A 49,085-nucleotide genomic window follows, 5' to 3' on the forward strand; every position below is an offset into this window, starting at 1 on the left:
CTCTCAGGCAGAGAGACTGTCGCAGGCCGAGATCACGCGCGCGGCCGACGACGCTGCAAAAACCATCATATTGCGGGGGGGGAAGCGGATCACCTCGGAAGCGCTCATCGACGCTCTGAAGGAACGCCGGCAGGCGTCGCTGTTTGAGTAGCGACAGCACAGATCATAATGGCAGACGATTTTCCGCGCGACCGCGCCCATATCCACCTTCGCAACAACGGCATTCGGGAAGCCTATCGGCGGCCCAACCAACTTATACATGCACCGCCGCTGCCGGCGCGTGATCGGGCGTCGCATGCTGCGGCCTTGACGCAATCCATCGAACAAGCGGTCGAAAGTGCACGCCAGCAGATTGCGGCGCGTGACCCCCAGCTGTCGGTCGGCACGCCTGGCTTTTACCTCGCGATCGATCTGCCCATGTCCGGACGGGCGGCCCTCGACCAGTTGGCCGATCGTCGCCAGCACATGGAGCTGGTCGCCGTCCATGAGCCAACTCAACCCGGTGCTCCCATCACAGCGTCGGTGTTCCTGCCGCAAAGCGCGCAAGCCTATTATTTGCGGAAAGTCGAGGCGTATCGAGACGTTGATACTGACCGCGGCAGACCGCGCAACGAGCCGCTCGTCTCCCGCATGGAGACAGTCAGGCTGGCGACTGCACGATCGTTGTTTACCGACCACGACGACCTCTTCCCCCAGGCCGCTGACGAGCAGGTGTGGTGGGAAGTCTGGCTGCGCGACGGTCGCCGCGAGAACTTCGAGCACATTGCCGAAGCCCTGAACATCACTTTGCGCACGCATGCGGTTAGGTTTCCGGAGCGGGTGGTCATGCTGGCCCTCGCCAGCACGGCAATGCTCGACCGCATGATTGCGCACAGCGATGTCGTCGCCGAGCTGCGGCGCGCGAAGGATACGCCGTCCTTCTTCCTGGGCCTTGGCGGCGCGGAGCAAAGGGACTGGAGCGACGAGCTTCTCGGGCGCGTCAGACCGCCTCAATCCGATATTGCGGTCTGCATTCTCGACAGCGGCGTGCGTCGCACCCACCCGTTGATCGAACCCGCACTTGCCGTTTAAGACTGGCACACCGTCAAACCGGCATGGGGCAGCGACGACACACCTGCGTGGAGCGGCCACGGGACGCGAATGGCAGGTGTCGGCCTGTACGGTGATCTGGTCCCGCTCCTGGTCGGAGGCGATCCAGTTCCATTGCCCTTTCGGCTGGAGAGTGTTCGTATCCTTCCGCCAGAAGACGAGGCAAACGATCCAGAACTCTATGGCGCGATCACCGCGGAAGCGATCGCCCGCGCCGAGGTGCAGGCGCCGGAGCGCCGCCGCGCGATCGCAATGGCTGTGACAAGCGCCAGTCCGGCGCGTGGAAGGCCCACATCGTGGTCTGCCGCTATCGACCAACTCTGTTTCGAAGAGGAACAGCGACGCTTGATCGTTCTCTCTGCCGGCAACATCGGCGATGACCTCATGCCGGCCGAGCATTTGACGCGCAACGATCTGGAAGCAGTCGATGATCCTTCTCAGGCCTGGAATGCGCTGACGGTCGGCGCTTTCACAGAAAAGGTCGATATCATTGACACCGACTTTTCGGGCTACGCTCCGATCGCGCCGGTCGGCGAGCTCTCGCCGCGCAGTCGCACTTCGGTCGTTTGGGACAGGCAGTGGCCGGTGAAGCCCGAGGTCGTCTTCGAAGGCGGCAATCTCGCCCATGACGGTGTGTTGCCCGGCGAGCCGATCGACGATCTGCAGATATTGACCACTTTCTGTCGACCCGAACTGCGCCACTTCACCACCCTCGGAGATACGAGCGCGGCAACGGCCCATGCCGCACGGATGGCGGGACTAATTCTATCAGCGCGCCCCGAGCTGTGGCCTGAATCGGTTCGCGCCCTGATCGTCCACTCGGCCGAATGGACTCCGGCGATGCGCGCACGCATCGATGCGTGCAACGGAGCGAAGGGCGAGATCCAGGCGCTCGTGCGGCGCTATGGTTACGGCGTGCCAGATCTTGGGCGCGCGCTTCTGTCAACGGTGAACGACCTCACGCTTATCGTTGAAGATGAGCTTCAGCCTTTCCAGCGCGAGGGCGGCGCGGCTGCCAAAACGCGTGACATGAAGCTGCATCGCCTGCCTTGGCCGAAGGAGCAGCTCGCGGCGCTCGGCGCTGCCCAGGTCGAGCTCCGCGTCACGCTGTCCTATTTCATCGAACCCAACCCCGGTGAACGCGGATGGACCCGCCGGCATCGTTACGCGTCCCATGGTCTTCGGTTCAGAGTAAAGTCAGCGACCGAGACAGTCGACGAATTCCGAGCCCGCATCAATCAGGCCGCTCGGGACGAGGAGGAAGGGGCGCCTGCTGGAGGCGGAGAAGAGTGGCTGCTCGGCACCTTCCGCGATCGCGGCTCGTTGCACGCCGATTTCTGGTCGGGCAGCGCCGCCGATCTCGCCGAGCGTGACGCGATCGGCGTGTTCCCGGTCGGGGGCTGGTGGAAGGAGAAGCCTTACCTGGAACGCGTCGACGCTCTGGCTCGGTACGCCCTGATTGTGACGATTCGGGCGCCTGGGGTCGATGTTGACATCTTCACACCCGTCGAAGCAGCCCTGACTGTCGAGACGTCGGTCGAGACCTGATGCAGCACTGTCCAAACCGGCCAACAACGGAGGTTTGACCAGCCTCTGGTGCCATGGCGGCTGGTGCTGGATCATCACGTCGGCACGGGATCATGCGCGGAGGACGATAGGCCGGCAAAGGAGCGGGCCAAGCGTGTCATAATGGCGCCCATGGTCACGCCCACAAGCCGCGCCCCCTGCGTCTACGGAGAGGTGCGCGTCTGCTTAGGCGGCCGAGACATCGCTTACCTGATCAACGCGCTCCGTATTTGCGCCTGTAAGCGGCAATGAAATCGTCGTCGCTACAGATGCAGCGGCCGCTGGAGTCCTTGGCCTTCGGATCGTGCAAGTGAGAGCCAAGGGGGCGCAGAAGATTCACCCGAGTGCTCGTCGTCGGGCTCATGGGAAACCCCGCACTATGCTTGACCAAATCCGCGGCAAGCATAATCCCGGCAAGCACCGACTGAAAGGCCATCGGAACCACAGTTCGAACGCGGCGACTTCCTTCGCTAAGCTGGAACACCAGACCGCCGCAGATAGCCTGCTGATAAAAGGAGCGCAGGGGCTGGCCGACAAACGGGGCTAGCGGTTCAAACGGCACAGCCATCGCTGTAGCCACGCGAACTACAAAGTCGTTGGGAACTCCGGCATTTGTCTGCAGGAGCGTTTTCACCTGCTCGTGTGCTTCCGGTATTCCGAGTTCCTCGGCAATCAGCTGGTGCTCGTCCTTGGATTTTCCGGATGGCAGGTACATGCAACAAAGGCAAGCCTGGCCGTCATCGAAACCATGCCGGGAGATACCGAGATCGTGCTCCTGCATCCAAGCGTTTGCGATCCATCGCGGCAGTGCACCTTGGACAGCCAGACGGTCGGCGGCGGTGTCAAGCGCCACACCCACTTGGTCTAAGACCCAATTGCCCCGGCGCGCAACATATTCTGCCCACGTCAGAGGGTGCGCCTCGACCTCAAGGCCAGTCGATCTAAGGGCGGTGGCTGCAAGAACCGCCTTGGACATACCAATCTCCGCCTGGCCGGCCAATGCGTAGCGCTGCAGGTTTGAGAGTTCGATCGCTTCGTGATCGATTACATGCAGACGACCCTTGAGATCGGGTTGTCTCGCTAGCGCCCAAAGCGAGCCATGGCCTATCGCACCGAGCCCAACGAGGTGGGTTTCGCCAAGGTCGACTGGGAAGTCGATCGGGCCAGCCTCCCCGGCTTTGGTCTTGTCGTAGCTGCATAGCGAGAGGTCGATGGTTTCGTCCAACTCGGCGCCGGTCAACTGGGCGGCGAAGATAGTTCGAAAGACGTTGGCGGCGCCGAAGCAACTGGCGGCGCCAGCTCCAAAAGGCAGCAGACTTGGGCCAGAGCCCACCGGGTCCGTACGCGACAGCTTTGCCGCCCAACCGTCCGATCCCACGAAAAAGATCGGGCACCGGAGTGATGGGCGCGTTACCCCTGCAACGACGCAGACGGTGGCAGACTTGCCGGAACGCCGGATGCCGACTTTTGGATTGATCGACTTTGCCAAGCGCTCCAGCGCTTGGGCTTGAGAGCTCGCCGCGCTGTCCAGCGGGAGTATCGCCAGAACCGGGTAGAGCCTAGCGAGCAATCTCACCGCAAGATCTAGTGTCGCCTGGCCTTCGGCGCAGGAAGCGGCCTGATGGTCGAAGGCGACTGCCACGACCTGCTTTTCAAGAGCTGCTTTGAAGTCTCCCAGATGAAAATCGGCCAGGACCTGAGATGCCGCCGTGGCGGCACGATCGATGAAGTTAGCGAATGCCATTGTTCAACTCGATATCATGATCATTCGCGACAGTGCCGCGGGAGGGAGCGCATTCCATTTGGCCTTTTCGTCAAGCCGATAGGCGGCGACCCGAGCAAAATCGAAAGGCTCGCGGGCGAAATTCGGCACTACCAGCGACAGACACCCAACCGTGGTAGCAACCGCATAAGCGTCGTCCGTCGTCGAATGGTAGGCGCGGCCCGGATGGCTGTGAATCTGGGCCAAGAGTTTCAGGCCGCTTTTGTAGAGCCAGACATTGAGCCGGTGCAGTTCTTCGGCCGCAACGATCACGCAAACGCCATCGTTTGTCCGAATGTGACGCTGCGCCGGGATAACCGTCTCTGTTACGGCAAAGTGCCGGTCTTGCTGAACGCCGACCCAGAGCGCCATCCCCTCATTGCCTTCGCGACCAACTGAGCGCAGATGCCCATGCGTGGTCGAGATGCAGCCGCGCGGGAGAGTCACGATCGTTACATCTCTCAAACCAGTCATTCTTGTATCGCCTGAGGGGATACCACCATTCCTACGATTGCCGGTGGGAGTTGAATCTGCAACTGCTCTATAGGAATGATTCCGTACTTGATGATCTTGTCCAGGATGAAGGCCAAACAGCCTTCGCCAGAACCCCGATGAAGTAGCCATGGATCACCTGAATGGGCTGGATTGTCGTGGTATTCCCGGACGCCCGCCATGCACAGGAATGGTTCGTCCTCGGGACTGTTGGCCTGGATGAAGTCCGTCAGCGGCACGGCGTTCTGCTGGATGAGAGCTCCTATCATCTCCGGCGGCGTTCCGGGCAGCGGCGGACGTCTAAGCATTTTCAGGTATAGATCTTTCCGGGCAATCGGATGACGCGTAAACGGATCGACGAAGACCACGGACGGTGGTCTTAAGTCGTAGTCGGTGAAGTCGACCTCGCTCGCTGCGCTGATCACCCGTGGTTTTAACTTGAGGCTTGCGAAAATGAAGAAAGCGCGCGGAAAGGTCGCCTCGATCAAGAAGCAGCCCTGAGCCCGATAGACATCAGCATATGGCCGGAACCGGCCGATCTCCCGATCAAACTTCGCTCGGGAGACCTCCGGATCCACACTTTGGGGTTTAGGCACCTGCGACGCCCGCCTTCAGGCTGAGGAACAGGGTCACAGTATTCGGGAAACCGAAATCGCCAAGCTTCTTGTCGACGTCGAGCAAGTTGCCGGCCTCATCCTTCAATTCCCAATTCTCGGCTGGTTGGGCGACATTCTGCGTGTTCTCAAGGGCTTTGGTACGAATGACGTGAAGCGGCTGGTTGGGATTGGCTTCGACCTGCGTGGGCTGGCCGTTCACCACCATCGTGATCTCGATCTTGCCCGGCCCGCCGCCGTGATTATCGCCCTTACCCGAATCCTTCGACATTGTCCTACTCCTGTGGCTTGCCAACCGTCCCACGCCCTGGCGCCCACCTGCGAGTGAGACCGGCGGTCTTCAATCGTTCACCCGGCGCCACGGCCGCGAGTACGCGAAAGACAGGGGATAAGCTACCGAATCGGTGCTTGCCTTCTTTTATGGGTGACTTGAGCCGCAAGTAAATGGTCTCAAATTGCTCCTCACAACTATAATCGATTATAGCAATGCGAAAATATTGGCGACACGCCTATTCATCTGCTCTCTCACTCGCCTGCTCCGTGCTTGGCAAGGGGAGCTTTGACTGCGTCACGCGTCCCCCAATCCTGCAACGCATTCACCCGAGCCTGCGCGACACCAGCGCCCGCACCGGCCGTGATCCGCAGAACGAAACGCTGATCGTGGCGTTCTATCGCGAACTGGCGCTGCTGTTCTGGCTAGACGATTGCAACGACGTTGGCCTGATCGCGCCGGAGCAGCTCGCCGCCGTGGAGCAGGCGCTGGGGCACGGCGTACCGTGCGTTCTCTCCGGATTCGAGGGCTGCGCTCAGCTGCGCGCTTCGCTGGTGCTGGATCGGCGAACGGCGCCGGCCACGGTGGCCGCTGGCTGGGAGTACATCCATTTCGAACACTGCGCACTGCCCGAGTTGGACCTGACGCAGATCGACCTGCGCGCCTCGCTGCTGGGCAAGGCTATGCGCGCGCCGCTGCTGATCAGCTCTATGGCCGGCGGCATGCCACGGGCCGAGGCCATCAACCGGCATTTGAGCGAGGCAGCGCAAGCCTTGCGGATCGCCATGTGCGGTTCGCAGCGTGTGAGCCTGCAATCCCGTAACTCCCAGGGGCTAACGCGCGCGCTGCGCCGCCTGGCGCCAGACATTCCCTTGCTGGCCAATATCGGCGCCGCGCAACTGCGGGAGGCCGACGGCCTGGACCTGGCGCGTCGCGCGGTGGACGCGCTGGAGGCCGATGGGCTCATCGTCCATCTCAATCCGCTGCAGGAAGCGGTACAGCCGGGAGGGCGACCGCGACTGGCGCGGCGTCCTGGCGCTGATCGCTGGCGCCGCGCGCATCGTGGGCGTGCCGATCGTGGCCAAGGAAGTGGGGGCGGCCTGTCCGCCTCGGTGGCCTGTGCGCTCGTCGAGGCGGGCGTGGCGGTAATCGATGTCGCCGGCGCCGGCGGCACCAGTTGGGCCGCAGTGGAGGGCGAGCGCGCCCGCAATGCCGCCGACCGTGCAGTGGCGATGTCATTCGCCAATTGGGGGATTCCCACCCTGACCAGCGTGCAGGCGGTGCGTCGGGCGCTGCCAACGGTGAAGCTGATCGCGTCGGGCGGGATCCGCGATGGCGTCGACGTGGCCAAGGCCATCCGCCTGGGCGCGGACATCGCCGGGCAGGCGGCCAGCGTGCTGGGCGCGGCGACAGTGTCCACCGAGGCCGTTGTCGCGCATTTCGAGATCGTCATCCGCCAGTTGTTGGGTCACCATCAAACCAATTTGACGCCCCGGGACAATATCGTCCGGCATTGTCCGGTGTGCGACGATGTTGGGGATGCGACATAGGCGGATTGCCGTGTATTAAACCGCTTTTCCTTTGGCACGCATATTGCGCCCTATCGGTAAACCTCGTCATGGGCCGGCGGCAATCGCTCGGAGATTGTCGAAATAGCACAATCTGCCGGGGTGACATCCGGCCCGACTAGAGCAGGACCTTTCAGATGATGCAGAAAAGCAAGCGGCCATACTCGCGGGGAAATAGTCGCGTCAGGGCTGCATGGACGCTCTTTCCTGGTTGTTTCGGCGACGGACGCCAACTCTTCAATCGGCACCCGAACCAGTGCCTGGATGTCCAAGGAGCGCCCCTGTTGCGCGTGCCTGGCTGCACCCGCGTGCTGGCTCTCCTCCAAGGCGACGCTCGGCGCTGCTGCAGACCGGCGACGAGAACCCAACTTCAAAATTAGCATTCCGAAAACCGAAAGAAGTGAACAGGTATGTCCAGGATCGGCGCTTTGACGCGCGCGGCATGGCGATCGGCAACTCAGACGCTGGCCAAGGGTTCGAAAAGTTTACACCCGACGCTAGCGCCGGCCGATTTCAAGCGCGCACTTACGATCAACGATCGATATGGCGGGCTCACTGTCAATGTCCCCAAAATGCCTTTCTGGCTGACCGGGGGTGAAGCCTTCGTCTACCGCCGGACTAGCCACGGCGAGCAGCAGTTCATGCAGGTCGATGCTGCCACGGGTTTCAAGCGGCCCGCTTTCGATCAGGCGCGTCTGGCGGCAGCGCTAAACAAGGTGAGCCATGAGAGCTATCAAGCCGGCAATCTTCCGTTCGACCGTTTCGAACTGAGTGAGGATGGTCGCAGGCTCGACTTCCAGATTGAAGACACCCGGTGGAGCTGCGACCTTGCAAGCTATGACTGTACCAGCACCACATTCGATGCAAGGAAAGGGGACCGTAGGGAGCTCAGCCACCGCTACACGCCGCCAGCGGAGAACAACCCCGACAAGAGCAACGCGTCGCCCGACGGCAAATGGATCGCCTATATCAAGAACTGCAACGTTTTCCTGCGCAGCGAGGACGGATTGCAGGATGTTCCTCTGAGCCGGGACGGAGCCGAAGGCAATTGCTACGTCTTTTCGACGCTGAGCTGGTCGCCGGACTCGCGCCACCTCGCCGCTTACCTTGTTCGCCCCGGCTATAGGCGAGAGGTCCGCTACCTCAATTCATCGACGGACCAGTTGGAGCGGGAATATTCAACAATATTCTATCCCAGGCCGGGCGATGTCCTTCCGCTGCCCCAACCAGTCCTGTTCGACATTGCCGGCCGGCGCCAGATCGTGATTGACGGTGCCCTCTTCTCGAACGTCTTCGAACTTTCCCCTCTCCGGTGGTGGGCGGACAGCCGCGGCTTCACTTTCGAATATAACCAGCGCGGGCATCAGCTCTATCGCTTGGTCGAGGTAGACGCCGCCTCGGGCCGCGGGCGCTCCCTGATCGATGAGACCAGCGAGACATTCGTGGATTATTTGCCGCTGGGGCATGGCCAGGAGGATGCCGGAAAAATCTTCCGTTACGATGTCGATGACGGGAAGGAGATCATCTGGGCATCAGAGCGCGACGGGTATGAGCATTTGTATCTTTTCAACGGCCGGACAGGCGCGCTCGAAAACCAGATCACCCGAGGTGAGTGGGTCGTCCGGAGGGTCAACCATGTCGATCCGGTGAAGCGTCAGATCTGGTTCGAGGCGAGCGGGATGAACTCGCAGGAGGACCCCTATTGGGTCCATGCTTACCGCATCGGCTTTGACGGCAAGGGACTGACTGCACTGACGCCCGAACCGGCCAACCACCATATCGAGTTCTCGCCTGACAGGCGCTATTATGTCGATCTCTGGTCACGCATCGATCTGCCCCCGCGCATGGCACTCTACCGCGCCAGCGACAATGCCAAGCTCCAGCAGATCGAGACGGCCGACATTTCCGAGCTCGTCGCCGCAGGCTGGCAGCCGCCGCTCAGTTTCCATTCCAAGGGGCGCGACGGCAAAACTGACATCTGGGGTGTGCTCCACCTGCCAGCCAACTTCGACCCGACGAAGAAATACCCGGTTGTGGAGAATATCTATGCTGGACCCCACGGCTCCTTCGTCCCAAAATCCTTCTCGCGGTGGACAGAGCCGCTCACGCAGCTGGGCTTCGTCGTTGCTCAGATCGACGGCATGGGCACCAACAACCGCTCCCGCGCCTTCCATGATGTTGCTTGGAAGAATCTGAAGGACGCAGGATTTCCCGATCGCATTCTGTGGCACAAGGCGGCGGCCGCGCAATATCCATGGTACGACATATCCAACGTCGGCATTTTTGGCGCATCCGCCGGCGGCCAGAGTGCAGTCAGCGCGCTGCTCTTTCACCCCGATTTCTACAAGGTCGCCGTCGCCAAAAACGGCTGCTTCGACAACAGGATAGACAAGACCTGGTGGAATGAACTGTGGATGGGGTGGCCGGTCGGCATTGAATATTCGCAATCCTCCGCCGTTGACAATGCTCACAGGCTGCAGGGCAAGCTGATGATCGCGGTCGGCGAAATGGATGATAATGTCGATCCGTTTTGCTCGTTCCAGCTTGCCGATCGACTCATCAAGGCAGGAAAAGATTTTGACATTGTCTACGTTCCTGGTGCCAATCACCATACTCTAGGCACCTACACCGAGCGCAAACTCCTAGACTTCTTCGTTCGCAACATTCTCGGTCAGACCCCGCCCGACTGGAACAGCAAACCGATCGAGCTGGAGTAGCTTGTGGCTCTTGCAATTGTTAGCTCGCCTTATCGGCTGTAATCAGGGCGAGGCGCGAGCAAATCTGCACCGAAGGACGATCGTGGAGTCTAGGACTTGCGCTGCGTATTGAGGATAGGCTCGCCGCGACGTTGGTCTGAGCAAACTGCTTGATAGGCACGCCTGCAGACCGCGTGTGTGCGATTGCAAGATCCCCTATCAGCCTGGTGTGAAGCGTTCAGGGGAAAAGCCGCACCCAACGCCGCTTCCGCTCGCCGTAACGCTACGGCGGTGCGGCCCACCCGATCCGCTCGACGAGCATAGGAACACATAGGTCCCCGAACGGACGATTACCTTGGCAATAGAAGACCCTCGTCGGTCATCGCCGCTGTGGGTGGCAGCCCGTCGGTCTGGAGCTGCCACGATTCTCATCCTCGCGTCACATATGAGCTGAAGCTTTCCGGATCGGGTATCCAATCGGCATCCAGTTGCTCGGCGATATGGTTGAATTCTACCTCAGGACAAGAGTGAGTAGAGCAGCCCCGCTACGAAAATCCTATCCTGGTTCGTTTGACGCATCGACTATTCAGATTGATTGGCGTGATACCCGGCGCGGCCGCAACACGCTAGGCCGTCAACCGCTGAGCAGAAAACCAGCCTTCGCCTTCCGCGGCGGCGGACCTCGTCAGCCTTTCGAAAGCTTGCCTGAGTAGGTTGCTCATGTGATCTGTGGAAGTGAGGCTAGCGTGCACCCGTACAAACTGGACATTCATCGTAGCAGCTTGGCTGCAGGTGCAGCACGCCGTACCGCACGAGCAAGCGGACAAGCCGGCCAAGCCGGTTTTGAGCAGCACTTGGGCGAATTGCAGGCGGCGGATGAGTTGATGAGTGCACCAGGCGAGGATGTCCTCGTCAATGGCTCGCATGGCAAAGGTGAGTTGAGACCAACGAAGAGGCAGAGGATCCAAAGCAATCTGCAGCATGCTGTCACTGAGCGGCAACCAGGTCAGGTTGGTGACTCAGGCGCTCGCGCGATGATGCAACTCCCTGCCCATCAGGTGGGTACATCGGAACGGGAGGCGCAGCTCGCGATGCAGGGGGATGAGCACGAATACACCCCAGCGCCGCATCTCGATGGGTCGATGCCCTCGACAGTGCAGCCGGATCGTCCAATTGTGGCCCCCGACGGTGCCGACAAGCGTCCTGTTTATTCCAACGATGCCACCGCCATCGAAGGGCTGAAGTCTGCACTCCTTGCGGGTAAAGCCAGGCCGGACACGGTCACTCGCAGCGCAAATTCTCTTTTCGGCTTTAGTCGTTGGCTCTTTCAAAACAAAAAGCCAGGGTTTGCTGCTCGGCTTTACCATCCGTCGCTGAGCCAGGATCTCGAGGAGTACGAGAGTAGGGGTGGTTCCTCCACAGTGGCTGGCGCACTGCGTCAACTGATGAAGCCGATAGGCGGAGCCGCCCCGATTGTGGGTCGCGCTGTCCTGAACCCCCATCCTGACGACGCCGCGCTCACTAGACATTTCAGATCCGCGAGCGGCTACGCAACTGCTCTTAACCATTTCAGTCATTACCTACGTCAAAATGACAAGCTCGGGATTGCGGGCCGGATTTACGATGAATCGCTGGATAAAGATGTTGAGAGCTACAAGGCCGCCTCCTCTACTCGTGGAGCTCCGATCGAATCTGCACTGGTTTATATCCGCAAGCACCCGCCGCGCGTTATACTCGGGAGTCATCTGGAAAACGCGGTCAGCATGGAGGCTCGTCCCCGTGGCGACGCTGCTCAGCATACCGCACCACAGCAGGGATTCGATTGGCCAGAGGAGCTCCTGCCGGTAGGTTATAAGGAGGGCACCGATCTACCATTGTCTCTCGCCCCAACCGCGCACCAACACCAAGCACCCGACTTTGGAGAGGCCGTCCCTCACTTGAACTGGCGCCACGGCGACCAGGGCGCCCCGGAGGGGCTGGTAGCTGCACGGGACAGGAGCAGCCCGCTGCCAAGCGAGGCGGTGCCACATAAATCTGGACGGGGACTCGCTACGCAGCCCAGATTGTGGGCGGAGAAATCCGCCTCGCCAGAGCTCTTTCGACGGCGGGCGGAGCAGGCTCTGCCGGCGTCCGCCAGAGGTGTGGAGACATCCTCCGCGGTTGATGAAGCCGCCGCTCGCCAAGCTTTGGCTTGGTTGCAGCAGGAGATGGAGGGGATCGAACCGATGCAGGATCCTCATAAGGTGGCTACACCGGAATCTGAGGCGCAGCTCGTCAGGCAGAGGGATGAACACGAATCCACCCCAGCACCGCATCCCGGAGGTGGTGGTTCGATGTCCTCGACAGTGCAGCCGGATCGTCCAATTGTAGTCCCCAACGGTTCCGACAAGCGTCCTGTCTATTCCAACGATGCGACCGCTATCGAAGGGCTGAGGGCAGCATTCCACGCGGGTAAGGCCAGCGCGAACACGGTCACTTTCAATGTAAATTCTCTTTTCGGCTTTAGTCGGTGGCTCCTTCAAAACAACAAGCCAGGGTTTGCTGCTCGGCTTTACCATTCGTCGCTGGATCAGGATCTCAAGGAGTACGAGAGTACGGGTGGTTCCTCCACCGTGGCTGGCGCACTGCGTTACCTCAAGAAGTCGACAAGCGGAGCCCCGATTATGGGTCGCCCTCTCGTGATCCCCTATCCTGACGATGCCGAGCTCATTAGAGATTACAGAGCCGCTTCGACCAAGGAGTACCTGGCAGCGCCTGCGACCGGACGGAATCCAGATACCGTGGGCGGCTATACAAATTTTCTTAGACATTTTAGCCAGTATCTGCGTCAAAATAACAAGCCTGGGATTGCCGCTCGGATTCACGACAAATCGCTGGATAAAGATGTTGAGAGCTTCAAGGCTGTCTCCTATGGTAATAGACTAAGTATCGGTTCTGCATTGGCTCACCTCCGGGATATCCTGCCGCGCATTGTGCTCGGGCGCGAAACTGTCCTTGCTGCTCATCCGGCAGACGCAGTCACCAGGCGCGTTGGGGCCGCTGCTGAAGCTGGGCCAGCGGCACCGGCAAGAGCTCCCCAACCCGCCTCGCCAGCAACCGCTAAGCTGCCAGGCACCTACCGCGGCCTTCCACTGGTTGATGTGACCACACTGACGACCAGTTCCTCTGGGGCTCAGATCGGGGCGCTCGATCCGACAGCCCCGTCCAACGTTGCAACGGGGCGGGTGCTCGGCGCCGCCGAATGGCTGAGCGACGCCCATGTCCAGAGAGATTACAATTTGCTGGAGCGGCAACTGCAGGGGATCAATCCGGCGCTCGCTGCCCGGACTCGGCTGGTGGATCCTTCCGTATCCCATCTACTGCGACACACGTCGCCGCAAGACGCTCGAGGCATATTGCAGTCCATCTATAATCAAAACAACGCCACAGCCGACTTCCTGTTCTTGCCAGTGAATAATGGCACGGCTACTAGCCCCGGCACCCATTGGTCGCTGCTGCTCGTTGATCGCCGCGACCCCGAAAGGCGGTTCGCCTATCACTACGACTCCCTCCAGCGAGAGGGATATAACGACGTGCCTGCAAAACAGCTCGCAGGACTGCTGAATGCTACCTTGGCGCCAGCCCCCATGGCCAGACAGACGAACCATTATGATTGCGGCGTATTTGTCCTGGAGGGCACGTGGGCGCTGGTTGAACGATTGGTGAAAGGGCAGCGGCCAGACCACGAGCCGCTGCCCCTCGACAACCTCGTTGCCGATCGGCAGGCGCTGCAAGACCGGCTAAGGAGGCGCTTGCCGCACGAGGAAGAGCCGCGGCAGCTGTTGGAGGATGAACCCGCTTCCCCACCGATGATGGCGTTCGAGCCAGGGGAACTGCGGCAACTGTTGGAAGACGAGCCTGCCTCCCCACCAATGATGGCGTTCGAGCCAGGGGAACTGCGGCAACTGTTGAATGATGAGCCTGCCTCCACTTGGGCACAAATCAATTCGACCCCACATGCGCGAGCGGACGGTGTTCATCAGCCAGCCCAGGCGCCCTGGCTCCCTGAACGCAGAAGATAACTTTGCGGAGGAGCGGTCACGCACTGTCGGCGGCGCCGGGCCTCAGGGTGAATGGAGAGGATGGTGTCGCGTGAAGGCGCAACACGCGTGCTGACCGACCTGCATAGTAGGAAGTCGTTCATTGCTCCCAAATCGTATGTGAGGAACATTCCTGTCCCGGCTGCACCGCGCGATGCTAGGTCGCGTTGTTCAGCGGGCCAAGCCGATGACACCTACGAAGCTACTGATCGGGCAGATCGCCGTTGTGTGCGCAATTGTCATTATCGGCGTATGGACGGCAACCCAATGGTGCGCTCAAATGCTGACCTACCAGACGCCTCTCGGCGCACCATGGTTTCTCTTCGCCGGCTGGCCAATCTACAAGCCGTGGAAGCTGTTTGAATGGTGGTTCCACTTCGATGCTTATGCGCCGGAGGTCTTCGACAAAGCCGGTACGCTTGCAGGCGCCAGCGGATTCCTGGGCTGTGCCGCCGCAATCGCAGGCTCGCTTTTGCGCGCGCGACAGCGCGGGTCGGTTACGACCTATGGGTCTTCACGGTGGGCCACGACTCATGAGGTCGAGACGGCAGGGTTGTTACGGCCGGCGGGCGTTTTCCTCGGTAGGCTGAACGATCGCTATCTGCGCCATGACGGCCCGGAGCACGTCATGGCATTTGCGCCGACGCGTTCGGGCAAGGGCGTGGGGCTGGTTGTTCCAACGCTACTTTCCTGGACCGGGTCTGCCATCATTCATGATATAAAAGGCGAAAATTGGCAGTTGACCTCCGGCTGGCGGTCGAAATTCTCGTACTGCCTTCTGTTCAATCCGACCGACCCGAGATCGGCACGCTACAACCCGCTGCTGGAGGTGCGCAAAGGCCCAGATGAGATCCGGGACGTTCAAAACATCGCCGACATCCTCGTCGATCCCGAGGGCGCGCTGGAGCGACGGAATCACTGGGAGAAGACCAGCCATTCACTCCTAGTTGGCGCCATTTTGCACGTGCTCTACGCTGAAGAGGACAAGACGCTAGCCCGCGTCGCCACCTTCCTGTCGGACCCGCAACGCTCGTTTGCCGCAACGCTACGGCGGATGATGACGACAAACCATCTCGGGACGGGGCATAACCCTCAGGTCCATCCCGTAGTGGCCTCGGCGGCTCGCGAACTCCTGAACAAGTCGGAAAACGAGCGCTCAGGCGTCCTCTCGACCGCCATGTCCTTTCTTGGGCTTTATCGTGATCCAACGGTCGCGGCGGCCACTTCGTCCTGCGACTGGCGCATCGCTGACCTAGTGGATGGAGAGCGACCGCTGTCGCTCTATCTGGTCGTGCCGCCTTCGGATATCTCGCGCACCAAGCCTTTGGTGCGACTGATCTTGAACCAGATCGGCAGGCGGTTGACGGAGCGTCTGGAGGGGGACCCGAAGAAGAGCCGTAAGCATCAGCTGCTCATGATGCTGGACGAGTTTCCGGCGCTCGGTCGCCTCGACTTCTTCGAAACGGCGCTCGCCTTCATGGCAGGTTATGGCATTCGCTCCTATCTGATCGCACAATCTTTGAACCAGGTTTCAAAGGCCTATGGCGAGAACAATGCTATTCTCGACAATTGCCACGTGCGAATTGCCTTTTCCTCCAATGACGAACGCACGGCCAAGCGCATCTCGGATGCCCTCGGCACCGCAACCGAACTTAGGTCGATGCGCAACTATGCGGGCCATCGGCTTGCGCCCTGGCTTTCACATGTCATGGTGAGCCGCCAGGAAACCGCGCGCCCGCTCCTGACGCCAGGCGAGGTGATGCAATTGCCGCCGTCAGACGAATTGGTCCTGGTTTCTGGGTTGCCGCCGATCCGCGCCAAGAAGCTGCGCTATTATCAGGATCAGAATTTCACAGATCGGGTGCTGCCTGCGCCGGTGCTGCACGACGGACCCTATGCGGACTGCCCTGCATCACGCCCGGACGGCTGGACTGGACAAGTGTGCAGCGTCGATAGCCGACTTGCTGCGGACGAGGAAAGCGCCGACGCGCCAGTTGAAGACGAGGGAGGCGTTCAGCAGCAACGCCATCCAAGCCTGCCCGAAGAAGACGTTGTTGTCTCTCAAGAGCCCGATCAGGCCGATCTGTACAAGCCCGCAGACGATGACAGCGAAGCGCTCGCGGACAAGCGTGTCATGGATCGGATTTCCACTGCGGCCCGCGCCTACGGTATCAACGAGGGCAGGGGCGACGATGTCATTCCCGGCTTCTGAAGTCCGCTGAGTTGCAGAGCGCACCTCAGCGTAGATAACGGCCATAAGCAATTTTGAGCGTCTGGCCGATGCTTCTCCCGTCGCCGGCGCAACGCCGGGCCGTCGGAACGAGCCGCATGAAGCCGCACCGCATTCGCCATCAGTTTCTGCTTGAGCCGGAGCTCAGCGAGAAACTGGACAACCTCAGTCGCGATCCGTCAACGACCAAATCAGCGATCGTGGCGAAGGCGATCGAGGCGTTCATCGAGCGGCGTGGCGAGAGCGAGTTCGATCGGCGCTACGGCGTAAGGCTTGACCGGCTCTCCCGCGATCTTGCCCACGTCAGGCGCGATTCCGAGGTGATCCTGGAGAGCCTGGCGCTCTTCATCCGCTTTTCGATCACCCTTCACGCCCACACGCCGGTCCCGGATCGGGCAACGCAGGCTATTGCCCAAGAGCGTTTCGAGAAATTCGTTGAGAAGGTCGGCCGCCAGATCGCTTCCGGCAAAAAGTCGCTTAGCAAAGACAATGGTGGGGGAGGGGAAGGATGAGCTCTCATCCCGAGGCCGACCACCGGCGGCGTGTCATGCTGCGCACCGCCATGGGTCCGGCAATCACCGAAGCCCTGGCCGATCCGTCCGTCATCGAGGTGATGGTCAATCCCGACGGCGCGCTGCGACTCGACCGGTTAGGCGAAGGTCGGGTCGATACCGACGTTCACATGCACCCGTCCGAGGCAGAACGTATCATCCGCCTGGTTGCTTCGCACGTGCGCGCCGAGGCGCACGCCGACAACCCGATCGTCAGTGCCGAATTGCCGTCTGGCGAACGCTTCGAAGGCCTGCTGCCACCTGTGGTGTTGGCGCCATGTTTTGCCATCCGCAAGCCCGCCGCGAAAGTCTACACCCTGGCCGACTATGTTGCCGAACGCATCATGCTGCCGCTGCAGGCCGATGCGCTGAAAAAGGCCGTCCGCGAGCGGCGCAACATGCTGATCGCCGGCGGCACTTCCTCGGGGAAGACAACACTCGCCAACGCTCTGCTGGCTGAAGTCGCCGAATGCGACGATCGGGTGATCCTGATCGAGGACACACGCGAACTGCAGTGCGCGGCCAGGGACTGCGTTGCCCTGAGAACAAGGCGGGGCTCGGTCACCCTTGCCGATCTCGTGCGCTCGACGCTGAGGCTCAGGCCGGACCGCATCATCGTGGGCGAGGTGAGGGGCGCGGAAGCGCTCGACATGCTGAAGGCATGGAACACCGGGCACCCAGGCGGCATCGCTACCGTACACGCCAATTCCGCGCGCTCGGCTCTCTATCGCATTGAGCAACTCGCCCAGGAAGCGGTGGTCACCGTTCCCCGCCGGCTCATCGCTGAGGCGATAGATCTGATCGTCTTCATAGCGGGACGCGGCTCGTCGCGCCACATCGACGCAATCGCCGAGGTCACCGGTCTCGACGGCAGCGGCGATTACGCCGTTGCCCCGCTCACGCTTTCGCAACTCCAGCAGCTTTGAAAGGCCTTCCTCATGCGCAAGAAGCTTCGCTTTCTTTCGTCCACAGCGCTCGCGTTTCTTAACACGGCCCCGGTTTATGCCGCCGGCTCCGGCATGCCGTGGGAGCAGCCGCTGCAGCAGATCCTGGAGTCCGTGCAGGGACCGGTCGCCAAGATCGTTGCGGTGATCATCATTATCACCACCGGCCTGACGCTTGCCTTCGGCGACACCGCCGGTGGTTTTCGGCGCCTGATTCAGATCGTCTTCGGTCTGTCAATCGCCTTCGCGGCATCGAGCTTCTTCCTCTCCTTCTTCTCCTTCGGTGGTGGGGCGCTCGTCTGATGGCCGCCGGGGAGCAGCATATCGAGGGCTTCGCAGTACCGGTCCACCGGGCGCTGACCGAGCCGATCCTGCTCGGCGGGGCTCCGCGCGCGGTGGCGATCCTCAACGGTACAGTGGCCGCGGCCATTGGCTTCGGCTTGCAGCAATGGATTGCTGGTCTGGTGCTTTGGATCGCAGGCCACTCGTTAGCGGTGTTTGCCGCAAGACGCGATCCGGACTTCGCCAGCGTGCTTGTGCGCCACCTACGTCTGAAGGGGTGGCTTGCATGCTGAACCTTTCGGAATATCGAAGCAAAGCCGACCGGCTTGCCGACCATCTACCCTGGGCTGCCTTGGTGGCGCCCGGCATCGTGCTCAACAAGGACGGCAGCTTTCAGCGGACGTTGCGGTTCCGCGGCCCGGATCTCGAAAGTGCGACGGAGGCTGAACTCGTCGGCATTTGCGCCCGGGCGAACAATGCTCTCAGACGCCTTGGCTCTGGCTGGGCATTGTTCTTTGAGGCCGAGCGCACAGAAGCGCTGGGCTATCCGAACTCGCATTTTCCTGACGCCGCGTCGTGGCTGGTCGACGAAGAACGCCGCGCTGCTTTCGAGGGGAAGGTAGCGCACTACGAGAGCCGCTATCATCTGACCTTGGTGTTTATGCCACCGCCGGACGCCCAGGCGCGCGCAGAAAGCGCGCTCGTCGACTCTCATTATTCCCGAGGAGAAAGAGACTGGCGCCAGGATCTGGCGAGGTTCCGTGACGAGACCAACCGCGTGCTCGATCTCTTCTCGGGTTTCATGTCCGAAGTACGCGTCCTCGATGATGCTCAGACGTTGACCTACCTCCACGGCACGATTTCGCCTCGTCGCCATCCTATCATGGCCCCGGAAACGCCGATATATCTGGATGCAATCCTGGTCGATGCGCCGCTTACCGGTGGCCTGGAGCCGATGCTGGGTGAGCAGCATCTTCGCACACTGACCATCCTCGGCTTTCCGAACCTCACCCGGCCCGGAATCCTCGATACCCTCAATCATCAGGATTTCGCCTATCGCTGGATGACGCGCTTCATTCCGCTCGAGAAAACGGAAGCCACGAAGACGCTGACGCGATTGCGCCGGCAGTGGTTTGCCAAGCGCAAATCGATCGTGGCAATCCTACGCGAGGTCATTACCAACGAGCCGGTCCCGCTTGTCGATAACGATGCCGACAACAAGGCGCTCGATGCCGACGAAGCCCTTCAGGCATTGGGCGGTGATCATGTGAGTTTCGGCTATCTCACCACCACCGTGACGGTGTGGGGCGAGGATCGCCAAGCCGCTGCAGAGAAGCTTCGCGCGGTCGAGCGCATCATCAATGGGCTCGGCTTCACCACGATCCGAGAAGGCGTCAATGCGGTCGAGGCTTGGCTCGGCTCATTGCCTGGCCATGTCTACGCTAACGTTCGCCAACCGCTCGTTCATACATTGAACCTTGCCCATCTCATGCCGCTGTCGTCGGTTTGGGCCGGTCCTGCGACAAACGAGCATCTCGCGAAAGTCACCCAAACCGAAGCGCCACCGCTTTTCGTTGCCGAGACCAGTGGGTCGACACCGTTTCGGCTTTCCACCCACGTCGAAGATGTCGGCCACATGCTGGTTGTTGGTCCGACCGGCGCCGGCAAGTCGGTTCTGCTTGCTCTGATTGCTCTGCAGTTCAGGCGCTATGCCGGCGCCCAGGTTTATGTCTTCGACAAAGGCAATTCGGCCCGTGCTGCAACACTTGCCATGGGTGGAGAACACCACGCGCTAGGAGCGGACGGTTCCCTTGCCTTTCAGCCACTGCGCAGCATCAACGACCAGGCTAGCCGAAGCTGGGCGGCCGAATGGATCGCCAGCCTTGTTGCCCACGAGAACGTCACCGTCACGCCGGAGGTGAAGGAGGCTATTTGGTCAGCGCTGGCCAGCCTTGCCACCGCGCCGGCGCAGGAACGCACACTGACCGGTCTTTCGGTCCTGCTTCAATCCAATGCGCTGAAGACCGCATTGATGCCCTACACGCTCGACGGTCCCTTCGGCCGCCTGCTCGATGCCGATCATGATGGGCTGGCCTTGTCGGATGTGCAGTGTTTCGAGACCGAGGAGTTAATGCACAGCCAAGGCGCTTTGCTGCCGGTGCTTACCTATCTGTTCCAGCGACTTGAGGAACGGTTCGACGGACGGCCCACGCTGATCATGCTCGACGAGGCGTGGGTCTATCTCGACAATCCGCTGTTCGCCGCCCGCATCCGCGAATGGCTGAAGGTGCTGCGAAAGAAGAACGTGTCGGTTGTCTTCGCTACGCAGTCGCTGGCTGATATCGCGGGCTCTGGCATAGCGCCGGCAATCATCGAAAGCTGCCCGCAGCGCATTTTCCTTCCCAATGATCGTGCCGTGGAACCCCAGGCGCGCACAGCCTACGAGCGCTTCGGTTTAAGCGAGCGGCAGATCGAATTGATCGCCCGCGCCACGCCGAAGCGTCAGTATTATCTGCAATCGCGCCGCGGCAACCGTCTGTTCGAGCTCGAGCTTGGCCCCATCGCTCTTGCGCTTTGCGGTGCTTCCGATCCGGCCACGCAGACTCTGATCGACAGGATCATGTCCGAAGACGGGCAAGGCAGCTTTGCCTCGCAGTTCCTGATCGCGCGCGGCCTCGATTGGGCCGGCGAACTTCTCAAGCAATTCCCTCAACCAGACAAGGAGCAATTCTCATGATGCGGCGACGCCTTCTCTCCGGCCTGATCACCGTTTCCCTGATCGCCAAGCCTATGGCCGACTATGTGCAGCCCGCGTACGCCCTTATCGTGTTCGATCCGTCCAATTATGCGCAGAACGTGCTGACGGCCGCGCGCGCATTGGAGCAGATCAACAACCAAATCCAGTCGCTGCAGAATCAGGCGACCATGCTGCAGAACATGGCGCGCAATCTTCAGCGTCTGGATTTCTCTTCCGTTGGCCAACTCACCGGTTCGCTCCATCGCATCGACGGCTTGATGGACCAGGCGAGTGGCCTCAGCTTTGATCTGGGCAAGCTTCAAGACCAGTGGCGCAGCCAATATCCGGAAAGCTACGACGCCACGATCAAAGTCAGCGATGTGGCGAGTGCTGCGCGGGAGCGTTGGCAAACCGCCATGCAGGCGTTCCGCCAGACCATGGGTGTCCAGTCGCAAATCGTCGAGAACGTCCGCGCCGACGGCGATCTGCTCGCCGATCTCGTCAACCGCAGCCAAGGGGCGGCCGGTGCGCTTCAGGCAAGCCAGGCCACCAACCAGCTGATGGCGCTTTCGACAAAACAGCAGATGCAGATCCAGACGCTGCTCGCAACGCAGTTTCGAGCTGAGGCCGAGGATGCCGCCCGCAAGGCCCAGTCAGACGAAGCCGCCCGCGAGATGACGAAGCGGTTCTTGGGTACCGGCTCGGCTTATCCCGGCAATTAATCACGAGTTCATCACGACGAGAAAGGCAGCGGCATGAACGACCTTGGCGTCATCGATCGCTTCATGGAGACCTTCATCCGCTACATCGACAGCGGGTTCGGTCTGCTATCGGGCGACCTCGCCTTCCTCACTACCATTCTGATCGGCATTGACATCACACTTGCCGGCCTGGCGTGGGCGCTCGGCGACGAAACCAGCGTTCTCGGCCGGCTTGTCCGCAAGGTGCTCTATGTTGGCGTCTTCGCCTTCATTCTGAACAATTTCAAGAACCTCGCCGATATCGTTTATCGTTCTTTTGCCGGTCTCGGGATTAAGGCGTCGGCCGGCAATCTGTCGGCAGACAATCTCTTGCGCCCGGGCCGCATTGCCGCGACCGGTTTCGAAGGTGCTTGGCCAATGCTTGACCAAGCCAGTCAGCTCCTGGGCTTCCCGGAAATCTTCGGCAACGCACTGACCATCTTCGTGCTGCTGATGGCCTGGTTCCTGGTTATCATCGCCTTCTTCATCCTTTCCATCCAGCTTTTCATCACCATCCTAGAGTTCAAGCTCACCACGCTGGCAGGTTTTGTTTTGGTTCCATTCGCACTTTGGAACCGTTCAGCGTTCCTGGCCGAACGCGTGCTCGGCCATGTTATCTCGTCAGGCATCAAGGTGATGGTGCTCGCCGTCATTGTCGGTATCGGCTCCACGCTCTTCGGGGAGTTCGCTTCCGCATTGCAAGGCAAGGAGCCGGATCTTGCCGGTGCCATGTCCCAGGTACTGGGCGCACTGGCACTGCTTGGCCTTGGCATTTTTGGGCCGGGGATCGCGTCGGGTCTTGTCTCAGGCGCACCGCAGCTTGGGGCGGGCGCCGCCCTCGGCACGACCGCGGCGGCAGCGGGTGTATCACTCGTTGCTGGAGGCACAGCATTTGCTGGCGCGCGTATGGCAACCAGCGGCGGTCTCGCCGCCATCCGAGCCGGCACAACAATGGGATCGGCTGCTTCCACGTCATGGCAGATCGGGCGCGCAACCTCGCCCGACGCTGGCCTCTCCGGTGTGGCTGCTGGAATGCATGGTGTAACCAGTGCAGCTGGCGGCGCCGCTATACGCATAGCGCGATCCGCCACTGCAAGTGTTGGGCGCAACGCCGATGCCGGGCGCGATGCCGCGTGGACCGCGACCGGCGGCGCGCCGACAGCGTCAATGACCGAACGCTCTGCCGGTTCGGCCACTGTTTCGGCGCCGACGTGGGCAAGGCGCCTACGTTCTGAACAGACCGCCCGGGCAAATCGCCACGCTGCCATGCAAGCTGTCCGAGACGGAGACCGGCCGGGAGGCAGCGCCAACCCCTCTCTCAACGACAAGGATGACTAGATGCTCTTCAAGCGACCCGTGCACCGTTACGGCAAAACACCCGAACCGGTCACGCCGTATCAAAAAGCCGCCCAACTGTGGGACGAGCGCATCGGCTCATCTCGACTGCAGGCCAGGAACTGGCGGATCATGGCCCTTGGCTGCCTGGCCTTGGCGACCGGGCTTTCCGGCGGACTCGTATGGCAGTCGATGCAAAGCCGTGTCGTGCCTTATGTCGTCGAGGTCGATGGCTTCGGCGAGACGCGCGCCGTCGCGCCGGCGGTCCGGAATTATGAGCCCTCGGATGCTCAGATCGCCTGGCATCTCGGCCGCTTCATCCAGAATGTCCGTTCCGTTTCCACCGATCCGGTTTTGGTTCGGCAGAACTGGTTGGCAGCGTACGACTTTGCTAGCGATCGCGCAGCGCTCTTCCTCAACGAATACGCCAAGGCGAACGACCCCTTCGGTCAGATCGGAACGCGCAGTGTTTCGGTACAGGTCACCAGCGTGGTCAGAGCCTCCGAAAGTTCATTCCAGGTCAAATGGACCGAGCAGGTGTTTGAGCGCGGAAGCCTTGCCAGCACGATGCGCTGGACTGCGATCCTCACGATCGTGATCCGCTCGCCAAGCAATACGGATCAGCTGCGCAAGAATCCGCTCGGCGTCTTCATCAATGCCATTGACTGGTCACGCGAGCTCGACAGCGCCGTCCCAGCCCCCCTTTCTCCGACGGAGTCCACCAATGAAAGGTAAAATGTCACCGATTCGTGCCGTGCTGATCCTATCGGTGTCGGCAGCGGTCGTTTCCGCTTGTGCATCGAAGAAGGTGCCGCCGCCTGAGATTTCCTATGACGCTGCCGACTTCAAACCGGCCGCGATCGAAAAAGCGCCGGAGAGGCCGATTAGAATTGTCGAGGTGCCAAAACCACTGCCGCTGCCTGGCCAAATGCAGCCCGAGCCCGGCAAGGCCGAGGACAAGCGCCCTCCTGAAGAACGCGTCGCTGATGCCAACAAAGCCGCGACCCAGCAACCCACCAAGTACGGGTATGTTAATGCAGTGCAAGTCTACCCCTTCACCGATGGCGCGCTTTATCAACTCTATGCCGCGCCGGAGCGCGTGACCGACATCGCTCTGCAGCCGGGCGAGAAACTAACCGCCGTGTCGGCTGGCGACACCGTGCGCTGGGTCATTGGCGATACCGCAAGCGGCACCGGTGACAATCAGCGCACCCATGTTCTGGTAAAACCCTTCGCGCCGGGTCTTGCCACCAATGTCGTCATTACGACGGACCGGCGGACCTATCATTTGCAGCTTCAAAGCACCGAGAAGACCGCAATGGCGGCAATCTCCTGGACCTACAGCCAAGACCAGATCATCGCGCTTCGCCAGCGCAATGCTCAAGCCGAGGCAGTTACACCGGTCGCGTCGAACATCGCGCTCGAAAACCTTCGCTTTCGCTACTCAATCAGTGGCGACACACCGCCCTGGAGACCGACGCGAGCCTTCGACGACGGCAGCAAGGTCTATATTGAGTTCCCTCGTCGCATAGATCAGGGCGAGGCGCCACCACTCTTCATCGTCGGCGCAGATGGGAGCAGCGAGCTCGTCAACTATCGCGTGCGCGGCAACTATTACATCGTCGATCGGCTCTTCGCCGCGGCCGAACTTCGCCTCGGCACCAAGCGGCAGCAGGTGATCCGCATCAGCAGGATTGACGGCAGGCAACCGCAACGGCGGATCTCGCTCTTTCGCGGCAGCCGGCGAGGTGAGGGCTCATGATCGAAAATTCCCGCTCTGGCATCCCGCCGAAACTGGATCCCGAGGAACTGCAGCTTCGGGCCTCTCCCCGCCGCGTGGTGCGGTTCAGGCGCGGTGTGATCATCGCTATCGCAGCGCTCGGATCCGGCGCTGTCTTCGGCGTTACCATGATCGCCCTCCAGGGGCCGGCCCTTCGCATCAGGGATCAGGCGGAAGATCTCTACAACACTGAGCGCAAACCAACCGCCGAGGGACTCGATACGCTTCCCCATGACTATTCCGGCATGAAGCCAAAGCCTCCCGTCCTTGGGCTACCTTTGCCGGGCGACCTCGGCCGCCCCATCCTCGAGCGGCAGCGCCAGCTCGGCATCGTGCCGGGCCAAGACATCTCGGCCGAGGAGCAGCGTCTAGCGCAGCAGGCGATCGAAGCGCGTGAATCGCGGGTGCTTTTCCGCGTCGAAAATCGAGCTCAACAGACAGATGTCGGAGAGAGCGTGCAAACTGCTCAGCATCCATTTGAGGCGCTTCCCCAATCCGAAGCAGGACGCGCGTCAGCCTCGGTGGCGGCGGCGGAAGGCGACCAGAACAATCAGCAGCGAAAGCTTGATTTTCTCAGCCAGCGGAGCACTGGCGGGATCTACAATCCGCATGCGCTTCAGACGCCGATCTCGCCATATCAACTGATGGCTGGCAGCGTGATTGCCGCCAGCCTGATCACCGGCATCAATTCCGATTTGCCGGGCCTTGTCGTCGCGCAAGTCACCGAAAATGTGCACGACACGGTCACGGGCAACATATTGCTGATTCCGCAGGGCTCACGTCTTATCGGCGTCTACGACAGCGTCGTCGCGTTCGGGCAAAAGCGAGCGCTGCTGGTCTGGCAGCGCATTCTGCTGCCCGACGGCTCGTCGGCCGAAATCGACAATCTGCCCGCGAGCGACACCGCCGGCTACGCAGGGCTGGAAGACAAAGTCGATTTCCACACTTGGCAGATGATCAAGGGAGTGGCGCTTGCCACATTGCTCGGTGTCGGCACAGAATTCAGCCTCGGCGAAAACGAGAGCGATCTGGTCAAGGCGATCCGGGAATCAGCCCAGCAGAACGCCAGTCGAGCCGGCCAGCGCATCACCGAAAAAAACCTCAATATCCAGCCCACCATCGTCGTCCGCCCAGGTTGGCCACTGCGCGTCATCGTGCACAAGGACATCGTGCTGCGGCCATACGCCAGTTGAGCAGGAGTTATCATGGCTGACCTGAAACTTGGAAAACTTCCGGACCGAACAGCTTCGAAGATCACCATTACCGTCAGCGCGGAGCTGAGCCAAACACTCAAGGAGTATGCTGCACTTTACCGTCAGACCTATGGTCAGTCTGAAACCGTGGCAGAACTCATCCCTTTCATGCTGGCGGCGTTTCTGGAAGGCGACCGAGCCTTTGCCAGGGCCAGAAAAGAACGTCTGCCGACGGAGCTTGCCGGAAAATCGTGACTCCTCCGCTAGGGCAGCTGGAACATTGCCTAGCTGTCGCGACCTACCTGCTCCTCGCGAAGCATAGGATCAAACCCCTTGGAATGTAGGTATGCGCAAGAGAGGATGTGGAAGGAGATACCGCGCAACAGCCTAAGTTTGCATTTTCGATTTGATGCGGTAGTCGCCTATGAGCGGTCAAAACGAACGCAGCTGGTTCGCCGATCGACCAAACGGCGAGCGCACTGTGCTTTGCTCAGACCGCCACCGAGTGCCTCGCCGTTCCCCCTTTGAAATATGTATCGAACTTGGCCGCGATGGTTCGAATGAAGGGGCGACTTTCAGTCCGTACGAGGAAACTGTCACCATCGAATTCAAGCGCTCGGGCAGGATCGTGGAGTGCGATGGACCTCGAGCGATGAAGGAGCTGCTCGCCGGCTTTGCCGAACCGCTCCACCAGATCGACTGCCGAGAAGGCAAAATCACACATCAGCCGCTCGATGATCCAGCCACGGACGCGATCGTCGTCGGAAAGGGCAACGCCGCGGACGGCAGCCAACCCGCCATCCGCAACCATGCGCCCGTACCCGGCAGTCGAAGCCATGTTTTGCACGTAGCCTTGGCGAAAACGACCGATGGACGAAGGGCCAAGTCCGATCAGTGTCGGGCAGCGATCCTCAGTGTAGCCCTGAAAATTGCGATGCAAAACCCCTGCGCGGGCCGCTATGGCCAGCGCATCGTCGGGCTTCGCGAAATGATCGAGTCCTATTGCCTCATATCCCTTGGCGACAATTGCCCGCGCCGCGAGTTGAGATTGGGCGAAACGCTCAGTGGGACTCGGCAGCCATGCCTCGTCGATCATCGTCTGATGCTTCTTGAACCAGGGCACATGTGCGTAGCCGAACAGGGCCATCCGGTCTGGCTCCAAGGTCAGTGCCTGCGCCACCGTGGAACAGATCGTCTCGCGTGTCTGATTCGGGAGCCCGTAGAGCAGGTCCAGATTGACCGATTCGACGCCCCGCGAACGAACCCCGTCGACGACTGCCTTGGTCTGCAAAAAACTCTGCTCACGATTAATTGCTTTTTGCACTTGCGGATCGAAATCCTGCACGCCGAGGCTCGCCCGGGTTACGCCGATTTGAGCAAGTGCATCAAGGCGCGCCTTGTCCATGTCGTTGGTTTCGATTTCGATGCTGACCGTAGCATCCGGGAGAAAGTCGAAGCTGTCCCGCAAGGCCGCTCCAAGAGCAACCATATCATCGGGCCTCAGAATAGTTGGCGAACCGCCACCGAAGTGGATTGCACGGACATGTGCCTTGCCGCTCAGCAGACCGGCAATCGTGACGATTTCGGCATTCAGCGAGCGCAGATAAGCGGCCACCGGCTCATATTGGTGCGTCTGCTTGGTGTGGCAGGCGCAGAACCAGCAGAGCTTGTCGCAGTAAGGAATGTGCAGGTACAGCGAGATTTCGTCGCCGCTTTCCAGCGTCTCCAACCAGCCACGGTAAATGGCAGCATCGATCCCCGAATGGAAATGCGGCGCCGTCGGATAGCTGGTGTAGCGTGGGACGTTCTCGCTGAGTTTGACAGCTATTTCCGATTGCATCTCGCGTTCACCGTGTTGCCCGCCGGAACACTGCACGCATCGCTGAAGCAGACCCTGATCTCGATCAGCCGCGCTCATGGACAAACCGCCGCAGGATTTCTCTACCCTGGATGGGTATCCTGCCGGCAGTTAGGATCGGGTAAGGCGAACGCATGACCTTTCGGCAAGACATTCATAGTTCCGGCATTCCTGTTCTTTGCTTCCCTTGCGAGGCACGGCGTCGCGGTGTCTGCGGTGCGCTCGATCCAGACAATTTGGTTGGGCTCGCCAAGACTTGCTCGCGTCGCCGGATCGAGTCAGGAATGGAGTTGACCGGCGAGGCACAGAACGTCGACAGCTACTCCAACGTGCTTTCAGGCGTTGTAAAGCTATCAAAGAGCCTGTCGGATGGGCGCCAGCAGATCGTCGGTCTCCAGTTTGCACCGGATTTTCTGGGACGTCCTTTCAAGGTGGAAAGCTCGATCAATGCGGAAGCGGCAACAGCAGTCACGCTGTGTTCGTTTCCGCGAGCGGCCGTCGAACGGATGATGAAGGCGTCACGGGAATTCGAGCATCGCCTGCTCAAACAGACGCTGAATGAACTCGATGAGGCGCGCGAGTGGATGGTGACGCTGGGGCGCAAGACAGCTCCGGAAAAGGTAGCGACTTTTCTCCTCATGATGGCCCGGAATATCGATTCCAGTCTCGATGCGGCTTCCGGGTCGGCGTCCTTCGATCTGCCGCTGACGCGTGTCGAAATGTCTGATTTCCTTGGAATCACCAACGAGACCGTGAGCCGCCAACTGACGCGATTGCGGGCTGACGGGGTGATTCGGATTGAGAACGCACGCCATGTGACGGTGGACAGCATAAGCCGTCTGGAGAAGCGCTGTGGCGGCGGACGCGAGCGGCCCTAAGCGGCGAGGCCATGTCGCATGACTCCGGGGCGGGCCGTGTTTGCCTTTTAATGCGATGTTGCCGCGCCTTCGACGAAGCGGCGTCACGGTCGAGACAAACAGCTTTCGGGCTTTGATAGGAACGTGACCAATCGCCAGGTGTGTTTCGGCACATACCGGCGAAGCATGGTCCTTAATCTGCCACGGCTCGGCGGAACGATCGCGTTCGTTTCCAATGGGATCCGAACAACGTTTGGCAGGGCATCGGCAATAGCATCCAACGCGCGCAGGGCCTCAGCTTTCGCCTCAGCGATCGCGTCTGCGCCCGCCCAACCCAGGGAACGCCTTCCATGAGGGGGGTGAGCCCGCGCTGCGTTCCTCGTTCATTCGCCACCTGCTGATTGCGCCGCCGACACAAAATCTTGCGGCCTGACATAGATCAGGGCGAGGGGGCGGCGGCTGCGCGATTAGTGCGCTGCGGATTTGGCATCCACCAGATTCGAGATCGGGATCTGCAATGAAATTCGGCACAGAGATCGTCCTTCTAAGCGTGTTCGCTTTTGCGGCCCTGGTGGCCGCCGGCTTCGGCGTGGATGAACCTTTCCGCCGACACATGTGGGTGTTGTTCTTCGCAGTGGCTGGTTTCACTGCGATCCTGTTGCGCAACACGGAGTTCAAGCCAGCAGCTCCGATTGACCCATCCGCTTACATGGATGGTCCGATCCGCTACGGCGCGATCGCCACCGTGTTCTGGGGTGTCGTCGGCATGCTGGTCGGCGTGGTGATCGCGCTGCAGCTCGCCTACCCCGATCTCAACATCCAGCCCTGGTTCAATTTCGGTCGTTTGCGGCCGTTGCACACATCCGGTGTCGTCTTCGCCTTCGGCGGCAACGCGCTGCTTTGCACGTCTCTGTATGTCGTGCAGCGCACCTGCCGCGCCCGCCTCTTCGGCCGTGATCTGGCCTGGTTCGTCTTCTGGGGCTACCAGCTGTTCATCGTCATGGCCGCGACCGGCTACCTGCTCGGCATCACCGAGGGCCGCGAGTACGCCGAACCCGAATGGTATGTGGATGTCTGGCTGACCATCGTCTGGGTCGCCTACCTCATTCTGTTCCTTGGCACGATCCTGAAGCGCAAGGAACCGCATATCTACGTGGCCAACTGGTTCTACCTGTCGTTCATCGTCACCATCGCGATGCTGCATGTGGTCAACAACCTGTCCATACCAGTCTCGTTCCTGGGCTCCAAGAGCTACTCCGCCTTTTCAGGGGTCCAGGACGCCTTGACGCAATGGTGGTACGGCCACAACGCGGTCGGCTTCTTTCTCACCGCCGGCTTCCTCGGCATGATGTATTATTTCGTGCCCAAGCAGGCGAACCGGCCAGTCTATTCGTACCGGCTGTCGATCGTCCATTTCTGGGCGATCATCTTTCTCTACATCTGGGCCGGGCCGCATCACCTGCACTACACCGCCTTGCCCGATTGGGCGCAGACGCTCGGCATGGTGTTCTCGATCATGCTGTGGATGCCGTCCTGGGGCGGCATGATCAACGGCCTGATGACGCTGTCCGGCGCCTGGGACAAGCTGCGCACCGATCCGATCATACGCATGATGGTGATGGCCGTCGCCTTCTATGGCATGTCGACCTTCGAAGGCCCCATCATGGCGATCCGGGCGGTCAATTCGCTGTCGCATTATACCGACTGGACGATCGGCCACGTCCATTCGGGCGCGCTCGGCTGGGTTGGCATGATCTCGTTCGGCGCAATCTACTACATGGTGCCGAAGCTCTGGAACCGGCAACGGCTCTACTCGTTGCGGCTGGTCACCTGGCATTTCTGGCTGGCGACACTTGGTATCGTTGTCTACGCCGCGGTGATGTGGGTATCCGGCGTCATGCAGGGCCTGATGTGGCGCGAATACGACGAGCAGGGCTTCCTGGTCTACTCCTTCGCCGAGACCGTCGCCGCCATGCACCCCTACTATGTCATGCGCGCCATCGGTGGGGCCATGTACCTCTCCGGCGCGCTGATCATGGCCTGGAACATCACCAGGACCATCCTCGGCCACCAGCGCGAGGAGGAGCCGATGCCGAGCCCCGTCGCCATCCGACCTGCGCGATCAGGAGCCAGGTAATGGGCTTGATGGACAAACACGCAATCATCGAGAAGAACGCCACGCTTCTTCTCGTTGGCTCGCTGCTCGTGGTGACGGTCGGCGGCATCGTCGAGATCGCGCCTCTCTTCTATCTCGACAATACGATCGAGAAGGTGGAAGGCATGCGCCCCTATTCGCCGCTCGAACTTGTCGGGCGCAACATCTATATGCGCGAGGGCTGCTACCTCTGTCATAGCCAGATGATCAGGCCGTTCCGCGACGAAGTTGAGCGCTATGGCCACTACAGCCTAGCTGCCGAGTCCATGTACGATCACCCCTTCCAGTGGGGATCGAAGCGCACCGGGCCGGATCTCGCCAGAGTTGGCGACCGCTACTCGAATGCATGGCATGTCGCGCATCTTACCGACCCGCGCTCGGTGGTGCCGGAATCGATCATGCCGAGCTATGGGTTCCTGAAAGACACGCCGATCGACGTGAAGGATTTCTCAACGCATCTGGTCGCCAACAGGCTTGTAGCCGTCCCTTACACCGATGACATGATCGTCCACGCCAATGCGGATCTGGCGGCGCAGGCCGATCCCAATGCCGACACATCAGGCCTTGAGGCGCGTTACCCAAAAGCCAAGATCGGCGACTTCGACGGCAACCCGCAACAGGTCACCGAAATGGATGCCCTGCTCGCCTACCTGCAGATGCTTGGCACACTGGTCGACTTCAAAAATTACGACGAAGCCGCCGGCTACCGCTGAGGAGAACGCTGATGACCTACAATTTGATGCGGGCGTTTGCCGACAGCTGGGGCCTGGTTGCGATGGCGCTGTTCTTCGTGGGGTGCATCGCCTTTGCCCTACGCCCCGGCAGCCGAAGGCTGGCCGACGAAGCGGCCCGCATTCCGCTCGAGGACGAGTGATCATGAGCGACGAGCATATCGATGAAATCTCTGGCGTCTCGACCACCGGCCACGAATGGGATGGCATCCGGGAGCTGAACAACCCGCTTCCCAGATGGTGGGTTATCACCTTTTACGTCACCATTGTCTGGGCGATAGGCTACACCATCGCCTATCCAGCATGGCCTCTGTTGCACTCGGCGACGAAGGGTGTGCTCGGCTATTCCAGCCGCAACGAGGTCAGGAACGAGCTGACTGCGGCTGAGGCCGCCAAGGGCAAATATATCTCGGCGGTGGAGTCCAAGAGCGTCTCGGAGATCTCCGCGGACGACGGCCTGCGCGAATTCGCAATCGCCGCCGGTGGCGCCGCTTTCAAGGTCAATTGCGTACAATGTCACGGCTCCGGCGCCCAAGGTTCCAAGGGCTTTCCCAATCTCAACGACGACGACTGGCTATGGGGCGGCAAGGCCGAGCAGATCCAGCAGACGATTACGCACGGCATCCGCTTCGCATCCGATCCGGACACGCGCCTGTCGGAAATGCCGGCCTTCGGCGACATCATTACCGCCGACCAGATCGCACAAGTCAGCGCCTACGTGGCCAGCCTTTCCGGCAAGGTCCGCGATGCAAGTCTGATCCAACCCGGCGCCAAGGTCTTTGCCGAGAACTGCGTCGCCTGTCACGGCGACAATGCAAAAGGCAACAGGGAATTCGGCGCCCCCGACCTGACCGATGCGATCTGGCTCTATGGATCCGGTGAGACAGCCATCGCCGCACAGGTCCGTGCGCCAAAACAGGGCGTCATGCCGGCCTGGGTTGGCCGTCTCGGCGAGATCAAGGTCAAGGAACTTGCAGTTTATGTCCATTCGCTTGGCGGCGGAGAATAGGAATGGAAGTCCTATTCTTCGGTCCCCCCTGCCAAGCGGACGAGGCCCGGCGTGAGCCGGGCCTCGACACCATCCCTAATGCGATCTGCACAACCCGGCAAGGCTATCCTACCGCGAGGCTTTACGACAGGTGCCCCTGACATTGGCTGGGAAAGTGGAGTTGCACATGCGTGATAAGACGCAGTTGACACGGCTCGAAACAGAAACTGTCAATTCCGCCAAAACCCGCAAGCCGCTTTATGCCGCGCGTCAAAAGATCTTTCCGAAGCGCGCCTCGGGCAACTTTCGTCGCTTCAAATGGCTGGTGATGACGATCACACTTGGCATCTACTACCTGGCTGCGTGGCTGCCTTGGGCTCGCGGTCCATTTGCCCCGGACCAGGCAGTCCTGCTCGATCTCGCGAACCGGCGCTTCTACTTCTTCTTCATCGAGATATGGCCCCAGGAATTCTTCTATGTGGCCGGCCTCCTGGTCATGGCGGGCGTCGGTCTTTTCCTGATCACCTCGACTGTCGGCCGTGCCTGGTGCGGCTATGCATGCCCTCAGACGGTGTGGGTCGATCTGTTCCTCGTCGTCGAACGTGCGATCGAGGGGGACCGCAACGCCCGCATGAAACTTGACGCAGGTCCCTGGACCGCGCGCAAGCTCATGCTGCGTGTGTCCAAGCACACCATCTGGCTGGTCATAGGGGCGGCGACTGGCGGCGCCTGGATCTTCTACTTTGCCGATGCACCGACGCTGCTCGGCGAGCTCTTCACCGGCACTGCGGCGCCCGTCGCCTACATCACTGTCGCCGTCCTGACGGCTACCACCTACACGTTCGGCGGTCTGATGCGCGAACAGGTCTGCACCTATATGTGCCCGTGGCCCCGCATCCAGGCGGCCATGCTCGATGAAAATTCCCTCACTGTCACCTACAATGACTGGCGCGGCGAACCGCGTTCGCGCCACGCCAAGAAGGTGCTGGCCGCAGGCCAGCCCGTGGGCGACTGCGTCGACTGCAATGCCTGTGTCGCGGTCTGCCCGATGGGGATAGACATTCGCGACGGCCAGCAGCTCGAATGCATCACTTGCGCGCTCTGCATCGACGCCTGTGACGGCGTCATGGACAAGCTCGGCAAGGAGCGTGGGCTGATCGCCTATGCGACGCTCTCCGACTACAACGCCAACATGATGCTGGCGACTGCAGGCGGGTCCAGCTCAGTCAATCCATCGCTGATCAGGACCGCTGATGGCCTGTTCTCCGACAAGGTGGCGCATTTTCACATCCGCAAGATCTTTCGGCCGCGCACCTACGTCTACATGGGCTTGTGGTCGCTGATCGGCCTCGGCCTGCTCTATTCGCTGCTGACGCGCGATCGGCTCGAACTGAACGTATTGCATGATCGCAATCCCCAGTTCGTCACGCTGACCGACGGATCCATCCGCAATGGCTATACCGTCAAGCTGCTCAACATGATCCCCGAGCCGAGGACGATCGTCGTAACCATGCAGGGCCTTGAAGGCGCTGACATGGTCGTCGTCGGCGACGACATCCCCGCAGGCCGTTCCTTCGCCATTCCGGTCGAACCCGACCGCCTGAAAATGCTGAGGGTCTTCGTTCGCCAGCCGGCGGACCAGATCCGCGCTCCGGCACAGACCTTCAAGTTCCGCGTCGAGGACAGAGCCAGCTTTGAGTCGAACGAGTACACCGCCACCTTCAACGCGCCGGAGCCCCTCAGATGACTGCCAATGTACAAAAGCCTCGTGAATTCACCGGCAGGCACATGCTGGTCATCATCCTGGCCTTTTTCGGCGTGGTCATCGCAGTCAATCTGACCATGGCAACGCTCGCCAGCACAAGCTGGACTGGCCTCGTCGTCGAAAACACCTATGTGGCGAGCCAGCAATTCAACAAGAAGGCCGAGGAAGGACGGGCGCAGGCAGCACTTGGCTGGACCGGCAAGCTGACCATCGCATGGGGCGAAGTTCGCTATGGCCTCGCCGACGTCGCCGGCAAGCCGGTTCCCTTGCACGGCGTCAAGGTGCTGTTTCGCCATCCCGCGTACGAGAAGGAGGACAAGTCGGTCACCCTCGCACCCGCCTCGGGCCAGGAATTCGCAGCCCAGCACATGCCGAAGGACGGCGTCTGGATTGTCGAAGTCGACGCCGACGCCGGTCTGGACAAACCGTATCGCGACGTCCGCCGGATCATGATTTCCAATGGAGCGCTGCAATGAGTTGTTGTGCACCGGGCGCCGAAATGGCGCTTGATCTGGTCAACACCGGATCGGTCCTGCCGTCCAGCCAGGAGATCAGGCTGGCGAGCCGATCGCTTGGCGATGATCTTCACCAGACCGATCTTTCAGTACCGACGGTTCATTGCGCAGGCTGCATCCAGACGATCGAGACGGCGCTGGGAAAGCTCGATCGCGTCGAGAGCGCCCGCGTCAACCTGTCGACGAAACGGGTCTCTGTCCGGTGGCGTGGTGACGAGGTCCCACCGTTCGTCGTCGCGCTTGGGCGGCTAGGCTACCAGGCGCATCTCTTCCCTTCCGAGGTCGGCGACAAGGACAGGACGTTATCGGATTTGATCCGCGCGGTCGCGGTTGCCGGCTTTGCGGCGGGCAACATCATGCTGCTTTCGGTCTCGGTCTGGTCCGGCGCCGAAGGTGCTACCCGCGACCTGTTTCACTGGGTCTCGGCGCTGATCGCCATTCCTGCCCTCGCCTTCGCCGGCGGCATCTTCTTCCGTTCGGCCTGGAATGCTTTGCGCCATGGCCGCATGAATATGGACGTGCCGATCGCGGTCGGTGTTTCGCTCGCCTACGCCATGAGCCTCTACGAGACGATCAACCATGGCGATCACGCCTATTTTGACGCGTCGGTATCGCTGCTGTTCTTCCTGTTGATCGGCCGCACGTTGGATCACGTGATGCGCGAACGTGCCCGGACCGCTGTGAAAGGCCTGTCCCAGTTGGCCGCACATGGCGCCATGGTGCTGCGCAGCGACGGCGCGCGCGACTATTTGCCGGTCGGCGAGATCGAACCAGGCATGCGGTTGTTGATCGCAGCCGGTGAGAGGATCCCCGTCGACGGCAAGATCATCCAGGGAACGTCGGATCTCGACTGCTCGCTGGCCTCAGGCGAAAGCACGCCGAAAAACGTGGCGCCGGGCGAAGCAGTTCAGGCCGGCGTGCTCAATCTTACCGGCCCGCTGACGATTGAGGCGACAGCCGCCGCGAAGGATTCGTTTCTGGCGGAAATGGTTCGTCTTATGGAAGCCGCAGAGGGCGGCCGCGCGCATTATCGCCGGATCGCCGATCGCGTTTCAGCGCTCTATGCCCCGGTGGTTCATCTCACAGCCTTCGCGACGTTCCTTGGCTGGATGGCGGTGACCGGCGACTGGCACCGGGCGATAACCATCGCCATTGCCGTTCTGATCATCACCTGCCCGTGCGCGCTCGGCCTCGCCGTACCGATCGTTCAGGTGGTCGCCGCGCGGCGCCTGTTTGAGAACGGCATCATGGTAAAGGACGGTTCTGCCATGGAGCGCCTGGCGACGATTGATACAGCGGTGTTCGACAAGACCGGAACGCTCACGCTCGGCCAGCCCCGGCTGGTCAATGCATCGTCGATCGATCCGGCCATGCTGGCAGTCGCGGGAGACATGGCTACGCATTCCCGCCATCCTTTTTCAAAGGCCATAGCCGGTTTTGCCCATCCCGGCGGGCAGTACAAATTTGATGCCGTCACCGAGCATCCAGGGTTTGGAATCGAAGCCACTGGAGCCGGAAGCACCTGGCGGCTAGGCCGACGCGGATGGGCTGGATGGAGAGCCCGGACCGGTGGTGAAGGCAAACATGGCGGAACCGTGCTGACAAAAGACGGGTTCATTGTCGCGACCTTCGATTTTGAGGACGCGCTGCGCGCAGACGCCAAGGCGGCGATCGGGCAATTGAGCCATGCCGGGGTGTCAGTGGAAATGCTGTCGGGCGATACTGCGGGTGCCTGCGGTGAAGTCGCAGAAATGCTGGGTGTCAAGGACTTCGTTCCGTGCCTGCTGCCATCCGGCAAGGTCGAGCGCATCGAGACCCTGGCGAAAGACGGACACAAGGTTCTGATGGTTGGCGACGGCCTCAACGACACGCCGGCGCTCAGCGCGGCGCATGTCTCGATCGCTCCAGCTACCGCCGCCGACATTGGCCGCAATGCCGCCGACTTCGTATTCCTGCGCGAAAGCCTTCTGGCAGTGCCTCTCGCGCTGGACGTCTCGCGCAAGGCGGGACACCTGATCCGCCAGAACATCGCGATTGCGATCGTCTACAATGCGGTGGCAGTACCAATCGCCATCCTCGGGCACGCCACGCCTTTGTTAGCGGCGATTGCCATGTCTGCCTCATCGGTGCTTGTTATTGGAAACGCATTGCGCTTGCACGGCTTCGGGGCGAATGCGACGCTGCAAGTTATTCAAAAAGTCGGACGCTCCGCAGTCAGCTATTCGGCATAATCCTCGTGACGACGTTGCTCTATCTCATACCAGTGGCCCTTTTTCTGGGTGCACTGGGTGTGTCCGGCTTCGTCTGGGCATTGCGAAGCGGTCAATACGAAGATCTCGACGGAGCCGCCGAGCGGATACTAATTGATCGGGACGACAAACCGGAACGCTGATTTCAATCCGCTGTGCATAAGATGCGCGGATCGCGCTCGTCAGTCGAGCCGGCTCGGTCGGGAACAAGCTGTCCATGCTCCATGCTCCATGCTCCATGACCATCTTGACCTAAGCTGCACACTACATTTGTGAAAAGCCTCTGTCGTGCGAAGGACTGCCTCCCATTGCACCCAGTATGAGGCGGCTGATGCCACGAGAGTACCTCGCGTGGCCGGACGAGAGCTTGGCCATGTGCGCACGGGTTCCAAAGTGGAACGTCACGGTCGATCACCTGACCGTGAACCGCCAGTGCCGATTGGTCATGTCTGGCTGATCCAGATCAGGGTCATACTCATCGGTGTGTTCTATTGACCAGTCTTCGACGGAGAAATGCATGACTTACGGAAAGATTGGTCGTCATTATCAGCACCTTCACGGTTCTGGGTTTTCTGTCGTGTGGTCGGCCATGCCTTGTGCTTACGGCGCAGCCATTAGCTGACCGGCGTCGTGTGTATCTCGCTTGCTGGCTGACCATCCGCGTGGCTGCGCGGACACGGGGGCCGATCAACAGCTTTCGCCTTTGATGGGTTGTGTGCGTCGAAAGTGGCCTTCTTTGGGCTGACTTCGTAGAAATGTTCCAGGGCTCGCATCCAGCGCCGAAGATCCTCGTGATGTCAACGTGCTGCGGAGCATCATCGGGGTTGGGACGTGCGTTTTCGAGATCGATCAACCGTCCGAAGTTGATCATTGGTTCGAGTGACGCGCGCTATTTCGACGACTATGTCGCCGCGTGGGCTTTGCTCTATCGGCGACTGAATTGCAAGGACATCGACATCGAAGCCATGCAGCAGGTTCTTGATGAGATATGCGCGGTCGTGGATAAAAGTTTCCGCTACCTTGGCTGGGATGACGAGAGAGAGCGCTACGTTCGATACCCTCGCAAGAGAGCCCGCTTCGACGTCGTGGAGCGTGAGTAGTATGCGCAAGGGTTCCAGGTGGAATGTGGCGATCGATGCGGCGCGGCCGTGGCTGACCAGCGTCGCGAGTGTCTCGCTTGCTGGCGGCGATCTGCGCGGCTGCGCGGCCAAAGGGCGGGATCGGTTAGCCGCATCCACCTCTGAGCGCTTTGAGTGCTTCGTTGCCGATCGATGCGAATCTCCCGGCCCAGCGCCTTTAGGCAATGCGGCGGCCACGGAGCTCATGTCACTCGGCTCAGTTCCACCGTTACACGAGGATAGGCGACCGGATGGCGGCACGCTGATGGGCTCTGACGATAATTTTGACATCGTTGTCGTTGGAGCCGGCCCGGTCGGCCTTTCGTTCGCTGCGTCGCTTGCCCAAAGCGAACTCAAGGTGGCAGTTGTTGAACAGAACACATTCGATAGTCTGGCGAATCCGGCTTTCGATGGTCGCGAAATCGCGCTGACCAACGCTTCGATCAGAACCCTTCGCGAGCTCGGCGCCTGGGATGTCATCCCGGCTTCGGACAAATCAGCACTTCAAGGCGCGCGCGTGCTCAACGGCTCGAGCGCATTCGCTCTTCGTTTCGATCCTCCCAGCAACTCTGGAGAACCGCTGGGGGTTTTGGTTCCAAATTGCCGGATCCGCGAGGCGCTGTTCAAAATCGTCCGCTTGCAGGATCGCGCCCGGCTGTTGTGCGGCCACTCGGTCGTCGATGCAACAAACAGCCAAGAAGGAGCAGTCGTAACGCTCTCTAATGGCGCGCGTTTAACTGCTCGGCTGGTTGTTGCCGCGGATTCGCGTTTGTCCGCCACGCGTGATCTGCTAGGCATCGGCGCCGATATCAACCGGCTTGGCCACTCGATGCTGATTTGCCGAGTGAGGCACGAGCGCGCCCACCACCAGATCGCCATCGAATGGTTCGATCACCATCAGACGATAGCGATGTTGCCCCTCGCGGAGGGCATGTCGTCGCTGCTGCTCACATTGCGCTCAAACGAGGCCTATAGACTGCTTGCCTTCGATGATGATTTGTTCCTGTCGGAGTTGACGAAACGGTGTCGAGGGCGCCTTGGAAAAATGACCTTGGCAAGCAAGCGCCACACCTATCCGCTGGTCACGACCTGGGCGCACAAATTCCGGGCGCCGAGCGCCGCACTCATCGGCGACGCTGCCATCGGCATGCACCCGGTGACCGCTCACGGATTCAACATCGGTCTCAGCAGCCAGAAGCAACTCGCCCGTGGAATCATGACTGCGTGCCGCGACGGCCGCAATGTTGGCGACCCCGACATGCTGCATATATACGAAAGGCGGCTGCGCCTGTCGGCGGCGCCGCTCTACCATGCAACGAACATATTGATTGGACTCTACTCCAGAGACCACCTGGCGGCACGGCTTGCAAGGCATCTGGGGCTTCGCTTTGCCCAACATGTTCCCCTTGTCCGGCATGGGATATCGGCGGAGCTCCAGCGGTGATACTGCACCAGCAGTCGCATTTTTGCGCGTGCTGGGCGAGCGATGGGAGAGAGTGCATGATGCACCGGAGTAATCCTGCTCCCCGACGCTGATCTCCGATTGAAGAATTAACCCGTCCTTCAGGGGGGCTGCATAGGCTGCGGACAAGCAGGAGTAAGCAAGCTGACCCGTCCAGCCTTGGAAAAGAAGATCCGCTGGAGGCGAGAATCCTTCAGGACCAGCTCGCTGATCTGAGGGCAGGCCTTTTCGTCTCAATGCCGATAAGCATTGTGCTGTCCGGGCTGATTTTGACCGTGCAGGCCCTTTCCGGGAACGGTCTTGCTGGCGCGGCCTGGTTTTCGGTCGTTAATGCGATAAATGCCGCCCGCCTTGCACTCGCCCGTCATCAGCTGAAGGAACCCGGAGTCCAGGATGATCTGACACGGGTTTGGCTGCGGCTTCGCTGGTTTGGCAGGCTTGCTCTTCTGGCGGGATTCACCTGGTCATTCCTTGCCATCCTAACGGCTGGATACACGACGTCTCAAGCATCGCTGCATCTAATAATTCTGGCGGGCATTTCAGCTGGCGCGGTCACGTACGGCAGCTCATATGCTGCGGCAGCGATATGCTTCATCACACCGCCACTCCTCATTGCCGCCGCATGTTTGCTGACGAAGGGAGCCCCGGAAAACTACATTCTGGCTTTTGCCGTCCTGCTTTTCGAGGGCGGCCTGGTTCGATCCTCGTTCGTTGGACAAGCGCGCTTCCGTGACGCGAGCCGCCTGAGACATCAAGCCGAGCGGCTTGCCGCGGAAATGGAGCGCAATTCCAGGGAGGACCATCTTACCGCGCTCCTCAACAGGCGGGGCCTCGAACATGCAATCGATCAGTTTGAGAACACCGATGGACCCTTTGTGGCCATGCTGATTGATCTGGACGGGTTCAAATCTGTCAACGGTACCTACGGTCACAGAACGGGTGACGAGCTGCTTGCCAGGATCGCCCGCCGAATAGAGGAAGAAGCACCGGAGGGCTCAACGCTCGCCCGCATCGGTGGGGATGAATTCGTGCTGGTTTTTTCTTCGCGAAAGAATTCTCCTTCTCCCACCAATCTCGCGTCCAATCTCATAGCCAAGCTTGCTCGCCCCTATCCTGGGATCGCATCCGTCCGCATTGGAGCGTCTATAGGAATCTACTTGGCTGAAAACCCCGGACTGACGGAAATGTTGTTGCGGGCCGACATCGCCCTTTACACAGCTAAGCGCCGCGGCAGGAATGAATTTTGTCTGTTCGGTGCCGAGCTAGCCCGGGAACTGCAACGCCGCCAGTCAATCGAACGCGATCTTCATTCGGCGATAACGATGAGAAGCTTGGTCGCTTGGTTTCAGCCAATCGTAAGACTCGAAACTGAAGCGTCGTCGGTTTTGAAGCCTTGCTAAGATGGTCTCACCCGCTTCACGGTCCCATTTCTCCGCCCGAGATCATGACAGCGGCACGCGAAACTGGAATGCTTCAGCTGCTAACTCAAACGGTATTCGCCGACTGTTGCGCTCTTATCGAGGGCTTGGTCAAAGCTGACCGTCGTGATGTTCGTGTGGCGATGAATGTTTCACCGCGCGAGTTGGAAGCTGGCGATATTGACGAGATGATTCTTAATGGTCTGGCGGCAAAAGACCTCCCTGCAACGATGTTCGACATCGAGATTACCGAAGAAGCCCCAGTGGATCCGGACAGAGTGGATGAAAAGCTCGGCCAGCTTTCACATGCTGGCATTTCTATCGCGCTCGAGGACTTCGGCACCGGTTTTTCGACGTTGGCATCGCTCAAGGACAGTCGGATCAGGAAAGTGAAAATAGATCAGGGCTTCATTCGCGGCTTAGCCAAGTCCCGGGAGAATCGGCTGCTTGTCAAAGCGGTGATTGACCTTGGTAGGACGCTCGGGATCGAGGTCATGGCCGAGGGCGTTGAAACAGAGGCAGATCGGCAAACTCTGTACAAGCTTGGCTGCAGAACCGCGCAGGGCTTCCTGTTCTCTAAGGCAGTGCCTCTCCATTTGGCACTTGATTCGGTAGTAAAAGAGCACGCGAAGGAGTTGTGACCGGCCTCTCCGTCCGTGCTGCTCGCGGAACTTTCATGTGGGGTGGACCTGACGCGCGAAAGCCGTTTCGGACGGTAGAGTTATTACGGGGGCGAAACTGAGCACGTGGTTTGGATAGCAGCAATCCGGTCCACCGGCGCACATGCAGCGGCTTCATACAAGCGTTCAAGTTGCGAGATGAGCTTGAGTGAACGACGTCGGAGAATTGCGTCCCTTGGACGCTGGTTTCGCGGTTCCCGTAGGATTCGATTACGGGAAGCGTTCTTGGCTGCTTCTCGGCTCAGCGCTCATCTGGATGAACAACGTACCCGCGGTCAAGGTTTTCGCGACCTCAACCCAGTCACCATCCCGCAACAGCAGCGGTCGGGTCCTGATCAAGCGCTCAGCCTCAGCACAGGTGCTGGAGCAACGGTAGAGCGCGGAAAACGTGTATCGGAATGCGCTGGCTCACCATAGGAAGCTGCCACGGCATGTCGAATGTCCCCAGGGGGCGGGACCGTTCCCTTGCATTTGTCTCGATGACGGGCTCTCAAAGCTAAAGCCAAGAGAGCTTTATAAAAATCGCACCCGATCGGCTGCGCAACGACGACCAGCTGAGGCCCGATCGGGTGCTAAGGTCGTGCCAAAAAAGGCGCGTCACTGTCGCATTTCTAGCCGGCTTGCGATCGGACGTCATCTCTTGGCGATCGTTGCCCCTTCTCTCAAATGCGCTTAGCGGCGCCGACGGCGAATAGCGCAAGCTTTTCCACCCGTTTCTACTCCACTACCGAGACTCGTCACCAACCTCCTTTTATTCGCTTCCATATGGCCCATCCTGTCTCCAATCGAGGAGGAGCGCGAACATGGGCCAAGCCGTAGAACGTCTCAGTCTCGGGAATTCTTCTGCTCGCCAAACTGCCGTTGTCACCGGCACCATATTTGGCAGGGTGACAGTGAACGACAAGATATCAGGCGTTCTTGTCTGGGCTGAACTATGCTTGCAAGCCATAACCCAAAAATCGCCGATCCCTTTGAATTCGAGCCGGATGAATGGGTGTTTCAAAATTTTTGGCGGTTTTAGGCAGAACCCTCCGATGGCCCGCGTACCGGTCAAGCTTCGTGAGCACTTTAGGTTCGTCGATCAGGCATAGGTTTGTATCCCATGCCACATGCTGGCCGTTTGCCTAGTTCGGAAGCCCTCGAGAGGCGTTGCTCGTCTTGGTATGGCGTCGCCCCTTTTTCCGATCCATCGGCCACGGAGCTAGAATGCTGTCTAGCTGTTGCCGCCTACTTGGTCATCCGGCATGGAGATGCCTATATACCGACCTTCGAAAGGCTGGAATACGAGGTCGAACAAATGCGGCGGAAGCTCGGAAATCGCGAGCGAGCGCAGCGCGTGCTGGCCACGCTCAACCTAAATGGCTCGGACAGCTGGAGCCGTGAGGTTGGTTCTCAAGGCCTGGATGGCGCCGCAATCACATTCGCCCGGGCGGGGTAAAAGCGATTTTTTGAAGCCACTCGCGCTTTTGCGCTAACGAAGGTCCCGCGCCGTATTTGGGCCGGATCCATTTGTGGCCCATCAGAGAAGCAATTACCTTCTCCGGCGCCTCAACTGCCGTCAGCCGGTCCTCGAAAGTGTGTCGCAGGCTATAAAGACTATGCTCGGAAGTCGGCAGAAGTTCCTTGCTGGCGAGCACCTTGTTGACGAGCGCTGAAAGTGACGCGGCCTTGTCGCGATAACGAGGAAAGCCGTCCGGATGGAGCTTGATGGCTGCAAGTGCGCCGCCAACCAAGGGAATGTCACGGGCTGAATGACCGGTCTTCAAGCGACGGCCATTGGGGCGCACCCGCACATGCGGGATTTCTTGATCGAGGTGGATTGTTTCGGTGGTGAGGTTTGCCGCTTCAGAAAGCCTGAGTCCGGTATCGGCAATCACATAGATTAGATGGCGGGCTTCGTCATTGAGTCCGTCGAGCGCGCCTTCAGCGAGTATCTTCTCCTGAATGAACTCCGCTGTGAACGCAGCGCGTTGCCCGGGGACGGCGCCGGAAAGACGCAGGTTTCGAAAAACCGGCTCCAGCTTGAGCTGGTGAGTCAGATCGACGACGCGCAGCATTTTCGAAACATGGCCGATGTCCTTGTTGGCCGTACCGATATCAAGTCCATCCTCAACGATCCGCTTTTGCCACCACTCGCGGAACGCGATTGCGTCGTCCCGAGTGAGGCTTGCGATCTCCTTGTCGCCAATGACTCCAACCAGATTGGCAACTGCGCGCTTTTTGGGGTTACGCCATTTCTTGATTTGGTTAGGCGACATGGTCAGCAAGTTCTGTTGCTCGATCGTCTCGAATTCCTTGATAAGACCGCTCAGGCGGACCGCTGGCCGCTTCTCCCCACCCATGACGGCCGAGACGTCCTGCGCGTCCTCGATCGATTTTTTGTCGAGGAGCAGCTTGATACGGGCCATGAGTTCGTCGAGCGGCCCCGCTGCTAGTTCCTCGTTAGAGCGATAGGCCAATCCAAATGACCGCGCGCGCTTCCTCGCGGCTTCGAAACGCAGCCCCGCCTCGGCGGATTGGCCTTCCCGCAGTCTACGCCAATACGCCTCCAGCCCCGCGCCGAGGCTTTGCACTGCATCTCGCGCCCGTACACCGCGGGGATCGTCAGCCACGGCGACGCCCGTGGAAATGCGTACTAGGCAGCGGCGATCAAACGCCGCGAATTCCTTCGGCACCCTGCGGACGAGATACCAGATGCCTTCACGTTTATGCGGCTTTGGCGCTGCGGAACGTCGCATTATCTTTCTCTAATGTTACACAGTTTGTTACACAGTCTAAGATAAGTTTCGCTTCGCGCTGGTCAAGCGCAACAAGGAAGCTTTTGAAAGGAAACGATTATTATGGAAGCTAAATGGCGGAGAGGGAGGGATTCGAACCCCCGATACCCTTGCGAGTATGCCGCATTTCGAGTGCGGTGCATTCGACCACTCTGCCACCTCTCCGCGAGGTCATGGTCGGCCGTTGCCGGCGCGGCGCACTAGATAACGGCTGACCGCTGCAGTTACAAGGCCCTATTCGACCGATTTCCCGCTTCTTCGGGAAGCGACCGCCGACGCGGCAGACCAGCCTTGCCGGCGATGTCGCTCCGGGTCGGCGAGGGCAAGGCCCGCTCGCCTTGACTTCCGCGCAACCTTCGGTTAGGGACAGCCCGCATTCGGCGTGGGGGTTTCTCCGCGCCGCTTGTTTTTTGAACCCGCAGACTGACAAAAAGACGGCCGAACCGCTCGAGGCGGTTCATCAAGGCCGACCGAACAGCGAAAGGCAAAAAATGTTCGCAGTCATCAAAACGGGCGGCAAGCAGTATCGCGTCGCCGCCAACGATCTCTTGAAGATCGAGAAAGTCGAAGCCAAGGTCGGCGATATCGTCGAGATCGGCAATGTGCTCGCGCATGGCGAGGGCGAGAATGTCACCTTCGGCGCGCCGTTCGTCGACGGCGCCATGGTCACGGCGGAAGTCGTCGAGCAGGGCAAGAACCGCACGGTCATCGCTTTCAAGAAGCGCCGCCGCCAGAATTCGCGCCGCAAGATCGGCCACCGCCAGCTTCTGACCACCGTGCGGATCTCCGAGATCCTGCTGGGCGGCGCCAAGCCGGCGAAGAAGGCCGCCGCGAAGCCGGAGGCCAAGGCGCCGGAAGCCAAGGCTGAAGTCGCCGCCGAGGCGAAGGCTGAAGCCGCGCCGAAGGAGGCCAAGGCCAAGAAGGAAGCCAAGGCAGAGGCTGCTTCCGGCGAAGAGGCCAAGGCCGCGCCGCTGTTCAAGGCGCCGAAGGGCGAGCCGGATGACCTCACCGTCATCAAGGGCATCGGCCCGGTCGCGGCGAAGGACCTCGCCGAGCAGGGCATCGTCACCTTCGCGCAGCTCGCCAAGCTGACCGACAAGGATGTCGCCAAGATCGACGAGCACATGCCGTTCAGCGCCGACCAGATCAAGGACTGGCGCGAGCAGGCCAAGGAGCTGGCGAAGAAGTAAGACGACCGGCGACAATCGTCGCCGGCACGACTTGAAACGGAACGCGAACGCGTTCATAAGACAATTCAAGCGCCTCACGGCGCATCGGAGTTAGTTAGATGGCACACAAGAAAGCTGGCGGTTCGTCGCGCAACGGTCGCGACTCGCACTCCAAGCGGCTCGGCGTGAAGAAGTTCGGCGGCGAAGCCGTCGTTGCCGGCAACATCATCATTCGTCAGCGCGGCACGCAATGGCATCCGGGCACCAACGTCGGCATGGGCACGGACCACACCCTTTTCGCACTCGAAGCAGGCGCAGTCGCCTTCAACAAGAAAGCCAACGGCCGAACCTACGTCTCGGTAAACCCGATCACCAAAGCAGCGGAGTAGCCGGTTCCGCACCATAACACCGGCGCCCATCTCGGGAACCGGTGTCTGGCCAGGCCAGGAAAAGGATCAGGAGAGATGGGCTTCCATCTCTCCTTTTTATTTTTCTTATGCCCTGGAGGACTAAAATGGTTGCCGAAGCGGAAGACACCGACGACGAAAGTTACGCGATAGACTGCCCGGTGCTCACCACCGAGCGCCTGGTCATGCGCGCGCCGCGCGAGAACGATCTCGAGCAATTGATGGCGCTCGCCGACAACCGCCACGTCGCCGAAATGCTGGCCCGTATGCCGCATCCTTACGGCGAGGCCGAAGCCAGAGCCTTCCTTGCCATGGCTTCGTCACGCCGCGCCGGCATCGTCTATGCGCTGACGCTGGCCGGAACCGGAACCTTCGTCGGCTGCGCGGGGCTCAACACCACCGATCGCGGGCTGGAGCTCGGCTACTGGATCGGCGAGCCCTACTGGAAGCGCGGCTATGCGACGGAAGCCGCGCACGCGCTGGTCGATCTCGCCTTCCAGAGAACCTCGATCCAGGTCCTGCATGCCTCGACCAGGGTCATCAATCCGGCCTCGCGCCGGGTCATCCACAAGTGCGGTTTCCAGTATGCCGGCCAGGGGATGCTGAATTCGATCGTCGCCGGCCAGGTGCCTGTCGAGCGCTACCGGCTGGATCGCAAGACGTGGACGAGCCTACGCAACTGGGTGCATTTCTAGGCGCCGGGCCTCGAACCAAGGTCAAAGGTCAGCCCATTTCGACCCAGACCGGCAGATGATCGGAGCCGACCGCCTGCCGGTCGACCCAGAGGCGCTTCAGCGATTTGGCCAGCGAAGCGCTGGTGAAGACGTAGTCGATGCATTTGTAGCGGCTGGCATCGTCGGGCCGCTTTGGATCGACAGAGGTGACGAGGCCGGAAGCGCCAAGGCGCTGGGCGGCGTCGACGGCGAGATCGGCGGTCAGCGGCATGCCGAATTCATGGTCCGCGCGGCCGGCGAGTTCGACATATTCGGGCGATCCGGGCAGCATGTTGAAGTCTCCCATGACGATGAAGGCCTCCGGATAGGGCAGGTCCGGCAGGCCGATCTCGGGAATGCCGGAAAGGCCGCCGCCTTCCAGCGCGTAGTTCAACAGGCGCTGGCGCAGGAAGCGGATCTGGCTCTGGCGCTCGACCGGGCTGCGGTGGTCGAGATGGGTGGAATAGAAGCGGACGAAGCCGAGCGGCGTCTCGATCAGCGCCTCGAGCGCGCCGCGCTGGAAGTTCATCGCCTCGAGGCTGCGGCTGCGCGGCAAAAGGAGATTGCGCGACAGATGAATGGGCGTCTTCGACAGCACCATGTTGCCGAGCTGGAAGGTGCGGGTGACGGCGCGGCCGGTGTCGAGGCGCGAGCCGACATTGACCTCGAAATTGCTGCCGTAGGCAGCGAAGTAATCCGGCAGTGCCTCGCCGATCTCGGCCACCATGTCGCGATCGCCGTTGCGCGGGTTGTTGCGGGTCACCTCCTGCAGGGCGATGACATCGGCGCCGCGCACGGCGTCGGCAATGCGGCCGACATCGTATTTGCCGTCAAGGCCGATGCCGTACTGGATGTTGTAGGTGACGAGCTGCATTCCGGTACTCCAACACCAACGCGGAACCGCGAAAACCGGAAGCGATCGTCGCGCGGGATCAATCGCAAGCGGGCAGTGCCAACGCGTTCGTGGTGCGTGCAAAAGCTTGTGCCGGCGCTTTCGTCACAAAACAGCCTCGCCCTTGGCCCCGCCTTGGTTTAGAGCAATCGCGCAAGGCAATCAGCAGAAACCTGAAAAATTCCGATGAAATTCCTCGATCAAGCCCGAGTTTACATCCGTTCCGGCGACGGCGGCGCCGGTTCGGTGTCGTTCCGCCGCGAGAAATTCATCGAGTTCGGCGGTCCGGACGGCGGCGACGGCGGCCGCGGCGGCGATGTATGGGCCGAGGCGGTCGACGGGCTGAACACGCTGATCGACTATCGCTACCAGCAGCATTTCAAAGCCAAGACCGGCATGCACGGCATGGGCCGCAACATGACCGGCGCCAAGGGCGCCGACGTGACGCTCAAGGTACCGGCCGGCACCCAGGTGTTTGCCGAGGACAACGAGACGCTGATCTGCGACCTGACCGAGGTCGGCCAGCGCTTCCTGCTCGCCAAGGGCGGCAATGGCGGCTTCGGCAACCAGCATTTCAAGACCTCGACCAACCAGGCGCCGCGCCGCGCCAATCCGGGACAGCCGGGCGAGGAGCTCAGCATCTGGCTTCGGCTGAAGCTGATCGCCGACGCCGGCCTCGTCGGCATGCCCAATGCCGGCAAGTCGACCTTCCTCGCCGCCGTCACCGCGGCCAAGCCGAAGATCGCCGATTATCCGTTCACCACGCTCTATCCCGGCCTCGGCGTCGCCCGCATCGACGGCCGCGAATTCGTGCTGGCCGACATTCCAGGCCTGATCGAGGGCGCGCATGAGGGCGTCGGCATCGGCGACCGCTTCCTCGGCCATGTCGAGCGCACGCGCGTGCTTCTCCACCTCGTCTCGGCGCTGGAGGAGAATCCAGGCAAAGCCTACAAGACCGTGCGCGGCGAGCTGGAGGCCTATGGTCATGAGCTGACCGACAAGGTCGAGATCGTCGCGCTTTCCCAGGTCGATATCCTCGACGCGGATGCCCGCAAGAAGAAGGCGGCGTCGCTGAAGCGCGCCGCCGGCCGCGCGCCGATGCTGTTGTCGGCCGTCACCGGCGAAGGCGTCGAGGCGGTTCAGCGCGCACTGATGGCCGTGGTCGCCAAAGCACGCGACGCCGTTCCCGCTCCCGTCGACACGCGCTGGCAGCAAAACCCATGAAATCGCTGAAATCATATCGGCGCATCACCGTGAAGATTGGCTCGGCACTGCTGGTCGACCGCACGAGCGGGCTGAAGCGCGACTGGCTGACCTCTTTGGCCGACGACATCGCGGCGCTAGCCAAAGCCGGCGCGGAGGTGCTCGTCGTCTCCTCGGGCGCCATCGCGCTCGGCCGCAC

General features: G+C 60.7%; 38 protein-coding genes, 1 tRNA gene and 4 pseudogenes. 35 read left to right on the forward strand and 8 right to left on the reverse strand.

Annotation, left to right across the window (positions count from 1 at the left end):
• Window positions 1-168: 168 nt before the first annotated feature.
• A pseudogene (locus EOA29_RS01205) lies at window positions 169-2,637 on the forward strand (S8 family peptidase).
• A 232-nt stretch (window positions 2,638-2,869) separates the two neighbouring features.
• Here the strand turns inward: EOA29_RS01205 and EOA29_RS01210 are convergent.
• Genes EOA29_RS01210 through EOA29_RS01225 form a run of 4 tightly spaced genes read right to left on the reverse strand, consistent with a single transcriptional unit; the run spans window position 2,870 to window position 5,794 of the window.
• Entirely contained in the window at window positions 2,870-4,399 is a 1,530-nt protein-coding gene (locus EOA29_RS01210) for an E2 ligase fold family C protein (RefSeq protein WP_126057776.1), read from the reverse strand.
• A 3-nt stretch (window positions 4,400-4,402) separates the two neighbouring features.
• Window positions 4,403-4,891, reverse strand: a complete 489-nt coding sequence (locus EOA29_RS01215; RefSeq protein ID WP_126057777.1) for a Mov34/MPN/PAD-1 family protein — start codon at window positions 4,889-4,891, stop codon at window positions 4,403-4,405.
• Window positions 4,888-5,505 carry a putative metal-binding protein gene (locus EOA29_RS01220; protein ID WP_126057778.1) on the reverse strand — a complete coding sequence of 206 codons (618 nt, stop codon included), beginning with the start codon at window positions 5,503-5,505 and terminating at the stop codon, window positions 4,888-4,890. Before EOA29_RS01220 ends, EOA29_RS01215 begins: the two co-directional genes overlap by 4 nt.
• Window positions 5,498-5,794, reverse strand: coding sequence for a DUF2604 domain-containing protein (locus EOA29_RS01225; RefSeq protein ID WP_126057779.1), 297 nt, complete (start codon window positions 5,792-5,794; stop codon window positions 5,498-5,500). Before EOA29_RS01225 ends, EOA29_RS01220 begins: the two co-directional genes overlap by 8 nt.
• A gap of 311 nt (window positions 5,795-6,105) precedes the next feature.
• Here EOA29_RS01225 and EOA29_RS42135 point away from each other — a divergent pair.
• The 16 genes and pseudogenes from EOA29_RS42135 to EOA29_RS01300 all read left to right on the forward strand — a co-directional run.
• A pseudogene (locus EOA29_RS42135) lies at window positions 6,106-6,345 on the forward strand (hypothetical protein); the annotation flags it as partial.
• Window positions 6,334-7,257, forward strand: a pseudogene (gene fni, locus EOA29_RS01230) (type 2 isopentenyl-diphosphate Delta-isomerase); the annotation flags it as partial. The pseudogenes EOA29_RS42135 and fni, both read left to right, overlap by 12 nt.
• A gap of 515 nt (window positions 7,258-7,772) precedes the next feature.
• On the forward strand, window positions 7,773-10,079 hold the full coding sequence (locus EOA29_RS01235) for a S9 family peptidase (protein WP_126080685.1): 2,307 nt from the start codon (window positions 7,773-7,775) through the stop codon (window positions 10,077-10,079).
• 725 nt (window positions 10,080-10,804) lie between these two features.
• Entirely contained in the window at window positions 10,805-14,119 is a 3,315-nt protein-coding gene (locus EOA29_RS01240) for a Ulp1 family isopeptidase (protein WP_245468329.1), read from the forward strand.
• A 205-nt stretch (window positions 14,120-14,324) separates the two neighbouring features.
• Entirely contained in the window at window positions 14,325-16,349 is a 2,025-nt protein-coding gene (locus tag EOA29_RS01245; RefSeq protein ID WP_024502848.1) for a conjugal transfer protein TraG, read from the forward strand.
• Window positions 16,350-16,465: 116 nt separating this feature from the next.
• A complete protein-coding gene (locus EOA29_RS01250; RefSeq protein WP_095488561.1) occupies window positions 16,466-16,879 on the forward strand; it encodes a CopG family transcriptional regulator in 414 nt (137 codons plus the stop codon).
• Window positions 16,876-17,844, forward strand: a complete 969-nt coding sequence (gene trbB, locus EOA29_RS01255) for a P-type conjugative transfer ATPase TrbB (protein WP_024502850.1) — start codon at window positions 16,876-16,878, stop codon at window positions 17,842-17,844. Before EOA29_RS01250 ends, trbB begins: the two co-directional genes overlap by 4 nt.
• A gap of 12 nt (window positions 17,845-17,856) precedes the next feature.
• Window positions 17,857-18,165: a TrbC/VirB2 family protein gene (locus EOA29_RS01260; RefSeq protein WP_126057781.1), complete on the forward strand. Its 309-nt coding sequence runs from the start codon at window positions 17,857-17,859 to the stop codon at window positions 18,163-18,165.
• Window positions 18,165-18,437 carry a VirB3 family type IV secretion system protein gene (locus EOA29_RS01265; protein ID WP_024502852.1) on the forward strand — a complete coding sequence of 91 codons (273 nt, stop codon included), beginning with the start codon at window positions 18,165-18,167 and terminating at the stop codon, window positions 18,435-18,437. The genes EOA29_RS01260 and EOA29_RS01265 overlap by 1 nt, the downstream gene beginning before the upstream one ends.
• Window positions 18,431-20,881 carry a conjugal transfer protein TrbE gene (trbE, locus tag EOA29_RS01270; RefSeq protein WP_126057782.1) on the forward strand — a complete coding sequence of 817 codons (2,451 nt, stop codon included), beginning with the start codon at window positions 18,431-18,433 and terminating at the stop codon, window positions 20,879-20,881. The genes EOA29_RS01265 and trbE overlap by 7 nt, the downstream gene beginning before the upstream one ends.
• Window positions 20,878-21,603 (forward strand): P-type conjugative transfer protein TrbJ, encoded by a 726-nt coding sequence (gene trbJ, locus EOA29_RS01275; RefSeq protein WP_024502854.1) that lies wholly within the window; start codon window positions 20,878-20,880, stop codon window positions 21,601-21,603. Before trbE ends, trbJ begins: the two co-directional genes overlap by 4 nt.
• 33 nt (window positions 21,604-21,636) lie before the next feature.
• Window positions 21,637-22,959, forward strand: a complete 1,323-nt coding sequence (trbL, locus tag EOA29_RS01280) for a P-type conjugative transfer protein TrbL (protein ID WP_126057783.1) — start codon at window positions 21,637-21,639, stop codon at window positions 22,957-22,959.
• Window positions 22,960-23,691, forward strand: coding sequence for a conjugal transfer protein TrbF (gene trbF / locus EOA29_RS01285; RefSeq protein WP_126063930.1), 732 nt, complete (start codon window positions 22,960-22,962; stop codon window positions 23,689-23,691).
• Window position 23,692: 1 nt separating this feature from the next.
• Complete coding sequence (trbG, locus tag EOA29_RS01290) at window positions 23,693-24,718, forward strand: P-type conjugative transfer protein TrbG (protein WP_127232321.1); 1,026 nt, start codon at window positions 23,693-23,695, stop codon at window positions 24,716-24,718.
• Window positions 24,715-25,929 carry a TrbI/VirB10 family protein gene (locus EOA29_RS01295; protein WP_126057785.1) on the forward strand — a complete coding sequence of 405 codons (1,215 nt, stop codon included), beginning with the start codon at window positions 24,715-24,717 and terminating at the stop codon, window positions 25,927-25,929. Before trbG ends, EOA29_RS01295 begins: the two co-directional genes overlap by 4 nt.
• A 12-nt stretch (window positions 25,930-25,941) precedes the next feature.
• A complete protein-coding gene (locus EOA29_RS01300) occupies window positions 25,942-26,184 on the forward strand; it encodes a DUF2274 domain-containing protein (protein WP_126057786.1) in 243 nt (80 codons plus the stop codon).
• 235 nt (window positions 26,185-26,419) lie between these two features.
• Here the strand turns inward: EOA29_RS01300 and hemN are convergent, their stop codons facing one another.
• Window positions 26,420-27,769 carry an oxygen-independent coproporphyrinogen III oxidase gene (hemN, locus tag EOA29_RS01305; RefSeq protein ID WP_126059321.1) on the reverse strand — a complete coding sequence of 450 codons (1,350 nt, stop codon included), beginning with the start codon at window positions 27,767-27,769 and terminating at the stop codon, window positions 26,420-26,422.
• 152 nt (window positions 27,770-27,921) lie between these two features.
• Here hemN and EOA29_RS01310 point away from each other — a divergent pair, with 152 nt between their 5' ends.
• The 13 genes from EOA29_RS01310 (at window position 27,922) to EOA29_RS42690 (ending at window position 41,686) form a co-directional block, all read left to right on the forward strand.
• On the forward strand, window positions 27,922-28,665 hold the full coding sequence (locus tag EOA29_RS01310) for a Crp/Fnr family transcriptional regulator (protein ID WP_126057787.1): 744 nt from the start codon (window positions 27,922-27,924) through the stop codon (window positions 28,663-28,665).
• A 496-nt stretch (window positions 28,666-29,161) separates the two neighbouring features.
• Complete coding sequence (gene ccoN, locus EOA29_RS01315; RefSeq protein WP_126057788.1) at window positions 29,162-30,781, forward strand: cytochrome-c oxidase, cbb3-type subunit I; 1,620 nt, start codon at window positions 29,162-29,164, stop codon at window positions 30,779-30,781.
• Window positions 30,781-31,512, forward strand: coding sequence for a cytochrome-c oxidase, cbb3-type subunit II (gene ccoO / locus EOA29_RS01320; protein WP_126057789.1), 732 nt, complete (start codon window positions 30,781-30,783; stop codon window positions 31,510-31,512). Before ccoN ends, ccoO begins: the two co-directional genes overlap by 1 nt.
• A gap of 11 nt (window positions 31,513-31,523) precedes the next feature.
• Window positions 31,524-31,673 carry a cbb3-type cytochrome c oxidase subunit 3 gene (locus EOA29_RS01325; RefSeq protein WP_024502864.1) on the forward strand — a complete coding sequence of 50 codons (150 nt, stop codon included), beginning with the start codon at window positions 31,524-31,526 and terminating at the stop codon, window positions 31,671-31,673.
• 2 nt (window positions 31,674-31,675) lie between these two features.
• Window positions 31,676-32,539, forward strand: a complete 864-nt coding sequence (gene ccoP / locus EOA29_RS01330) for a cytochrome-c oxidase, cbb3-type subunit III (protein WP_126057790.1) — start codon at window positions 31,676-31,678, stop codon at window positions 32,537-32,539.
• Between the two features lie 166 nt (window positions 32,540-32,705).
• Window positions 32,706-34,265 carry a cytochrome c oxidase accessory protein CcoG gene (ccoG, locus tag EOA29_RS01335; RefSeq protein WP_126057791.1) on the forward strand — a complete coding sequence of 520 codons (1,560 nt, stop codon included), beginning with the start codon at window positions 32,706-32,708 and terminating at the stop codon, window positions 34,263-34,265.
• Complete coding sequence (locus EOA29_RS01340; RefSeq protein WP_126057792.1) at window positions 34,262-34,759, forward strand: FixH family protein; 498 nt, start codon at window positions 34,262-34,264, stop codon at window positions 34,757-34,759. The genes ccoG and EOA29_RS01340 overlap by 4 nt, the downstream gene beginning before the upstream one ends.
• The gene (locus tag EOA29_RS01345) at window positions 34,756-37,029 is read left to right on the forward strand and encodes a cation-translocating P-type ATPase (protein WP_126059322.1); all 2,274 of its coding nucleotides are present in this window, start codon (window positions 34,756-34,758) and stop codon (window positions 37,027-37,029) included. The genes EOA29_RS01340 and EOA29_RS01345 overlap by 4 nt, the downstream gene beginning before the upstream one ends.
• Before the next feature lie 5 nt (window positions 37,030-37,034).
• Window positions 37,035-37,190: a cbb3-type cytochrome oxidase assembly protein CcoS gene (ccoS, locus tag EOA29_RS01350; protein WP_081714250.1), complete on the forward strand. Its 156-nt coding sequence runs from the start codon at window positions 37,035-37,037 to the stop codon at window positions 37,188-37,190.
• Between the two features lie 720 nt (window positions 37,191-37,910).
• The gene (locus tag EOA29_RS01355; protein WP_145967428.1) at window positions 37,911-38,147 is read left to right on the forward strand and encodes a hypothetical protein; all 237 of its coding nucleotides are present in this window, start codon (window positions 37,911-37,913) and stop codon (window positions 38,145-38,147) included.
• Between the two features lie 280 nt (window positions 38,148-38,427).
• Window positions 38,428-39,609, forward strand: a complete 1,182-nt coding sequence (ubiM, locus tag EOA29_RS01360; RefSeq protein ID WP_185928959.1) for a 5-demethoxyubiquinol-8 5-hydroxylase UbiM — start codon at window positions 38,428-38,430, stop codon at window positions 39,607-39,609.
• Between the two features lie 254 nt (window positions 39,610-39,863).
• The gene (locus tag EOA29_RS42685; RefSeq protein WP_245455339.1) at window positions 39,864-41,027 is read left to right on the forward strand and encodes a GGDEF domain-containing protein; all 1,164 of its coding nucleotides are present in this window, start codon (window positions 39,864-39,866) and stop codon (window positions 41,025-41,027) included.
• Window positions 41,021-41,686 (forward strand): EAL domain-containing protein, encoded by a 666-nt coding sequence (locus EOA29_RS42690; protein WP_245454739.1) that lies wholly within the window; start codon window positions 41,021-41,023, stop codon window positions 41,684-41,686. The genes EOA29_RS42685 and EOA29_RS42690 overlap by 7 nt, the downstream gene beginning before the upstream one ends.
• Window positions 41,687-43,140: 1,454 nt before the next feature.
• On the opposite strand, the gene EOA29_RS01370 is transcribed toward EOA29_RS42690, so the two are convergent.
• Both EOA29_RS01370 and EOA29_RS01375 read right to left on the reverse strand, forming a co-directional pair.
• Window positions 43,141-44,463: an integrase gene (locus tag EOA29_RS01370; RefSeq protein WP_126057794.1), complete on the reverse strand. Its 1,323-nt coding sequence runs from the start codon at window positions 44,461-44,463 to the stop codon at window positions 43,141-43,143.
• Between the two features lie 114 nt (window positions 44,464-44,577).
• Window positions 44,578-44,667 (reverse strand) — tRNA-Ser (locus EOA29_RS01375).
• A gap of 326 nt (window positions 44,668-44,993) precedes the next feature.
• Here EOA29_RS01375 and rplU point away from each other — a divergent pair.
• The 3 genes from rplU (at window position 44,994) to EOA29_RS01390 (ending at window position 46,773) form a co-directional block, all read left to right on the forward strand.
• Window positions 44,994-45,692: a 50S ribosomal protein L21 gene (gene rplU / locus EOA29_RS01380; protein ID WP_126091373.1), complete on the forward strand. Its 699-nt coding sequence runs from the start codon at window positions 44,994-44,996 to the stop codon at window positions 45,690-45,692.
• Between the two features lie 98 nt (window positions 45,693-45,790).
• Window positions 45,791-46,060, forward strand: a complete 270-nt coding sequence (rpmA, locus tag EOA29_RS01385; RefSeq protein ID WP_059189273.1) for a 50S ribosomal protein L27 — start codon at window positions 45,791-45,793, stop codon at window positions 46,058-46,060.
• A 125-nt stretch (window positions 46,061-46,185) separates the two neighbouring features.
• Window positions 46,186-46,773, forward strand: a complete 588-nt coding sequence (locus EOA29_RS01390; RefSeq protein ID WP_126091374.1) for a GNAT family protein — start codon at window positions 46,186-46,188, stop codon at window positions 46,771-46,773.
• 28 nt (window positions 46,774-46,801) lie between these two features.
• On the opposite strand, the gene EOA29_RS01395 is transcribed toward EOA29_RS01390, so the two are convergent.
• Entirely contained in the window at window positions 46,802-47,665 is an 864-nt protein-coding gene (locus tag EOA29_RS01395) for an endonuclease/exonuclease/phosphatase family protein (RefSeq protein WP_126091375.1), read from the reverse strand.
• 204 nt (window positions 47,666-47,869) lie between these two features.
• Here EOA29_RS01395 and obgE point away from each other — a divergent pair, with 204 nt between their 5' ends.
• Together obgE and EOA29_RS01405 are read left to right on the forward strand one after the other, a co-directional pair.
• A complete protein-coding gene (gene obgE / locus EOA29_RS01400) occupies window positions 47,870-48,907 on the forward strand; it encodes a GTPase ObgE (RefSeq protein ID WP_126091376.1) in 1,038 nt (345 codons plus the stop codon).
• Window positions 48,904-49,085, forward strand: a pseudogene (locus EOA29_RS01405) (glutamate 5-kinase); the annotation flags it as partial. The gene obgE and the pseudogene EOA29_RS01405, both read left to right, overlap by 4 nt.

It is taken from the genome of Mesorhizobium sp. M1E.F.Ca.ET.063.01.1.1 (genome assembly GCF_003998155.1).
In the GTDB taxonomy this organism is placed as follows: domain Bacteria; phylum Pseudomonadota; class Alphaproteobacteria; order Rhizobiales; family Rhizobiaceae; genus Mesorhizobium.

Bases quoted from the DNA above. Each gene is read 5' to 3' on its own strand.
- trbL (WP_126057783.1), top strand. From the start codon at position 21,637: ATGAACGACCTTGGCGTCATCGATCGCTTCATGGAGACCTTCATCCGC.
- trbJ (WP_024502854.1), top strand. From the start codon at position 20,878: ATGATGCGGCGACGCCTTCTCTCCGGCCTGATCACCGTTTCCCTGATC.
- EOA29_RS01225 (WP_126057779.1), bottom strand. From the start codon at position 5,794: ATGTCGAAGGATTCGGGTAAGGGCGATAATCACGGCGGCGGGCCGGGC.
- EOA29_RS01260 (WP_126057781.1), top strand. From the start codon at position 17,857: ATGCGCAAGAAGCTTCGCTTTCTTTCGTCCACAGCGCTCGCGTTTCTT.
- EOA29_RS01395 (WP_126091375.1), bottom strand. From the start codon at position 47,665: ATGCAGCTCGTCACCTACAACATCCAGTACGGCATCGGCCTTGACGGC.
- EOA29_RS01210 (WP_126057776.1), bottom strand. From the start codon at position 4,399: ATGGCATTCGCTAACTTCATCGATCGTGCCGCCACGGCGGCATCTCAG.
- trbF (WP_126063930.1), top strand. From the start codon at position 22,960: ATGCTCTTCAAGCGACCCGTGCACCGTTACGGCAAAACACCCGAACCG.
- obgE (WP_126091376.1), top strand. From the start codon at position 47,870: ATGAAATTCCTCGATCAAGCCCGAGTTTACATCCGTTCCGGCGACGGC.
- hemN (WP_126059321.1), bottom strand. From the start codon at position 27,769: ATGCAATCGGAAATAGCTGTCAAACTCAGCGAGAACGTCCCACGCTAC.
- EOA29_RS01300 (WP_126057786.1), top strand. From the start codon at position 25,942: ATGGCTGACCTGAAACTTGGAAAACTTCCGGACCGAACAGCTTCGAAG.
- EOA29_RS01310 (WP_126057787.1), top strand. From the start codon at position 27,922: ATGACCTTTCGGCAAGACATTCATAGTTCCGGCATTCCTGTTCTTTGC.
- EOA29_RS42685 (WP_245455339.1), top strand. From the start codon at position 39,864: ATGCCGATAAGCATTGTGCTGTCCGGGCTGATTTTGACCGTGCAGGCC.
- EOA29_RS01265 (WP_024502852.1), top strand. From the start codon at position 18,165: ATGGCCGCCGGGGAGCAGCATATCGAGGGCTTCGCAGTACCGGTCCAC.
- EOA29_RS01340 (WP_126057792.1), top strand. From the start codon at position 34,262: ATGACTGCCAATGTACAAAAGCCTCGTGAATTCACCGGCAGGCACATG.
- EOA29_RS01235 (WP_126080685.1), top strand. From the start codon at position 7,773: ATGTCCAGGATCGGCGCTTTGACGCGCGCGGCATGGCGATCGGCAACT.
- EOA29_RS01325 (WP_024502864.1), top strand. From the start codon at position 31,524: ATGACCTACAATTTGATGCGGGCGTTTGCCGACAGCTGGGGCCTGGTT.
- EOA29_RS01370 (WP_126057794.1), bottom strand. From the start codon at position 44,463: ATGCGACGTTCCGCAGCGCCAAAGCCGCATAAACGTGAAGGCATCTGG.
- trbB (WP_024502850.1), top strand. From the start codon at position 16,876: ATGAGCTCTCATCCCGAGGCCGACCACCGGCGGCGTGTCATGCTGCGC.
- EOA29_RS01250 (WP_095488561.1), top strand. From the start codon at position 16,466: ATGAAGCCGCACCGCATTCGCCATCAGTTTCTGCTTGAGCCGGAGCTC.
- ccoG (WP_126057791.1), top strand. From the start codon at position 32,706: ATGCGTGATAAGACGCAGTTGACACGGCTCGAAACAGAAACTGTCAAT.
- rplU (WP_126091373.1), top strand. From the start codon at position 44,994: ATGTTCGCAGTCATCAAAACGGGCGGCAAGCAGTATCGCGTCGCCGCC.
- EOA29_RS01215 (WP_126057777.1), bottom strand. From the start codon at position 4,891: ATGACTGGTTTGAGAGATGTAACGATCGTGACTCTCCCGCGCGGCTGC.
- ccoN (WP_126057788.1), top strand. From the start codon at position 29,162: ATGAAATTCGGCACAGAGATCGTCCTTCTAAGCGTGTTCGCTTTTGCG.
- rpmA (WP_059189273.1), top strand. From the start codon at position 45,791: ATGGCACACAAGAAAGCTGGCGGTTCGTCGCGCAACGGTCGCGACTCG.
- EOA29_RS01245 (WP_024502848.1), top strand. From the start codon at position 14,325: ATGACACCTACGAAGCTACTGATCGGGCAGATCGCCGTTGTGTGCGCA.
- trbE (WP_126057782.1), top strand. From the start codon at position 18,431: ATGCTGAACCTTTCGGAATATCGAAGCAAAGCCGACCGGCTTGCCGAC.
- ccoO (WP_126057789.1), top strand. From the start codon at position 30,781: ATGGGCTTGATGGACAAACACGCAATCATCGAGAAGAACGCCACGCTT.
- trbG (WP_127232321.1), top strand. From the start codon at position 23,693: ATGTCACCGATTCGTGCCGTGCTGATCCTATCGGTGTCGGCAGCGGTC.
- EOA29_RS01295 (WP_126057785.1), top strand. From the start codon at position 24,715: ATGATCGAAAATTCCCGCTCTGGCATCCCGCCGAAACTGGATCCCGAG.
- EOA29_RS01345 (WP_126059322.1), top strand. From the start codon at position 34,756: ATGAGTTGTTGTGCACCGGGCGCCGAAATGGCGCTTGATCTGGTCAAC.
- EOA29_RS01390 (WP_126091374.1), top strand. From the start codon at position 46,186: ATGGTTGCCGAAGCGGAAGACACCGACGACGAAAGTTACGCGATAGAC.
- ccoP (WP_126057790.1), top strand. From the start codon at position 31,676: ATGAGCGACGAGCATATCGATGAAATCTCTGGCGTCTCGACCACCGGC.